Origin of the sequence: Halomonas ventosae (assembly GCF_004361885.1) — a bacterium.
Classification (GTDB): domain Bacteria; phylum Pseudomonadota; class Gammaproteobacteria; order Pseudomonadales; family Halomonadaceae; genus Halomonas; species Halomonas ventosae_C.
Window position 1 is genome coordinate 1 of sequence record NZ_SNWH01000006.1, and the last position, 56,829, is coordinate 56,829.

The 56,829-nt window shown below is 65.4% G+C and carries 50 protein-coding genes and 3 tRNA genes (1 of these 53 only partly in view); 35 read left to right on the plus strand and 18 right to left on the minus strand.

Annotated elements, in window-relative coordinates:
* Positions 1-142 precede the first annotated feature (142 nt).
* Positions 143-1,423, minus strand: a complete 1,281-nt coding sequence (locus DFO68_RS06275; protein ID WP_133482828.1) for an MgtC/SapB family protein — start codon at positions 1,421-1,423, stop codon at positions 143-145.
* A 230-nt stretch (positions 1,424-1,653) separates the two neighbouring features.
* On the opposite strand from DFO68_RS06275, the gene DFO68_RS06280 reads away from it, so the two are divergent.
* The 5 genes from DFO68_RS06280 to DFO68_RS06300 all read left to right on the plus strand — a co-directional run bounded on the left by DFO68_RS06280 (position 1,654) and on the right by DFO68_RS06300 (position 8,006).
* Positions 1,654-4,290 (plus strand): bifunctional diguanylate cyclase/phosphodiesterase, encoded by a 2,637-nt coding sequence (locus tag DFO68_RS06280; RefSeq protein WP_133482829.1) that lies wholly within the window; start codon positions 1,654-1,656, stop codon positions 4,288-4,290.
* Positions 4,291-4,443: 153 nt separating this feature from the next.
* A complete protein-coding gene (locus DFO68_RS06285) occupies positions 4,444-4,902 on the plus strand; it encodes a LexA family protein (protein ID WP_133482830.1) in 459 nt (152 codons plus the stop codon).
* Complete coding sequence (locus DFO68_RS06290) at positions 4,899-6,173, plus strand: Y-family DNA polymerase (protein ID WP_133482831.1); 1,275 nt, start codon at positions 4,899-4,901, stop codon at positions 6,171-6,173. The genes DFO68_RS06285 and DFO68_RS06290 overlap by 4 nt, the downstream gene beginning before the upstream one ends.
* A gap of 211 nt (positions 6,174-6,384) precedes the next feature.
* Positions 6,385-7,587 carry a cation:proton antiporter gene (locus DFO68_RS06295; RefSeq protein WP_166637536.1) on the plus strand — a complete coding sequence of 401 codons (1,203 nt, stop codon included), beginning with the start codon at positions 6,385-6,387 and terminating at the stop codon, positions 7,585-7,587.
* Positions 7,584-8,006 carry a CBS domain-containing protein gene (locus DFO68_RS06300; protein WP_133482833.1) on the plus strand — a complete coding sequence of 141 codons (423 nt, stop codon included), beginning with the start codon at positions 7,584-7,586 and terminating at the stop codon, positions 8,004-8,006. The genes DFO68_RS06295 and DFO68_RS06300 overlap by 4 nt, the downstream gene beginning before the upstream one ends.
* A 129-nt stretch (positions 8,007-8,135) precedes the next feature.
* On the opposite strand, the gene DFO68_RS06305 is transcribed toward DFO68_RS06300, so the two are convergent.
* From DFO68_RS06305 to DFO68_RS06335, 7 genes are all read right to left on the minus strand, one after another.
* Positions 8,136-9,068, minus strand: coding sequence for a hydroxymethylglutaryl-CoA lyase (locus DFO68_RS06305; protein ID WP_133482834.1), 933 nt, complete (start codon positions 9,066-9,068; stop codon positions 8,136-8,138).
* Positions 9,068-11,008 carry an aconitate hydratase gene (locus DFO68_RS06310; RefSeq protein WP_133482835.1) on the minus strand — a complete coding sequence of 647 codons (1,941 nt, stop codon included), beginning with the start codon at positions 11,006-11,008 and terminating at the stop codon, positions 9,068-9,070. The genes DFO68_RS06305 and DFO68_RS06310 overlap by 1 nt, the downstream gene beginning before the upstream one ends.
* Positions 11,001-11,522 carry a TRAP transporter small permease subunit gene (locus tag DFO68_RS06315; RefSeq protein ID WP_133482836.1) on the minus strand — a complete coding sequence of 174 codons (522 nt, stop codon included), beginning with the start codon at positions 11,520-11,522 and terminating at the stop codon, positions 11,001-11,003. Before DFO68_RS06315 ends, DFO68_RS06310 begins: the two co-directional genes overlap by 8 nt.
* Positions 11,523-11,533: 11 nt before the next feature.
* The gene (locus DFO68_RS06320) at positions 11,534-12,580 is read right to left on the minus strand and encodes a TRAP transporter substrate-binding protein (RefSeq protein WP_133482837.1); all 1,047 of its coding nucleotides are present in this window, start codon (positions 12,578-12,580) and stop codon (positions 11,534-11,536) included.
* Positions 12,581-12,664: 84 nt separating this feature from the next.
* A complete protein-coding gene (locus tag DFO68_RS06325; RefSeq protein ID WP_133482838.1) occupies positions 12,665-13,942 on the minus strand; it encodes a TRAP transporter large permease in 1,278 nt (425 codons plus the stop codon).
* Positions 13,943-13,952: 10 nt separating this feature from the next.
* Positions 13,953-15,170, minus strand: coding sequence for a CaiB/BaiF CoA transferase family protein (locus DFO68_RS06330; RefSeq protein WP_133482839.1), 1,218 nt, complete (start codon positions 15,168-15,170; stop codon positions 13,953-13,955).
* Positions 15,171-15,195: 25 nt separating this feature from the next.
* On the minus strand, positions 15,196-15,912 hold the full coding sequence (locus DFO68_RS06335; protein ID WP_243726444.1) for a GntR family transcriptional regulator: 717 nt from the start codon (positions 15,910-15,912) through the stop codon (positions 15,196-15,198).
* A gap of 117 nt (positions 15,913-16,029) precedes the next feature.
* Between DFO68_RS06335 and DFO68_RS06340 the strand changes: the two genes are divergently transcribed.
* The gene (locus DFO68_RS06340) at positions 16,030-16,593 is read left to right on the plus strand and encodes a hypothetical protein (RefSeq protein ID WP_133482840.1); all 564 of its coding nucleotides are present in this window, start codon (positions 16,030-16,032) and stop codon (positions 16,591-16,593) included.
* A gap of 86 nt (positions 16,594-16,679) precedes the next feature.
* Entirely contained in the window at positions 16,680-16,850 is a 171-nt protein-coding gene (locus tag DFO68_RS15475; RefSeq protein WP_166637537.1) for a hypothetical protein, read from the plus strand.
* Positions 16,851-17,010: 160 nt separating this feature from the next.
* Here the strand turns inward: DFO68_RS15475 and DFO68_RS06345 are convergent.
* Both DFO68_RS06345 and DFO68_RS06350 read right to left on the minus strand, forming a co-directional pair.
* Positions 17,011-17,086 (minus strand) — tRNA-Thr (locus DFO68_RS06345).
* Positions 17,087-17,128: 42 nt separating this feature from the next.
* Complete coding sequence (locus DFO68_RS06350; protein ID WP_133482841.1) at positions 17,129-17,944, minus strand: acyl-CoA thioesterase; 816 nt, start codon at positions 17,942-17,944, stop codon at positions 17,129-17,131.
* A gap of 92 nt (positions 17,945-18,036) precedes the next feature.
* Here DFO68_RS06350 and tadA point away from each other — a divergent pair, with 92 nt between their 5' ends.
* A complete protein-coding gene (gene tadA / locus DFO68_RS06355; protein ID WP_133482842.1) occupies positions 18,037-18,522 on the plus strand; it encodes a tRNA adenosine(34) deaminase TadA in 486 nt (161 codons plus the stop codon).
* On the opposite strand, the gene mltF is transcribed toward tadA, so the two are convergent.
* Entirely contained in the window at positions 18,519-19,982 is a 1,464-nt protein-coding gene (gene mltF / locus DFO68_RS06360) for a membrane-bound lytic murein transglycosylase MltF (RefSeq protein WP_133482843.1), read from the minus strand. The genes tadA and mltF overlap by 4 nt on opposite strands.
* A 156-nt stretch (positions 19,983-20,138) precedes the next feature.
* Between mltF and purL the strand changes: the two genes are divergently transcribed.
* Positions 20,139-24,131, plus strand: coding sequence for a phosphoribosylformylglycinamidine synthase (gene purL / locus DFO68_RS06365; RefSeq protein WP_133482844.1), 3,993 nt, complete (start codon positions 20,139-20,141; stop codon positions 24,129-24,131).
* Between the two features lie 101 nt (positions 24,132-24,232).
* Here purL and DFO68_RS06370 read toward each other — a convergent pair whose 3' ends face one another.
* On the minus strand, positions 24,233-24,445 hold the full coding sequence (locus tag DFO68_RS06370) for a zinc ribbon domain-containing protein (protein WP_133482845.1): 213 nt from the start codon (positions 24,443-24,445) through the stop codon (positions 24,233-24,235).
* 306 nt (positions 24,446-24,751) lie between these two features.
* On the opposite strand from DFO68_RS06370, the gene DFO68_RS06375 reads away from it, so the two are divergent.
* From DFO68_RS06375 to nadA, 9 genes are all read left to right on the plus strand, one after another.
* A complete protein-coding gene (locus tag DFO68_RS06375) occupies positions 24,752-25,693 on the plus strand; it encodes a segregation and condensation protein A (RefSeq protein WP_133482846.1) in 942 nt (313 codons plus the stop codon).
* Positions 25,690-26,538, plus strand: coding sequence for an SMC-Scp complex subunit ScpB (scpB, locus tag DFO68_RS06380; protein ID WP_133482847.1), 849 nt, complete (start codon positions 25,690-25,692; stop codon positions 26,536-26,538). The genes DFO68_RS06375 and scpB overlap by 4 nt, the downstream gene beginning before the upstream one ends.
* On the plus strand, positions 26,535-27,392 hold the full coding sequence (rluB, locus tag DFO68_RS06385; protein WP_133482848.1) for a 23S rRNA pseudouridine(2605) synthase RluB: 858 nt from the start codon (positions 26,535-26,537) through the stop codon (positions 27,390-27,392). Before scpB ends, rluB begins: the two co-directional genes overlap by 4 nt.
* A 79-nt stretch (positions 27,393-27,471) precedes the next feature.
* A tRNA-Lys gene (locus DFO68_RS06390) sits at positions 27,472-27,547 on the plus strand.
* A gap of 28 nt (positions 27,548-27,575) precedes the next feature.
* Positions 27,576-27,651, plus strand: a tRNA-Lys gene (locus DFO68_RS06395).
* Between the two features lie 671 nt (positions 27,652-28,322).
* The gene (locus DFO68_RS06400; RefSeq protein ID WP_133482849.1) at positions 28,323-29,042 is read left to right on the plus strand and encodes a Crp/Fnr family transcriptional regulator; all 720 of its coding nucleotides are present in this window, start codon (positions 28,323-28,325) and stop codon (positions 29,040-29,042) included.
* Between the two features lie 207 nt (positions 29,043-29,249).
* Positions 29,250-29,972: a Crp/Fnr family transcriptional regulator gene (locus tag DFO68_RS06405; RefSeq protein WP_133482850.1), complete on the plus strand. Its 723-nt coding sequence runs from the start codon at positions 29,250-29,252 to the stop codon at positions 29,970-29,972.
* Positions 29,973-30,119: 147 nt separating this feature from the next.
* Positions 30,120-30,746 (plus strand): AI-2E family transporter, encoded by a 627-nt coding sequence (locus tag DFO68_RS06410; protein WP_208107373.1) that lies wholly within the window; start codon positions 30,120-30,122, stop codon positions 30,744-30,746.
* A gap of 415 nt (positions 30,747-31,161) precedes the next feature.
* The gene (gene nadA / locus DFO68_RS06415) at positions 31,162-32,193 is read left to right on the plus strand and encodes a quinolinate synthase NadA (RefSeq protein ID WP_133482851.1); all 1,032 of its coding nucleotides are present in this window, start codon (positions 31,162-31,164) and stop codon (positions 32,191-32,193) included.
* A 117-nt stretch (positions 32,194-32,310) separates the two neighbouring features.
* Here the strand turns inward: nadA and DFO68_RS06420 are convergent, their stop codons facing one another.
* Positions 32,311-33,813, minus strand: coding sequence for a M48 family metalloprotease (locus DFO68_RS06420; RefSeq protein WP_243726445.1), 1,503 nt, complete (start codon positions 33,811-33,813; stop codon positions 32,311-32,313).
* 142 nt (positions 33,814-33,955) lie between these two features.
* Between DFO68_RS06420 and DFO68_RS06425 the strand changes: the two genes are divergently transcribed.
* Positions 33,956-34,204, plus strand: coding sequence for a sulfurtransferase TusA family protein (locus tag DFO68_RS06425; RefSeq protein ID WP_133482853.1), 249 nt, complete (start codon positions 33,956-33,958; stop codon positions 34,202-34,204).
* Complete coding sequence (locus tag DFO68_RS06430) at positions 34,201-35,301, plus strand: AI-2E family transporter (protein WP_133482854.1); 1,101 nt, start codon at positions 34,201-34,203, stop codon at positions 35,299-35,301. The genes DFO68_RS06425 and DFO68_RS06430 overlap by 4 nt, the downstream gene beginning before the upstream one ends.
* Before the next feature lie 51 nt (positions 35,302-35,352).
* Here the strand turns inward: DFO68_RS06430 and DFO68_RS06435 are convergent, their stop codons facing one another.
* The gene (locus tag DFO68_RS06435) at positions 35,353-35,826 is read right to left on the minus strand and encodes a peroxiredoxin (protein ID WP_133482855.1); all 474 of its coding nucleotides are present in this window, start codon (positions 35,824-35,826) and stop codon (positions 35,353-35,355) included.
* A 161-nt stretch (positions 35,827-35,987) separates the two neighbouring features.
* On the opposite strand from DFO68_RS06435, the gene dapA reads away from it, so the two are divergent.
* The 4 genes from dapA to purC are packed head-to-tail and all read left to right on the plus strand — an operon-like array spanning position 35,988 to position 39,434.
* Positions 35,988-36,872: a 4-hydroxy-tetrahydrodipicolinate synthase gene (dapA, locus tag DFO68_RS06440; protein WP_133482856.1), complete on the plus strand. Its 885-nt coding sequence runs from the start codon at positions 35,988-35,990 to the stop codon at positions 36,870-36,872.
* 46 nt (positions 36,873-36,918) lie between these two features.
* The gene (locus DFO68_RS06445; protein ID WP_243726446.1) at positions 36,919-37,887 is read left to right on the plus strand and encodes an outer membrane protein assembly factor BamC; all 969 of its coding nucleotides are present in this window, start codon (positions 36,919-36,921) and stop codon (positions 37,885-37,887) included.
* On the plus strand, positions 37,887-38,681 hold the full coding sequence (locus DFO68_RS06450; RefSeq protein ID WP_133482857.1) for an MBL fold metallo-hydrolase: 795 nt from the start codon (positions 37,887-37,889) through the stop codon (positions 38,679-38,681). The genes DFO68_RS06445 and DFO68_RS06450 overlap by 1 nt, the downstream gene beginning before the upstream one ends.
* A gap of 39 nt (positions 38,682-38,720) precedes the next feature.
* Positions 38,721-39,434 (plus strand): phosphoribosylaminoimidazolesuccinocarboxamide synthase, encoded by a 714-nt coding sequence (gene purC, locus DFO68_RS06455; RefSeq protein WP_133482858.1) that lies wholly within the window; start codon positions 38,721-38,723, stop codon positions 39,432-39,434.
* Positions 39,435-39,476: 42 nt separating this feature from the next.
* Here purC and tsaA read toward each other — a convergent pair whose 3' ends face one another.
* The gene (gene tsaA, locus DFO68_RS06460; RefSeq protein ID WP_133482859.1) at positions 39,477-40,232 is read right to left on the minus strand and encodes a tRNA (N6-threonylcarbamoyladenosine(37)-N6)-methyltransferase TrmO; all 756 of its coding nucleotides are present in this window, start codon (positions 40,230-40,232) and stop codon (positions 39,477-39,479) included.
* 93 nt (positions 40,233-40,325) lie between these two features.
* Here tsaA and DFO68_RS06465 point away from each other — a divergent pair, with 93 nt between their 5' ends.
* A complete protein-coding gene (locus DFO68_RS06465) occupies positions 40,326-40,877 on the plus strand; it encodes a GNAT family N-acetyltransferase (protein WP_133482860.1) in 552 nt (183 codons plus the stop codon).
* A 16-nt stretch (positions 40,878-40,893) separates the two neighbouring features.
* On the opposite strand, the gene nadC is transcribed toward DFO68_RS06465, so the two are convergent.
* Positions 40,894-41,745 (minus strand): carboxylating nicotinate-nucleotide diphosphorylase, encoded by an 852-nt coding sequence (gene nadC, locus DFO68_RS06470; RefSeq protein WP_133482861.1) that lies wholly within the window; start codon positions 41,743-41,745, stop codon positions 40,894-40,896.
* Between the two features lie 77 nt (positions 41,746-41,822).
* On the opposite strand from nadC, the gene ampD reads away from it, so the two are divergent.
* From ampD to DFO68_RS06505, 7 genes are all read left to right on the plus strand, one after another.
* A complete protein-coding gene (gene ampD / locus DFO68_RS06475) occupies positions 41,823-42,386 on the plus strand; it encodes a 1,6-anhydro-N-acetylmuramyl-L-alanine amidase AmpD (RefSeq protein WP_133482862.1) in 564 nt (187 codons plus the stop codon).
* Between the two features lie 337 nt (positions 42,387-42,723).
* Entirely contained in the window at positions 42,724-45,402 is a 2,679-nt protein-coding gene (gene aceE, locus DFO68_RS06480; protein WP_133482863.1) for a pyruvate dehydrogenase (acetyl-transferring), homodimeric type, read from the plus strand.
* A gap of 76 nt (positions 45,403-45,478) precedes the next feature.
* Positions 45,479-47,191: a dihydrolipoyllysine-residue acetyltransferase gene (gene aceF, locus DFO68_RS06485; RefSeq protein ID WP_133482864.1), complete on the plus strand. Its 1,713-nt coding sequence runs from the start codon at positions 45,479-45,481 to the stop codon at positions 47,189-47,191.
* A gap of 237 nt (positions 47,192-47,428) precedes the next feature.
* On the plus strand, positions 47,429-48,085 hold the full coding sequence (adk, locus tag DFO68_RS06490; RefSeq protein ID WP_133482865.1) for an adenylate kinase: 657 nt from the start codon (positions 47,429-47,431) through the stop codon (positions 48,083-48,085).
* A gap of 107 nt (positions 48,086-48,192) precedes the next feature.
* Entirely contained in the window at positions 48,193-48,897 is a 705-nt protein-coding gene (tsaB, locus tag DFO68_RS06495) for a tRNA (adenosine(37)-N6)-threonylcarbamoyltransferase complex dimerization subunit type 1 TsaB (RefSeq protein WP_133482866.1), read from the plus strand.
* A complete protein-coding gene (locus DFO68_RS06500) occupies positions 48,894-49,652 on the plus strand; it encodes a class I SAM-dependent methyltransferase (RefSeq protein WP_133482867.1) in 759 nt (252 codons plus the stop codon). The genes tsaB and DFO68_RS06500 overlap by 4 nt, the downstream gene beginning before the upstream one ends.
* A 263-nt stretch (positions 49,653-49,915) precedes the next feature.
* On the plus strand, positions 49,916-51,037 hold the full coding sequence (locus DFO68_RS06505) for a phospholipase D-like domain-containing protein (RefSeq protein ID WP_133482868.1): 1,122 nt from the start codon (positions 49,916-49,918) through the stop codon (positions 51,035-51,037).
* A gap of 88 nt (positions 51,038-51,125) precedes the next feature.
* Here the strand turns inward: DFO68_RS06505 and DFO68_RS06510 are convergent, their stop codons facing one another.
* Positions 51,126-51,776: a YecA family protein gene (locus DFO68_RS06510; RefSeq protein WP_133482869.1), complete on the minus strand. Its 651-nt coding sequence runs from the start codon at positions 51,774-51,776 to the stop codon at positions 51,126-51,128.
* Positions 51,777-51,866: 90 nt separating this feature from the next.
* Here DFO68_RS06510 and DFO68_RS06515 point away from each other — a divergent pair, with 90 nt between their 5' ends.
* The 3 genes from DFO68_RS06515 to DFO68_RS06525 all read left to right on the plus strand — a co-directional run bounded on the left by DFO68_RS06515 (position 51,867) and on the right by DFO68_RS06525 (position 55,421).
* Positions 51,867-52,415: a SprT-like domain-containing protein gene (locus DFO68_RS06515; protein ID WP_133482870.1), complete on the plus strand. Its 549-nt coding sequence runs from the start codon at positions 51,867-51,869 to the stop codon at positions 52,413-52,415.
* 162 nt (positions 52,416-52,577) lie between these two features.
* A complete protein-coding gene (gene acs / locus DFO68_RS06520; RefSeq protein WP_133482871.1) occupies positions 52,578-54,527 on the plus strand; it encodes an acetate--CoA ligase in 1,950 nt (649 codons plus the stop codon).
* Positions 54,528-54,758: 231 nt separating this feature from the next.
* The gene (locus tag DFO68_RS06525; RefSeq protein WP_133482872.1) at positions 54,759-55,421 is read left to right on the plus strand and encodes a LuxR C-terminal-related transcriptional regulator; all 663 of its coding nucleotides are present in this window, start codon (positions 54,759-54,761) and stop codon (positions 55,419-55,421) included.
* A 176-nt stretch (positions 55,422-55,597) separates the two neighbouring features.
* On the opposite strand, the gene DFO68_RS06530 is transcribed toward DFO68_RS06525, so the two are convergent.
* Positions 55,598-56,829: the end of a hybrid sensor histidine kinase/response regulator gene (locus DFO68_RS06530; RefSeq protein WP_133482873.1), read on the minus strand. It continues 2,710 nt past the right edge of the window; only the last 1,232 of its 3,942 coding nucleotides appear in the window; the start codon falls outside the window, past its right edge — the gene reads right to left on this strand; its stop codon occupies positions 55,598-55,600.

Genomic DNA, 56,829 nt, shown 5'->3' on the forward strand with positions numbered 1-56,829 from the left:
ATTGTTTGTTTCGCAATTAACAACATGCCGACCCATGCAGGTCTTTTCAATCATATCATCCTGATTTTCTTATCTATTTCGTGGGGATCCCTCAGCCTTTGCTCCCTGTTGCTGCCCGCCTGTGTCGGGGCTGAATGTTGACTTACATCCACCAGGCCAGCGCCAGACCCGCCACCATCGAGGCAACCATCGGCAAGGCGACGTGCGTGCCGAGCGAGCGACTACCCAGGGCGATGGCCAGCCCCGACTTGAAGACGTTGTTGACCGCGGCGGCGATGACGATGCCCAGCACCGCGGTGGAGGGGGAGATGCGCTCCAGCGACATGCGGGACAGTGACAGCGTGATGGCGTCGACGTCGGCCACCCCCGAGGAGGCCGCCAGCAGGTAGATGCCGGCCTCGCCCAGGGCGCCGCGCAGCCATTCGCCGAGCAGCATGATCACCGCCAGCAGGCCACCGAACAGCAGCGCCGTGCGCAGTTCCAGAGGGTTCTGGATCGGGGTCGGGCTGTCGACTCTCAGGGCCTGGCGGTGATGGCGCCAGAGGTACAGCGCCGGCAGATAGAGCAGCATTCCCATCACCGTGACCGGCAGCAGCAGCGCCGGCAGCAGGCTCGGGTTGATCACCGCGGCATAAAGCAGGATGCGCGGGAACATGGTGCCGCAGGCGAGCAGGATGCCAGCGGCCAGCATCGCTTCGACCTCTCGGCTGTGACGCGACATTCGCGCGAAATGCAGGGTCAGCGCCGTAGAAGAGGAGAGCCCGGCGAATAGCCCGGTGAAGAGGATGCCCTTCTCGGCGCCGCCCAGGCGCACGGCGAAGTAGCCGACGAAACTGATCGAGGCGATCAGCACCACCATCCACCAGATCTCGTAGGGGTTGAGCACCTCGCCGGGGCCCATGCCGCGGTCGGGGAGCAGTGGCAGCATCACCACGGTGATCAGCAGCAGCTTGAGGCCGGCATCGAGCTCGTGGGCCTGCAGCTTGTTCAGCAGGCCGTGGATCTCGCGTTTGTTGTCGAGGATCACTGCAGTGACCACTGCCCCGGCGGCGGCCAGGGTCAGGTCGATCGCCACCGCCACCGCGCCGAAGCAGAAGGTCAGCAGCAGGCCCACCAGGCCGGTGATGCTGTAGTCATGCTGATCGGCAAACTTGGCCCGCCAGGCGACGAGGCTGATGCCGGCCACCGTCACGAACACCAGCGGGAAGGCCCAGTCGCTGACGGCCTCCGAGAGCAGCGCGGCGATGCCGCCGAGCAGCCCGACCAGCGAATGGGTGCGGACCCCGGCGATGCGCTCGCCGGCCTGCTGCTCACGGGCGACCCAGCCGCGCTCGATGCCGATCAGCGCCCCCAGCAGCAAGGCCACGCCCAGGCGGATGGCGGATTCATTGGCAGTGAGGAACTGACTGGCGACGTCGTCCATGGGCAGGCCTTCCTGGCATCATGCGGTGGTTGGTAAATGCTCTCATGGTGGCCCGCGCCGACGTTTGCTTCAATGGACACGTATGGGGAAGCGTGTCGCCAATACGGCGGGCGCATTCCTGTCGGCGAGCCGATATACTGGTCCTCTTGATTTAACGCAAGGATTATCTGTGACATGAAGGATGCGTCGCCCCCGCCGACGAGGGGTCATCCGAGAACCGATATCGGCGCATGTGGCGTCGTGCCATCGCCCTCTACCTGCTCGCCCTGCTGGCGATAGTGCTGCTGTTCGCCGGCATCCTGCTGGATCAGTACTGTTATGAGCTTGAGATGGGTCGGGAGCGCGCCAGCGCGCGGGCCGACCTGGTGACCGAATGGGTAACCGGTACCTTCGAGGTCAGCGAGCACACGCTCTCCAGCCTGGTGCAGGTGTTTCAGTCGCCTCTCGGCCAGGCATTGCTGGCACGCCGCGAAAATGATGCGGCCCTCGAGGCGCTTCTTTATCAACATAGTCATCGCCAGTATAGCCATCGCTATGCCTTGATTGATGACATCAGTATCGTCAGTGCCGGCGGGAGGCTGCGAGCCTCTGACAACCCGGCATTTCCACAGGGTTTCGATATCACCGACCTGCCCCATTTCCAGGCCTTCGAGCAGGATGCCGAGCGCCAGGAGTGGGTGTCCCCGCTCTACTGGTCGGCCGTTAGCCAGGCGTTCCATTTGGTGCATGCTCGGCGTCTGGTCGGGCCGGAGGGCGAGTTCCGGGGCCTGGCCGTGCTCAGGCTCAATCCCGACGTTTTCGGCGAGGTCCTCGAGCGACTGGACATGACCCGTGGCGAGAGCATCGCCCTTCTCGATACCCAGATGCGGCTGATTACCCGGCGGCCGGCCTTCGACGAGAGGGGCGCCATGGGCGTGCTGGGCACCCCGGTCAGCGAGCCGCTGACCCGCGCCTTCCTCGACAGCGGCGAGGCGTCGACGACCCTGCGCACCGCCTCGCCGCTGGACGGCAGCGAGCGCCTCTACGCCATGCAGCGGGTCGAAGGACTGCCGCTGCTGGTGGTGGTCGGCGAAAAGCTCGAGGTGCTGCTCGCCGGCTGGTGGCAGCGGTTCTGGCTGCTCGGTGGCGTCTTCCTGGTGATAGCGGTGCTGGGCGGATGGCTGCTGCGTCATTACCTTGGTCGCTTGCGGCTGGAGGACGAGTTGCGGATCGCTGCCACCGTCTTTGAGACCCATGTTGGCATGCTGATCACCGATGCCCAGGCCAGGATCCTCAAGGTCAACGGAACCTTCACTCGCATCACCGGCTATACCGAGGCCGAGGTGCTGGGACGCAATCCCCGCCTGCTCAGTTCTGGACACCACGACGAGACCTTCTATCGCCACCTCTGGGAGAGCGTGCGGGAAAAGGGCAGCTGGCAGGGTGAGATATGGAACCGCCGCAAGAACGGCGAAGTATTTCCCGAGTGGCAGACCATCAGCGCGGTGCATAACGAGGCGGGCGAGCTGACCCACTATGTGGCCACCTTCAGTGATATCACTCAGCGCAAGGCTGCCGAAGCGGAGATCCACCAGCTCGCCTTCTACGATCCCCTGACCGGGTTGCCCAATCGCCGGCTGATGCTGGACCGTCTGGAGGGCGCGCTCAAGGACAGCGATCGCAGCGTCCAGTTCGGCGCGCTGCTAGCTCTCGACCTGGACAACTTCAAACAGGTCAACGATACCCTGGGGCACCATGCAGGCGACAAGCTGCTGCTGGAGATCGCGAGTCGGCTGGATGGGGTACTGCGCGCCACCGATACCCTGGCACGGCTGGGCGGTGATGAATTCGCCGTGCTGCTGCACGAGCTGGGGCGTGATGCACCGCAGGTGGCAGTCGTTGCCGAGCATATCGCCCGCAAGCTGCTCGGGGTGCTCCAGGCGCCGATCGACGGCCTGGCGGGGAGCTCGGTGACGATGACCGGCAGCATCGGCATCACGCTCTACCGCGATCACGCCACGCCCTTCGATGAGATTCTCCAGCAGGCCGATATGGCCCTCTTCCAGGCCAAGCGGGCAGGGGGTGACACCCTGCGCTTCTTCGACCCGGCCATGCAGACCCAGCTACATTGGCGAGCCCAGCTCGAGGCGGACCTGCGCCAGGCATTGCCTCGCGATGAGCTCCTGCTCCACTACCAGCCCCAGGTGGGCGATGACGGCAGGATGACCGGCGTCGAGGCGCTACTGCGCTGGCAGCACCCGGCGCGGGGCCTGGTTTCCCCTGGCGAGTTCATCCCGTTGGCCGAGGAGAACCGGCTGATCGTGCCCATCGGTGCCTGGGTGCTGGAAACAGCCTGTCGACAGCTGGTGGCCTGGGCCAACGACCCGATCACCGCCGAGCTGACGATCTCGGTCAACGTGAGCCCCGAGCAGTTCCGCGAAGCCGGGTTTGCCGATCGGCTGCTGACCATCCTGACGCGCACCGGGGCGCTGGCTGAGCGCCTCAAGCTCGAGGTAACCGAGAGCCTGTTCGTCCACGACCGCGACGAGGCTCGCGAGACCATGCTATTGCTCAAGGCGCACGGTGTGAGCTTCGCGCTGGATGATTTCGGCACCGGCTACTCCTCGCTCTCCTACCTCAAGCGTTTGCCGCTGGACCAGCTCAAGATCGACCAGTCCTTCGTGCATGATCTGCTGGAGGACAAGGCGAGTGCGGCTATCGTTGCCACGACCATTACGCTCGCCAAGAGCCTGCACCTGCAGGTGATCGCCGAGGGGGTGGAGACCGAGGCCCAGCGGGCTTGGCTGATGGCGCACGGCTGCCACGCCTTTCAGGGATATCTCTTCAGCCGCCCGGTGCCGCTGGAGGCGCTGGCGTTCGATGCCTGAAACGAGGGTTCAGGCGTCGTGGTGAGGGGGCTTTGCGAGGGTTCTTGGTGATTGTCGCTTACGCTAGCACGGCTGTGGCGTGCCGGCAGGACTTGCCAGGCAGGGGGAAGTGTCGAATACTGTTTATATATACAGTATTGAAGGGAGAGGCCCATGCTGTCACCGCTGTCCACCACCGCCCGGGTGATCGGCCGTGCCGTGCCATTCCCCGGCGAGATGACCCAGCCGTTGATGGGCTGCCGGGTGCGGGCGGGTTTCCCGAGCCCGGCCGATGACCACCTGGACGTGGAGATCGACCTGCACGCCCATGTAGTGCGTCGCCCGGCCGCTACCTACTTCGTGCGCGCCGAGGGCGATTCCATGCTCGGCGACGGCATCCACGACGGCGACCTGCTGGTGGTGGACCGCAGCCTGGAGCCGCTACCTGGGCGGGTGGTGGTGATCGCCGTGGATGGCGAGCCCACCGTGAAGCGCCTGGCGCGCCGCGGCGGGCAGACCTTCCTGATGGCCAGCAACCCGCGCTTCGCGCCGATCCCCCTGGCGGGCCGCGAATGCGAGGTGTGGGGCGTGGTCACCCATGTGCTTCATGCCCTGCCGGGGGGCGAACCGTGATCGCCCTGGTCGACTGCAACAACTTCTATGTCAGCTGCGAGCGGGTCTTCGATCCGCGCCTGGAGGGACGGCCGGTGGGTGTGCTCTCCAACAACGATGGCTGCGTGGTGGCGCGCTCCAACGAGCTCAAGGCGCTGGGGGTGGCGATGGGCGCACCGATGCACCTGCTGCCGCCGGCCATCCGCCGGCAGGCGGTGCTGCTCTCCAGCAACTATGCGCTCTATGGCGACATGAGCCGCCGGGTCAACTTAATCCTCGAGGCGTTCTCGCCGGACGTGGAGGTCTACTCCATCGACGAGAGCTTCGTGGGCTTCTCGGGCTTCGCGGTCGATGGCCGGGAGGCGCATGCCCAGCGGCTGCGCGAGACGGTGCGCCGCGACACCGGCATCCCGGTCTGCGTGGGGCTGGCGCCGACCCGGGTGCTGGCCAAGGTGGCCAACCACCTGGCCAAGAAGCAGGCGGCCTACCAGGGCGTCTGCCTGCTCGAGGCCGATGCGCCCGCCACCCGCGCGCGGCTCGAACGGCTGCCGGTGAGCGAGTTGTGGGGCGTGGCGCGTCGCAGCGCCGAGCGGCTGGCGCTGATGGAGATTCACACCGCCTGGCAGCTGCGCCAGGCCGATCCCAAGCAGGTCCGTCGCCATTTCTCGGTGGTGCTGGAGCGCATCGTCTGGGAGTTGCGCGGCCGTCCGGCGATCCGGCTCGATGACCTCCATGAGCCGCGCCAGCGCATCATGGTCTCGCGCTCCTTCGGGCGCCTGACCGGCGCCTTCCCGGACTTGCAGGAGGCCGTGCGCCAGCACGCCGCCCGGGCCGCCGAGAAGCTGCGCGACCAGGGCAGTCAGGCCCGGGCACTGATGGTCTTCGTGCGCAGCAACCCGCACCTGGCCGGCGAGCGCCAGTACCGTAACAGCGTGGTGGTGCCGTTGCCGGCCCCCAGCGACGACAGCCGCGAGCTGCTTGCGGCCGCCGCCCGGGGGCTCGCGGCGATCTTCCTTGCGGGCGTGCGCTACCAGAAGTGTGGGGTGATGCTGCTCGACCTGGTGGAGGCCGATCGCCGCCAGCTCTCGTTGCTGGCGCCATGCAGCGAGGCGGCGCGCGGGCGCAGCCAGCGGCTGATGGCGACGGTCGACCGGCTCAACCGCGAGATGGGCCGCGATACCGTGCGCTTCGGCCTGCCACGCCAGGGCAGTGCCTGGGCACTGCGCTGCGAGCGACGCACGTCGCGCTACACCACCCGCTGGGACGAGTTGATGCGGGTCAAGATACGCTGAGAACGTACCCGAAGCCTGGAGGATGCGTAATTCCCGCGGCGGGGTGATTGGCTACACGGGCTCGCACCGGCGCTGGGCGAGAAACGCAGCGTCGGATGAGGATGATGCGCACTCGCCTGAGATGCTGGTGCTCCCGTAAGATGGACGCTCCCTTCTGGGGTTTCCTTCGCGAATGCCCGGATGGATAGCTCGCAAATCACAGGGAAGCTACGTGGAAATTCTGTTTACTGGCATTCTGCTGACGGCCGGCCTGCTGGTTGGCACGCTGGGCAGCCGTTACCTGAGGGTCCCCCGGGTGGTCGGTTACATCCTGCTGGGCATGCTGTTCGCCCCGAACCTGCTCGGCGGCTGGCTGGGCATCACCGACACCGAGTGGACCCAGCCGCTGGTTTCAGCGGCGCTCGGTGTCATCGCCTACGTGATCGGCGGGGCGATCAGCTTCGCTCAGCTACGTCGCCTGGGCTGTAGTATCGTCGGGGCTACGCTGGGAGAGGTGTCCGGTGCTTTTCTGGCTGTTCTGGCAGCTGTCCTGCTGCTCGGCATCACGGTGGCGGACATTCCGCTGTGGTCGTTCGCGCTGGTGCTGGCGGCCGTGGCGCCGGCGACGGCACCGGCAGCCATCGTCGCCGTCGTTCATCAGTATCGCGCCAGTGGCCTTCTGACCACCACCCTGTTGGGTATGGTCGCGATTGACGACGCGCTAGGCATTTTCATTTTCGCCCTGGTGATGGCCGTGGTCGGTAGTGGAACGCTGGAAAGCGCCTTGGGAACGGTGATCTGGGAGATCGGTGTGGCGCTGCTGGTGGGAGGCGCCGGCGGTTATCTGGTCGAACGCCTGTCCCGGCTGAGCCACGAGCAGAGCCTGTTGCTCCCGTTGCTGCTCGGCGCGATTCTGCTCATGGTCGGGATGGCTGAACGGGCAGGGTTCTCGGCTCTGTTGGCGGCGATGGTCATGGGTTTCACCGTGCGCTGGTTCTGCGGGCCGCAGGCCGAACGGCTGTTTCAGCCGGTGGAGGATCTCGAAGAGACGGTTTTCGTGCTGTTCTTCACCTTTGCCGGGCTGCATTTCAATCCTGAGGCGATTGCCGCGTACTGGCCGTTGATGCTGGTCTACTTTTTCGCCCGTGCCGTCGGCCTTTTCATCGGTGGCGGTAGCGGGGCGAGGTTGGCGGGCGCGCCTCGCTCGGTCTGGTCGAACGTGGGGTTCGGTCTGTTTCCCCAGGGGGGTGTGGCTATCGGCCTGGCGCTACTCTTGCTGCACCAGCCCGGATTCGAACAGGCCGGGGAGGTGATCGTCACGCTGATTGCAACGACGACACTGTTCACCGAGGCCGTCGGCGCGATCTCCGTACGTTACGGCTTGCGTCGGGCGGGTGAACTGGGCGTCGAGCAGGCAGGAGGAGAGGCCGAATGAGAATTTCCGATTGGCTGGAACGCTATCCGGTGCGCGGGGTGACCATCGCGCGCGATGCCTCGCTGGAAGAGGCCGCACGGGCCATGCTGGCTTCCCCGGAATGCCGGGACGTCTACGTGACTGACGACGAGCAGCGCGTGATCGGGCACCTCGGGTTCCGACGGCTGGCCGGGGTGCTTCTTGCATCCCACCGGCCCACTCAGAGCCGACGCCAGATGCTTGACCGGGTGGCCCGAGGACCGGTGCATGAGTTCATGGACCGGCGCTTCGTCGCTGCCCACCGCGAGGACAGTATTCACCAGGTGCTTCACCGGCACATGGAGCGTCGGGTCGAGGATATCCCCGTGGTCGACGACGACCAGCGGTTGCTGGGCGTGATCCGCCTGCGGGATCTGGTCGAGGTCTCACTGGCGGAGTGACGGGCTGCGCAGGCGCCACGCCCACGGCGAGCGTCACCTGCTGGTTGATGGTGGCTTCACCGCTGGCAAGTTGTGACTCGCTAGCCGGAGCCGGCACCAGGGGTCGAGCGGGACGACCGGCACGGCGGCTCAGGTCACCCGGTCCCTGGGCACCTGCCGCAGGTGGCTGGCGGTCTGTCCCCCGGGCAGGGCGGCGATGGCATCGGCCGCCGCCAGCAGCCGTGGCAGGTTGATGCCGCTGTAGACCTGCCCCCCGTTGAAGGCATAGACGAGGTCCTCCGTGGCGGTGTTGCCGGTGGCGCCAGGGGCGAAGGGGCAGCCGCCCAGCCCGGCGCAGGCGGCGTCCACCGTGGTGGCGCCGTGGTGGATGGCGAATAGCGCATTGGCCACCCCCATGCCGTAGGTGTCGTGGCCATGGAAGGCCCAGCTCAGCCGCGGCCCCTGGTGGCGCGCGACCAGCTGGCGGAAATGCTCGGCCACCTGATAGGGCGTGGCGCGCCCGGTGGTATCGCACAGCGCGACCTCCAGGTGGAGCTCGCCGCACAGGTCACGGGCCCGGGAGAGCACATCATCGACCTGATGCCAGGCGATGGTGCCCTCGTAGGGGCAGTCGAAGCTGGTGCCCAGGTCGAGGCGCAGGCAGGCATTGTCCTCCTGCTCGATCAGCGCGACGAGGCGAGCGAGTTCCTCGAGCGACTGGGCCACGCTGCGCCGCACATTGCCCTGGTTGTGAGATTCGGAGACCGAGACCACGAAGACCAGTTCGCGGATGCCGCTGGCCAGTGCCAGCTCGGCGCCCCTGAGATTGGGCACCAGCGCCGAGAAGCGCATCGCGCTGCGGTCGGCGAAGGCGGCGACCAGTTCCCCGGTATCGGCCATCTGCGGGATGGCCCGGGGGCTGACGAAGGAGCCAATCTCCATGCGCGTGACGCCGGCATCGATCAGCAGTTGAATGCAGCGGATCTTGTCCTCGGTGGGTAGCGGCTCGCGGATCGACTGGAAGCCGTCGCGAGGGGCGACCTCGACGATGTCCACCTGCGCGGGGGGAGAGAGCAGGTTCATCAAACCTCCTTGTGGCTCAGCCAGTTGATGACGCCCCCGGCGGAGAGGATCTCGCGCTGGCGGGGGCTGAGTTCATGGGTCAGGGTCAGCGCCTCGCCACCGTCGAGGGTGGCCACGACCTCGCAGCCCGCCGCGAGCTGGTCTCGCCACTCATCAATACGCAACCTCTGCCCCTGGTGCAGGCGTGCCCGATCGCTGGGGTCGACGAAGGTCAGCGGTAGCACGCCGAAGCAGGGCAGGTTCTGCCAGTGGATGCGGGCGATGCTCTCGGCGATCACCAGCTGCAAGCCCAACAGGCGCGGCACCAGGGCGGCATTCTCGCGACTCGAGCCCTGGCCGTAGTTGGCGCCGCCGACGATGGCGTGGCCGGCGTCGCCCTGCGCACGGGCCCGGCTGACATAGTCGGGATCAATGGCCTCGAAGACATGCTCCGCCGAAGCATGGACATTGCTCCACAACGGCAGTACATGGGCCCCGGCGGGCATGATGTCGTCGGTGGAGATGTTGTCGCCCACGGTGAGCAGCACCGGGATCTCCAGGGTCTCCGGCAGCGGCGCGATCAGCGGCAGCGGCGGGGTGTTGTCGGTGGCCAGCAGTTCGACCCGGCGCGCCTTGTCGGCGGGGAGCGGTGGCTCGAACCAGTCGTCATTGACGCGCATCTCGGCGGGCTCGCGGGGCCGTGGGCAGGGCATATCGAGATCTCGCGGGTCGCTGATCACCCCGTACAGCGCCGAGGCGGCGGCCGTCTCGGGGCTGCACAGGAAGACGCTGTCCTCGCGAGTCCCGGAGCGCCCGGGGAAGTTGCGCGGCACGGTGCGCAGGCTGTTGCGTCCGGCGGCCGGTGCCTGGCCCATGCCGATACAACCGTTACAGCCGGGCTGATGGAGGCGCGCCCCGGCGGCGATCAGCGTTCCCAGGTGTCCCTCGTCGATCAGCGCGGTGAGGATCCGGCGGGTCGAGGGGTTGATATCCAGCGACACGTTGCCGGCCACGTTGCGGCCCTTGACGATCTCGGCCACCACGGCGATATCGCGGTAGCCGGGGTTGCCCGAGGAGCCGATGTAGGCCTGGTAGAGCGGTTCGCCGACCACCTCGGTCACCGGCACCACCTTGTCGGGGCTCGAGGGCAGGGCGATCAGTGGCTCGAGCCGCGACAGGTCGACCACCTCCTCGCGATCAAAGCGACAGCCCGGCTCGGCGGCCAGCGCCACCCAATCGGCCTCGCGGCCGCGCGAGCGCAGGAAGTCGCGGGTCACCTCGTCGCTGGGGAAGACGCTGGAGGTCGCCCCCATCTCGGTGCCCATGTTGGCCAGCACATGGCGGTCCATGGCATCGAGCGAGGCCAGTCCAGGGCCGTGGTACTCGAGGATGCAGTTCTTGGCGCCGGCCACGCCGTGGCGGCGCAGCAACTCGAGGATCACGTCCTTGGCGCTCACCCAGTCGGGCAGCTCGCCTTCCAGGCGCACGCCGATGATCTCGGGCATCGGCAGGTAGAGCGGCTCGCCGGCCATGGCCATGGCGACCTCGATGCCGCCGGCACCGACGGCCAGCATGCCCAGCGCGCCTGCCGCGGGGGTATGGCTATCGCAGCCCACCAGGCTCTGGCCCGGCACGCCGAAGCGCTCCATATGCACCGGATGGCTGATGCCGTTGCCCGGGCCGCTGTACCAGACGCCAAGGCGCTCGCAGGCGCTCTTCAGGAAGAGGTGGGCGTCGGCGTTGATGTTGTCCTGCTGGAGCAGGGTGTGGTCGATGTACTGCACGCTTGTCGCGGTCTGTACCCGCTCCAGGCCCATGGCGTCGAGCTCGAGCATCACCAGGGTGCCGAGGATGTCCTGCAGCAGTGCCTGGTCCATGCGCAGGGCGATCTCCTGGCCGGGGACCATCTCGCCGCCTATCAGGTGTTCACGAATCAGCTTTTGGCTCAGGGTGTCAGCCATGGATGGCGTCCTCCTCGTGGTGGTCTCGCACCAGCCTTGGCACACTGGCCAGGGCATCGATCAGGAACTGCAGCCCCAGGGCGGCGAAGCCGATCGGCAGCAGCGCATAGGGGTAGGCCATGGGGGTGCCCAGCGAACTGGAGACCCGTTCGCCGTACTCCAGCGCCTGCAGGGCCATGATGGCCCCGCGCCACACCAGGATGGTGCAGAAGACAACACCCAGCAGGCCGGTGGCCAGGTCGATCGCTGCCCTAACGCGTGGTGACAACTTATCCTTGAAGAAGGTGATGCGGATGTGGGCATCGTGGCGCTGGGCCTCCGCGGCGCCGATCACTGCCAGGTAGACCAGCAGGAAGGAGTTGATCTCCAGGCTCCAGCTGGTCGGGGCCGCGAAGGCGTAGCGCATGATGGCGTCGTAGCAGATCGACACCATCATGAACATCAACACCGCCATCGACGTCCAGCGCAGGACGGCCAGCAGGCCGTCCCAGCCACGTAGGGCCGTCATGGTCATGGCGCTCTCCTTCAGGCCTCGCCCAGGGCCAGCGCGATGGCGCGACGGCCGACCTCTTCACCGACCTCGCCCTTCCAGTGATCCCAGACGTCCTGGACACCGGCATTGAAGGTCGCGATCTCCTCCTCGGTGGGCTCGATGATCTCCACCCCGGCCGCCTTGACCTGGGGCCAGTACTCGTTGGGGTAGATGTCATTGTTGCAGTGCTCGACGAAGTTGGCGTCGTACCACTCGGCGGCCTGCTGCAGCACGGCTCGGACGTCGTCGTCGAGGTTGTCCCAGGTGTCGCGCAGCATAAAGGGCGCCACCGAGAAGGCGGTTACCGGCAGCTTGTAGCAATACGTCAGCTGCTCCTGGAGGCTGCGGCCGATGATCGTGGAGATATTGAAGACGCCCGCGTCCACGGTGCCGCGCTGCAGCGCCATGTAGGTCTCCGAGGAGGGAATGCGGGTCGCGCCCACGTTGTAGGATTCGAAGGCCTGGGTGGCTTCGAAGCCGACGATGCGCACCTTCTTGCCGCGGACTTCCTCGAGGCGGCGGATCGGGCTCGCCGCGGTGCTCCACAGGTACTCCGGCTCGAGGATGCCGCCGCCGGATGTCAACAAGTAGAGGTTCTCCTTGGCCAGTACCTCGTTGATCAGCTCCATCAACGGGCTACCCAGGCGCAGGCGCTCTGGGTGGCGGTAGAGCTCGCCGGCTACCCCGGGCAGGCCGGTCACCCCAAGGATCGGGATCGAGCGGGTCACATAGGAGAAGGTATGGAACATGAAGTCGATGCTGCGTGAGCGCAGCGCCGGCAGCTGTTCATCCACCTTCAGCAGCTGGCCGGAGTCGTAGAAATCCAACGAGAGGGCATCACCCCCGTTCTCCTTGAGCATCTCCACGAAGCGGTTGGAACCGTAGGTCAGCGCCTTGTAGGAGTTAGGCAGATAGGTGACGCCGGTGAGCGTGGTGGCGGCGTGACTATATGGCGCCAGCAGGCTCTGGCTGCCGAACAGGGTGGCACCGGCGGTGGCGAAGGTGCCGTACTTGAGGACTTGGCGACGGGACAGCGTCATGGTGTATCTCCTGCTTGTTGTTGTGCGGATCATGCAAAGACGACCCCGGGAACATTTCACTTCACTTGCTTCGACACGTCGGGACTACATCAGTCCCGGCAACCACAGACTGATGCCGGGAAAAAGCACGAATAGCATCAGCACGAGGAACTGCACGGCGACGAAGGGCAGGGCGCTGCTGATGATCTCCTCCACCGAGAGTTCAGGACAGACCCCGCGCAGGGCATACAGATTGAGCCCTACCGGTGGGGTGATCACGGCGATCTCCAGGTTGAGCACCATGACGATGCCGAACCACAGCGGGTCATAGCCCAGGGCAGTGACCAGCGGCAGCAGTACCGGGGTGGTCACCACGATCAGCGACACGGCATCGACGATCATGCCGAGCAGGATCAGCATCAGCATTACCGCCACCAGGATCGCCCAGCCGGGCAGACCGGTAGCGGTGAGCGCCTCGGTGAGCAACTGCGGGACGCGCACCATGTTCAGATAGTCGCCGAAGATCTTGGCGCAGCCGATGATCAACAGGATGGCGCCGCTGATGCGGGCGGTGGTGGCCAGTATCTCCAGGAACTTCTTCCACGAGAGGCTGCGAAATATCACGGTGGCGATCAGGAAAGCGCCAGCGGCGCCGATGCCCGCCGCCTCGCTGGGGGTCGCCAGGCCCGAGTAGATGGAGCCGAGCACCGCCACCACCAGCAGGGCGGCGTGCCAGATGTTGGCCAGGCTCGACCAGCGCTGCCCCCAGGTGAAGCGCTCCTCGCTGGCCGGGGCCTCCGCCGGGTTCAGGCTCACCCGGATGTAGATGAACAGCGACAGCGCCAGTGCCAGCACGATGCCACCGATGAACAGATCCGCCACTGAGACGCTGGAGACCGCGCCGTAGATGATGAAGGGCACGCTGGGCGGGATCAGCATCGCCAGCGCGCCGGCACTGACCACCGAGCCTGCTGCCAGCGAGCGGCTGTAGCCGCGCTCCAGCATCTGAGGCACGGCGATGGAGCCCACGGCGGCGACGCCGGCGAGGCTCACCCCGGAGACGGCGCCGAACATCGCCGAGGCCCCCACCGAGGAGATTGCCAGGCTGCCGCGCAGCCAGTTGAACCAGCGCACCGCGGCGGTGAACAGGCTCGAGCCCACCGGGGTGGCGCCCAGGAAGTTGCCCATCAGGATGAACAGCGGCAGGGCGATCAGCTCGAAGGCATTGAGTTGGCCGAACAGTGACGAAGGCGCGAAGAAGAACGCCAGCGAGCCACGGGCCATGTAGAGCCCGAGCAGGCCGGAGAGGCCCAGGGCCAGGAAGATCGGGAAGCCGATGGCGATCAGTGCGACCAGCGCGATCAGGACGATGACAGGATCCATGCGGCCTCCTTCAGATCACGCCATCAGCGCGCAGCGCGTCGAGGGCCTCCGGCGCCAGACCCAGCCAGTCGGTCAGGACCTGCTCGGTGTGCTCACCGAGTGCCGGCCCCACGTCGTGGACGCGTCCCGGCGTGTCGGAGAGCCGCGGAAAGACGTTCTGCATGGGCAGCGGACGACCGTGATGGTCGGGCACCTCGATGATCGACTCGCGAGCCTGGAAGTGTGGGTCGTCGAGCATGTCCGGGACGCGGTAGACGAGCCCCGCCGGTACGCCGGCCTCGGCCAGGATGTCGACCACCTGCTGGGCGTCGTGCTCGCGCGTCCAGGCGGCCACCAGGTCATCGATGGCGGCTTGATGCTCGCCGCGGGCGCGGTGAGTGGCGAAGTTGGGGTGATCGGCGAGGCCTGGCTGGCCCATCGCCTCGCAGAGGCGGCGGAACACCGTGTCCTGGTTGGCGCCGATGATCACGTCGCGGCCGTCGCGGGCCGGGTAGGCATTCGAAGGGGCGATCCCCGGCAGGAAGCTGCCGCTGCGCTCACGTATTTTGCCGGCACGGGCATACTCGGGGATCAGGTTCTCCATCATCGCCAGCACCGACTCGAAGATGGAGCTGTCGACCACCTGGCCCCGGCCGGTGCGGTGGCGCTGCTGCAGCGCCATCATGGTTCCCAGAGCAGCATGCAGGCCGGCCAGGGTGTCGCCCAGCGAGATGCCCACGCGAACCGGCGGGCGGTCGGGGTAGCCGCTGAGGTAGCGAAGCCCACCCATGGCCTCGCACACCGAGGCAAAGCCGGCGCGCGAGGCGTAGGGGCCATCCTGGCCGAAGCCGGTGACGCGCACCATCACCAGGCCGGGGTTGTGCCGCGAGAGCTCATCGTAGCCGAGCCCCCAGCGCTCCATGGTGCCGGGGCGGAAGTTCTCGATAACCACGTCGGCCTGGCTGGCCAGCTCGCGCAGCAGCGCCTGCCCACGCGGTTGGCGCAGATCCAGCGTCAACGACTGCTTGTTGCGGCCGATGATGTTCCACCATAGCGGTTCGCCGGTGTCGGGGTCGGGCTCGCCCCATTGACGCATGGCATCACCTTTGCCGGGCGGCTCGACCTTGATCACCTGCGCACCGAAGTCGGCCAGCACCTGGCCGCAGTAGGGCCCGGCAATCAGCTGGCCGAGCTCGAGAACCTTGATGTCATCGAGGGGCGTCGGGGGGTGGGTGCCTGGCTGTTGCATTGTTGTTGTGGTGCCTCTCTGGTGGTCAGTCTTTGTCAGTCAAGGCCCCGGCCTGGGCAGGGGCGGCAGGGTGGACATGCAGGGCCTGGGCCGCCAACAGATGGGCGCGCATTACGTTTTCGGCCCATGCGGGACTTCCCGCGGTGATCGCTTCGATGATCTCGCGGTGATGGCGCATGCTGCGTCGCAAGTTGGCCAGGTCGTAGTTGCCGAAGTTGCGACGGATCACCGAGGTGCGCACCACGCTCTCCAGCACGCTGGCCAGTCGCTGGTTGTCGCTGGCCAGGATCAGCTCGCGATGAAAGTCATGGTTGAGGAAGGCGATTTCGTTGCGTCCATCGGGTTCCGTTTCGATGTGCTCGGTGAGTACCTCCATGCGCGAGGCGAGCTTGTAAAGGCGAGCCAGGACACTCGCCTCGATGCGTTCGCAGGCCAGGCGCACCGCCATCGGCTCCAGTACCAGGCGCAGCTCGAAGACCTCGCGGGCGTCCTTGTCAGTCCAGGCGGCCACGCGGGCCCCGTGGTGGGGGATCGCCTCGAGCCAGCCTTCCGACACCAGCTCGCGCAGGGCCTCGCGGACCGGCGTGCGGCTCACCGCAAGCTCGCGGGCAATGCTGGCCTCGCGGATGTATTCATGGGCCCGGTAGTGGCCATCGAGAACCCGCTGCTTGATCACGTCGTGAACCTCGGCGGTGGCGGTGCGGGCGACGGGCGGCATGGGAAGGCTGGCGATTCGGCTCATCATAACCCCACATGTTGTATGCAATTCTGACTATAGGTATCAATCAGTGGGGTAAGTTACTAGACATTAGTCTAAGATTGCATGCAACTTGAGTCGGATAGGACTTGCTGACCGGTGGTGCGGTATCCTCTCGCGTCTGTTCTACCGCGTTTTGCAGAGGTACATACCTACGACGCCTATACTGGAACGCTGCTGGATGCCCTGATCGATTTTCTGCGCAAGGCCGGTTGCACCGTCATCATCCTGACCGCAACCCTGGCGCGGGAGCGGCGGCAGGAAATACTGGGGATCGAGGCCGGCGAAGAGCACTACCCGCTGATCACCGCCTGCCCGGCAGACAGCGATGCTGTCGAGATTACGCTGCCGGCGCCTGCCACGAAATCGGTAGCCGTGACCCTGGTGGATAGGGATAAAGCGGCAGTCGAGGAGGCCCTGGCCAGGGCGGAAGCGGGGCAGCAGATCCTGTGGATCGAGAATACCGTGGCTGAGGCCCAGGAGCGCTTCCGGGTCCTGGCGACGAGATCGGTGGAGCTGGGTCTCGAGGCAGGGCTGCTGCACTCCCGCTTTACCCCTCAGGATCGCTCGGCCCGCGAAGAGATCTGGGTGACCCTCTACGGCAACAACGCGTGGGAGGGGCGCACCAGCACTGGACGGCTCCTGGTGGGAACCCAGGTGCTGTAGCAGTCGGTCTTCCCCACGCCCGTGGGGGTGTTTCTCCGCAATCCGGTCGTGGCGGGCACTCGCAGGAGCGTCGGGAGGAGCGGCTGGTGTCGCCCTATGCCCAGGACAAGCGGATTTCCTATGGCTGCATCAATGTGCCGAAAACATTCTATACAACCCTGGTAAGCTCAGCCTTCAAACACTCGAATGGCATCGTCTATGTGCTGCCCGAAACCTGCTCGAATCATTGTAGTGGCATAGTGAATCTGGTCACCTGATATCGGGCAGGTAGCAGGGCGACGTGCCCCACCTGCCGGCCTTTTGCTGAAACCTCGCCGGCAACTTCCTGACGACTGGAACCTATTTGGAACCTAGAAGGCGGGTAACGAAAAAAGGCCACCGGCATGAATCGCCAAGTAGCCGTTCTTTCTGTGTTTTTGGTGCCGCAAAGCGGAGTCGAACCGCTGACCTACGCATTACGAATGCGTTGCTCTACCAGCTGAGCTATTGCGGCGCTGGGGGCATGGTAGCGTCGCGTTCGGCCCAATGCCAGAGTTCAGCGGCGCAGCCGTGTCAACCCTTCCTGGGCGCTGGAGGCGACCAGCCGGCCCTGGCGGTCGTAGATGCTGCCGCGGGCGAAGCCGCGTGCCCCGCCGGCCCAGGGGCTGTCCATGTCGTAGAGCAGCCAGTCGTCGACCCTGAGGTCAGCGTGGAACCAGAGCGCATGGTCAAGGCTGGCAAGCTGCAGCCGCGGATCGCGAAAGTCAATGCCGTGGGGCATCAGGGCAGTGATCAGCAGGTTGAAGTCGGAGCTGTAGGCGAGCAGGTTGCGATGCAGTGCCTGGTCATCGGGTAACTCGCCGACCAGCCGGAACCAGAACCGCTTGCGAGCCGGTCGGCCGAGCTCGACCGTCTCATCGACCTGCAGGAACTCGATGGGGTGGCCGGGGAAGCGCACTAGGCGAGCGTCGCCCTCCGCCAGCGTCTCGGGTGGGGCGACCTCGGGCATGGCGGGCTGGTGGGCGATGCTCTGCTCCGTACCGTGGAAGGAGGCGCTGCAGAAGAAGATCGGCCGCCCCTTCTGGATGGCGGTGACCCGGCGGGTGGTGAAGCTGCCTCCATCGCGTACGGCGTCGACCTGGTAGACCACCGGGCGATGCGGGTCCCCGGGGCGCAGGAAGTAGCCGTGCAGGGAGTGGCTCTTGCGCGCCGGGTCGACGGTCTGGCTGGCTGCCGAGAGCGACTGGCCCAGTACCTGGCCACCGAAGAGTTGCGGCAGGCCAAGATCCTGGCTATGGCCGCGGAACAGGTGCTCTTCCAGGGGCTCCAGGCAGATCAGCTCCACCAGCGCGTTCAGGGCGTCGGGCTTCATTGTTTTCCTCCATGATGATGGTGTGCAGCGAGGCCAGCGATATCATACGATCGTCTGACTGAATGCTATTCAGTCTACGGGAGTTCACGACAGTGCGCAGCGATGAGTTCTACATGCACCGGGCGCTGGATCAGGCCAGACTCGGGCTTTCCGCCGGCGAGGTGCCGGTAGGCGCGGTGGTGGTCGATGCCACGGGCGAGCTCGTCGGTGCCGGTTTCAATGCCCCGCTCGGCGAGCACGATCCCAGTGCCCATGCCGAGATCCGCGCGCTGCGCGATGCCGGCCGGCGGCTCGGCAACTACCGGCTGGACGGCTGTACCCTCTACGTGACCCTGGAACCCTGCCTGATGTGTGCCGGGGCGATCATCCATGCCCGTTTGGCGAGGTTGGTGTATGGCGCCGCCGAGCCGCGCAGTGGCATGGCCGAGTCGAAGGCCAACCTCTTCGCCCAGCCCTGGTTCCATCACCGGGTCTCGGTGGAGGGCGGGGTGCTGGCCGCCCGCGCCGCCCGTCTGCTGCGCGAGTTTTTCGCTGCGCGCCGTGATGACCTCGACCACGGCGCGGGTGGCCGAGATTAGAGGATGGGCGGGATCTGCTCGAAGAGCGCGCTTTCGTCTTCGTCGGGCTGGCGGGCATTGAGTTCGTGAAACTGCTCCTGGCTGCGGTCCAGGTAGGCCAGGATCTCGTAGTAGCGACGGATGTTGCGCACATAGATCACCGGCTCGCCGCCGCGGGCATAGCCATGGCGGGTCTGGCTGTGCCATTCGCGCTCCTGAAGCAGCGGCAGGGCCTTGCGCACGTCGCGCCATAGGTCCGGGTCGTCGCCGCGCTGCTCGGCAATCTTGCGGGCGTCATACAGGTGGCCAAGGCCGACGTTGTAGGCGGCCATGGCCATGAACAGGCGGTCGTCGCCGGTGATCGACTCCGGCAGGCGCTCTTCGATGCTGCGCAGGTAGCGGGCCCCGCCATGGATGCTCTGGGCGGGGTCGAGGCGGTTGTCGACGCCGACGTCGCTGGCGGTGGCGTTGGTCAGCATCATCAGCCCGCGTACGCCGGTAGGGGAGGTGGCACGGGGCTCCCAGTGGGACTCCTGGTAGCCAATGGCGGCCAGCAGTTTCCAGTCGAAGCCGGTATTGCGGGCCGCCTCGCGAAACAGTTCGGTGTAGCGCAGCAGGCGCTTGCGAGCGTGGGCGATGAAGGTGCGGGCGCCGACGTATTCCAGATAGTCGTCGTGGCCGAAGTAGCGGGCCACCAGGGCGTCGAGTTCGCCATCGCGGCGCAGCTTGTCGAGAAAACGGTTGGCGGCATCAATCAGCCCCAGGCCTCGCCCAGCGGGGAAGGCCCAGGCCAGGGAGAGCGGTGTACCGAGTGGGAAGCCATCTTCGACCTCGGGGAAGAATAGCCGGTTGAGACGGAACTGGTGCTCGAAGATCACCGCCGCATCCAGAGTGCCGCGGGTCACCTGGCCAAGCAGCTCGGCGACTTCCAGCTGGCTGGATTCCTTCCAGGTGAGCCCGGGATGTTCTTCCTGCAGCTTGCGCAGCACCTGGTCGGTGCCCGAGCCGCGCAGGGTGCCGATCTCCAGCCCCTCCAGCTCAGCGATCGTCTCCGGCGGCGGCAGGCCACGGCGATAGACCAGCAGCGGCTGCAGCAGCATGATCGGTCGGCTGAAGATCAGGCCGTCCAGCGTCGGGTCCAGGGGCAGGGCAGCGGCACCTAGGTCGCCTTCCTTGCGCACGGCGTCCAGCACGCCCTGGATGCGATGATCGGCATCCAGGGTCAGGCTGACCCCCAAGTGGTCGGCGAAGCGTCGTATCAGCTCGTACTCGAAGCCGGTAGGTCCCTGGCGCCCTTCATAGTAGGTGGTGGGGGTGTTGCGGGTATGCACGCTGAGGAAATCGCGCGCTTGTATCTCTTTGAGGTGCGGGCCCTCGGGGATACCGGAACGCCCGGTCAACAGCGCCAGCAGGAGAGCACTGCACAGCAGGGCGGCCAGGCGCCACTGGCGCCGGGTAGGGTCAGTCGGGAGTGCGAGCATGGAAGCGATAGGCGGCAATCGGACCGCTCACCTTAACCAGCCCGTGGGCGGCTGTCACCTGCACCGATTTCGCCTGTCCTGCGCTTTCCCGTATCATGTGGCTCGTTGCCGCCGGCCGCGGCCCCGAATTCTCCCTGTCTTTAGAGGCTTCAGGATATGCTCGAACTGCGAGGCGCGCCCGCCCTATCCGCTTTCCGCCACGCCAAGCTACTGGACGCCCTGCGCGCATCCGTTCCCGAGGTCGAGTCCCTGCATGCCGACCATGTCCACTTCGTCGACCATGACGGCGACCTGGACAACGACGAGCGGCGCCTGCTGGAGCAGCTGCTCGACTACGGCGCCGAGCGACAGGCCGAAGACGCCGCGCCAGCGCACGGGACACGCGCCGAAGGGCAACTCTTTCTGGTGGTGCCACGCATCGGCACCCAGTCGCCCTGGTCTTCCAAGGCCACTGATATCGCTCGCAACTGCGGGCTGACCAGGGTACGGCGCATCGAGCGCGGCGTCGCCTACCGGGTGAGGCTCAGGGGCGCCCTCTCCGAGACCGCCTTCGAGCAGCTCCGGGCCGCCCTGCACGATCGCATGACCGAGAGCGTGCTGGCCGACGCCTCCGACGCTGCCAAGCTCTTCGCCCACCACGCGCCGGCGCCGCTGGGCAGTGTCGATGTGCTCGAGGGGGGCCGCGAGGCGCTGGTCACCGCCAACCTCGAGCTGGGGCTGGCGCTGGCCGAGGATGAGATCGACTACCTGGTCGAGGCCTTCCGCAATCTGGGCCGCAATCCCACGGATGTCGAGCTGATGATGTTCGCCCAGGCCAACTCCGAGCACTGCCGCCACAAGATCTTCAATGCCGATTGGCTGATCGATGGCGAACCGCAAAGCCATTCGCTGTTCGGGATGATCAAGCACACTCATGACCAGTCGCCTGACGACATTCTCTCGGCCTATTGCGACAATGCCGCGGTGATTCGCGGCAGCCAGGCCCCGCGCTTCTTCCCCGCCACGCTTACCGGCAAGGAGGGCGAGCGCGCTGTCTATGACAGCGTGGAAGAGCCGATCCAGCTCCTGATGAAGGTGGAAACCCACAATCACCCGACCGCCATCGCGCCGCACCCCGGAGCGGCGACCGGCGCTGGCGGCGAGATTCGCGACGAGGGCGCCACCGGCATCGGCGGCAAGCCCAAGGCAGGACTGACCGGCTTCACCGTCTCCAACCTACGTATTCCCGACTTCGTGCAGCCCTGGGAGGCCTTCGATTACGGCAAGCCCGAGCGCATTCAGTCGGCGCTTGCGATCATGCTCGAGGGGCCCATCGGCGGGGCCGCCTTCAACAACGAGTTCGGTCGCCCGAACCTTGCCGGGGTCTTTCGCACCTACGAGCAAGACGTCCTGGGGCGTGATGGCATCGAGCGCCGGGGTTATCACAAGCCGATCATGCTCGCCGGTGGTTACGGCAATATTCGTGACGCTCATGTCCAGAAGGGCGAGATCCCGGTGGGCGGCAAGCTGATCGTGATGGGGGGGCCGGCGATGCTGATCGGCCTGGGCGGCGGCGCGGCCTCCTCCATGGCCTCCGGGGCCTCCAGCGCCGACCTGGACTTCGCCTCGGTGCAGCGCGGCAACCCGGAGATGGAGCGCCGCGCCCAGGAGGTGATCGACCGCTGCTGGGCGCTGGGTCGCGAGAACCCGATACGCTTCATTCACGACGTCGGCGCCGGGGGCCTCTCCAACGCCCTGCCGGAGCTGGTCAAGGATGGCCAGCGCGGTGGCCGGTTCGAGCTGCGTGCGGTGCCCAACGCCGAGCCGGGCATGAGCCCGCTGGAGATCTGGTGCAACGAGGCCCAGGAGCGCTACGTGCTGGCGGTGGCGCCGGAGGACCTCGCCACCTTTGAGGCGCTGTGTGAGCGCGAGCGCTGCCCCTATGCGGTGGTGGGCGAGGCCATTGATGCCCACCACCTGTCGGTGACCGATGGCCATTTTGAGAGCCAGCCGGTCGACCTGCCGATGAGTGTGCTGTTCGGTAAGCCGCCGAAGATGCAGCGCGAGTTCACGCGCCAGGCCAAGACGCTCTCCGGGGTGATGCTCGACAACCTCGACCTGCGCGAGGCCATGGACCGCGTGCTGCGCCTGCCCGCCGTGGCCTCCAAGAGCTTTCTGATCACCATCGGCGACCGCTCCATTACCGGCCAGGTGGCCCGCGACCAGATGGTCGGCCCCTGGCAGGTGCCGGTGGCCGACGTCGCCGTGACCACGGCGAGCTTCGACACCCATGCCGGCGAGGCCATGGCCATGGGCGAGCGTCCGCCGGTGGCGCTGATCGACCCGACCGCCAGCGCCCGCCTGGCGGTGGCCGAGGCCATCACCAACTTGGCCGCCGCGCCCATCGACAAGCTCGGCGACATCAAGCTCTCCGCCAACTGGATGAGCGCCGCTGACCACCCGGGCGAGAACCAGGCGCTATATGACGCCGTGCATGCCGTGGGCATGGAGCTCTGCCCGGCACTGGGCATCGCCATCCCGGTGGGCAAGGACTCGATGTCCATGCGCACTGCCTGGCAGGCGGCGAGTGGCGCGGATGACGAGCCGCTCGAGGAGAAGAGCGTCACCTCGCCGCTATCGCTCTGCGTGACCGGCTTTGCCCCGGTCAGCGACGCCATGCGCACCCTGACCCCGCAGATCAATCTGGAGCAGGATGAGTCCGACTTGTTGCTAATCGACCTGGGCGGCGGCCGCAATCGCCTGGGGGGCTCGGCGCTGGCCCAGGTCTACGGCCAGGTGGGCGACGAGTGTGCTGATCTGGACGATCCCGAGGACCTCAAGGCGTTTTTCGCGGTAATCCAAGGGCTCAACGCCGAGGGCATGCTGCTGGCCTACCATGACCGCAGCGACGGCGGCCTGCTGGTGACGCTGCTGGAGATGGCCTTCGCCGCCCATGCGGGCCTCGAGATCAAGCTCGACTGGCTGATCGACGAGCCCGTCGATGCCTTCAATGCACTGTTCGCCGAGGAGCTCGGGGCGGTGATACAGGTGAACCGCCAGCACACCGAAGCGGTGCTGGCCCAGTTCGCCGCCGCCGGCATCGAGACCTGCGGCGTCATCGCCCGGCCGCGCTACGACGACCAGGTGCGTGTGACCCTCTTCGAGGAGCCGCTGCTGGAGACCACTCGGCTACTCGCCCAGCGTACCTGGGCCGAGACCAGCTACCGCCTGCAGGCCCTGCGTGACAATCCCGAGTGTGCCAAGAGCGAGTTCGACGGCCTGCTCGATGGTCGCGACCCTGGGCTCTCCGCCCAGCCCAGCTTCGATATCGACGAGGATATCGCGGCGCCCTATCTTGAGGCATCTCAGGTCCAGGCACCCCAGGTCAACACGGCACGCCCGGCGGTGGCGGTGCTGCGCGAGCAGGGGGTCAACGGCCAGCTGGAGATGGCCTGGGCCTTCGACCGGGCCGGCTTCGAGGCGGTGGACGTGCATATGAGCGATATCCTCGAGGGGCGGGTGTCGCTGGAGGCGTTCAAGGGCCTGGTGGCCTGCGGCGGCTTCTCCTACGGTGACGTGCTGGGCGCCGGCGGCGGCTGGGCCAAGTCGGTGCTGTTCAATTCCCGTGCCCGGGAGCAGTTCGCGGCCTTCTTCGCGCGCGACGAGAGCTTCTCGCTGGGGGTATGCAACGGCTGCCAGATGCTCGCTCAGCTCAAGGAGCTGATCCCCGGGGCCGAGGCCTGGCCGCGCTTCGTGCGCAACGAGTCCGAGCAGTTCGAGGCTCGCGTCTCCATGGTCCAGGTGGAGGAGAGCCCGTCGGTCCTGTTGGCCGGCATGGAAGGCTCACGTCTGCCCATCGCCGTGGCCCATGGCGAGGGGCGCGCCGAGTTCCGCGACAGTGCCCATCTGCGCGGCATTCAGGGCAGCGGCCAGATCGCCCTGCGCTTTTTGGACAACCATGGCCAGGTAACCACTCGCTACCCGGCCAACCCCAATGGCTCGCCGTCGGGCATCACTGGCCTGACTACCCCCGATGGCCGGGTCACCATCATGATGCCGCACCCCGAGCGGGTGGTGCGCGCGGTGACCCATTCCTGGCGGCCCGCCGAGTGGACCCGCGACGGCGCCTGGATGCGCCTGTTCCGCAACGCGCGTGTCTGGCTGGGCTGACCCCAGGGGGCTTGCCTCGTCCTTCTATCTTGTCACCGCCGACACGCTGACGCCCGGGCACCAGTCCCGGGCGTCAGCGTGCTGGGTGGGACAGGCAGGGGTCAGGAGCGGCTGTCGTCGGTGGCGTCCGCTTGCCTGAGATGTGCCTCGAGATCCTCGATGACATGGCGGAACTGAGCCTGGAAGTGATCGAAGCGTCCGAAGTCATGGCCGCACTCGTCGCAATACACGTGATACTGATCCTCTCGTCCCGGTGGGAGGCGCTTCGACCGGCTACCGCAATTGGGGCACTCGGGACTGGTATTCATCTTCATGCAGGTTTCTCCTTCATTTTGATCAAGGCGATGGACGCTGTTCGCCGTGCGTAATCCTTCACTAGGTAGCATGGCACTCAGCATGCAAGTCAAGGGTTGCGCATGAGCTGTGGCGTCGAATCCGCCCTTGGCAGTGGCAAATTGCGGGGGATCGCCGAGCGTCTGCGAATGTTGGCCCGAATAGGATACCAGTGACTGAGGGTGATTGACCGCCTGGTCATTATCCTCGCCTCTCTGAGCTGTCTCCTGCGCTGAGCTCTTGCTAAACTGCCCCGTTGATCCTGCGTCCCCGGAGAGGCACGCCGCGTGAGCGCCACCCCTGATACCGTCAGCCCTCAACGGACCGATGCCGCGGCCGGCCACGCCGAGGTGCTGGGAAGGCTGTTTGACGAGCCGATCACCCAGCTGCCTGAGGATCTCTATATTCCCCCTGAGGCGCTGCGGGTGTTTCTAGAAGCCTTCGAGGGGCCGCTGGATCTGCTGCTCTACCTGATCCGCCGCCAGAACCTGGATATCCTGGCCATCGATGTGGCCGCCATCACCCACCAGTACATTGAGTACGTGGAGCTGATGAAGGCCATGGAGATCGAGCTGGCCGGCGAGTACCTGCTGATGGCGGCGATGCTAGCCGAAATCAAGTCGCGCACCCTGCTGCCACGCCCGCCCAAGCAGGGCGGCGACGACGAGGAGCAGGACCCGCGGGCCGAGCTGATTCGCCGGCTGCAGGAGTACGAACGGCTCAAGCACGCCGCCGAGTCGCTGGCCGAGCTGCCGCGCCTGGGGCGCGACTGGTTTCCGGCCCGGGCGGCCCTGCCGTCCCTGGAGGCACGGGTGATCCACCCTGACGTGGCGCTCGACGAGCTGCTCGGGGCCCTGGCCGGCATCCTGCGCCGCGCGGAGCTCAACCAGGCCCACCAGATCAGCCGCGAGGGGCTCTCGACCCGGGAGCGCATGCTGGCGATCATGGAGCGCCTGGACCACGAGCACTACACCGCCTTCGAGGCGCTGTTCACCCTGGAGGAGGGGCGGGCCGGGGTGATCGTCACCTTCATGGCGATCCTCGAGCTCGCCAAGGAGGCGATGATTGAGATCGTGCAGAATGCCCCGCTCTCGCCGATCCACGTGCGGGCGCGGCTGGACGAGCAGGAAGCCTTCGAGGCGGAGACCACCCTGGAGGAGGGCGAGGGCGGCGAGAGACCCTTCGATGATGAGCGTCGCGAAAACCCGGACGGGAGCGATCCGGCATGACCGCCATGGAGTTTCCCGATGCCCTGGATGAGATTCTCGAGGCGGCGCTGCTGGCGGCCGGTGAGCCGCTGGGGCTGGAGCGCCTGGAGGGGTTGTTCGATGACCACGAGCGCCCGCCGCGGCGCGCCCTGCGTGAGGCCCTGGAACGCCTGGGGGGCCGCCACGAATGCGGGGCCATGGAGCTGATCGAGACTGCCTCGGGCTACCAGCTGCGCATCCGGCCGCGCCTCTCGCCCTGGGTGTCGCGGCTGTGGGACGAGCGGCCCCAGCGCTACTCCCGGGCGCTGCTGGAGACCCTGGCGCTGATCGCCTATCGCCAGCCGGTGACCCGCGGCGACATCGAGGAGGTGCGGGGCGTGACGGTGAGCGGCTCGATCGTGCGCACCCTGCTCGACCGCGGCTGGATTCGCGTGGTGGGCCACCGTGACGTGCCGGGCCGCCCGGCGGTCTATGCCACCACGCGACGCTTCCTCGACGACTTCGGCCTCAAGACCCTCGACGAGCTGCCGCCGATGCACGAGCTCAAGCATTTCGAGGAGCCGATCCTGGAGGAGGAGGCCCCGCCTCTTCAGCACGAGCTGCTTGCCCAGGCGGACGAGGCGGCAGAGGATTCGCCCGAGAGGGGCGGCAAGGGCGCCCCGCAAACTGCCGCGGCGGCAGCGGAGGCTACCGAGACGACGGCCGGGAGGGCCGACGAAGACGAACACGCCGGGACGGCGTCCGAGCGGACAGGGCTGAGCTTCGCCGATCTGGAGGCTCGCCTCTCCGAACGTGCCCGGGGTCGCGTCGCCGATGACGCTGCCCCGGGGGCGGAATCCACATCCAGCGAGAATGATGACCGATGAGCACGACCACCGAGAAACTGCAGAAGGTTCTGGCGCGAGCCGGGCTGGGCTCGCGCCGCGAGATGGAAGCGGCCATCGCCGAGGGCCGGGTCAAGGTCAACGGCAAGCTGGCGACCCTGGGCGATCGCATCGAGATGCGCGACCGGGTAGCCGTCGACGACCGCCCCGTCACCCTGCGTGGTGCCGAGGAGGTGCCGCGCCGGGTGATCATGTACAACAAACCCGAGGGCGAGCTATGTACCCGCAAGGACCCGGAGGGGCGGCGCACGGTCTTCGATCGCCTGCCGCGCCTCAAGGGCGAGCGCTGGATCGCCATCGGCCGCCTGGACATCAACACCAGCGGCCTGCTGCTGTTCACCACCGATGGGGAGCTGGCCAACAAGCTGATGCATCCTTCCACCGAGGTGGAGCGGGAATATGCCGTGCGCGTGATGGGTGAGGTGAAGAAGGAGCAGGTGGTGGCCATGGTTGAGGGCGTGATGCTCGACGACGGCCCGGCGCGCTTCACTGACGTTCAGGAGTTCGGCGGTGAAGGTATCAACACCTGGTTTCACGTGGTGATCATGGAGGGCCGCAATCGCGAGGTGCGTCGGCTGTGGGAGTCCCAGGGGCTCACCGTCAGCCGCCTCAAGCGAGTGCGTTACGGCAACATCTTCCTCGACAAGCGGACCAAGGCCGGCGAGTGGGTGGAGCTTTCCCAGGACGAGATCGATGACCTGTCGGCGACGGCCGGGCTTGCGCCGCGCAAGGTGCCGGAACTGACCCCGGACGAGAGGAATCGCTGGAGTCGTGACAAGCACAAGCGCCGGCCGGTACAGGCCATGCGCAAGCCCAAGGCCCAGCGCGGTCGCTGAGAGGCCTTGCCCTGCGGCCAAAGGCAAAAAGCGCTTGCCATCATGGGGGTGGATCAGTAATATCTGCCCCCGTTCGAATGGGTCGTTAGCTCAGTTGGTAGAGCAGTTGGCTTTTAACCAATTGGTCGTAGGTTCGAATCCTACACGACCCACCATTCGGACCTGAGGCGTTCATGGCGCCATGGGTCGTTAGCTCAGTTGGTAGAGCAGTTGGCTTTTAACCAATTGGTCGTAGGTTCGAATCCTACACGACCCACCACTTACCCGAAAAAGCACCCTTGCTTCCTGGAAGCGAGGGTGCTTTTTCTATAGGGGCTCGAAGAGCGGCTTGACTTAGGGGCTCGACTTTTCCATGGGATTTCCCTTGAGTCGCGTCGAGCAGGCCTTTGCGACAGGCGGTCTCCTCGTTTGATTCAACGTAGGCCGAGGGCGGACAGCACCACTAGCACGATCACGACGGCGCCGACGATATAGACGATGTTGTTCATTGAGTAATCCTCTGCGACGCATTATCCCGTGTCAGGATGCTGTGCCAAGGTTGTAGTGATGGCGTCGCGGTCCATGCGACGCATGGTGAAACTCCCTGTACAGGCTACTCCCTTGCCTCACCCATGCTGAGAATAAGCCACCGGTGACCTGCCTTCTGTGCGTTACCGTACATGGTGACGGTAGAGGATGATGCCGATGCTGAGCGTGATGAGGCGCGCACTACCCGACCTGTGATCCGTGGGTGGGCCAGTATTCCGAGCGTAGTTAGATGACACCGTGACAACTGTGCGCTAGCGTACAATACATAGCTTTGTCCTCTCGTGCCCATCCTCGGCGAGCCGATGGAGGTGGAGCTATCTCTTGTCTATTGGCCTGGGGCAAAGTGACAGTTTCGACTCCTTTGGTCGGGACAGGCCTGTCCAGGTCACATGAGGTTCCGCCATGGCCGTGCAACTTGACCCTCGTCAGAATCACCTGCTGGCAGCCTTGCCGATGAATGAATACCAGCGCCTGGCGCCCCACCTCGAGCGGGTTGAGCTGGTGCTCGGGCAGTCGCTGGTCGAGTCGGGAAAGGTGATGCAGCACGTCTACTTTCCGACGGACGCCATCGTATCACTGCTCTGTGTCATGCAAGACGGTGATTCGACGGAAATTGCCGTTGTCGGTGCCGAGGGCATCGTCGGCATCTCGCTGTTCATGGGCGGCGAAACCACGCCGAGCCGGGCCGTGGTGCAGAGTGCCGGTGGCGCCTATCGCCTCAGGGGGCCGTTGCTGAAGGACGAATTCGATCGCGCCTCGACCCTGCAGTATCTGCTCTTGCGCTATACCCAGGCGCTGATCACCCAGATGGCGCAGACGGCGGTATGCAACCGGCATCACAGCCTGGATCAGCAGCTGTGTCGCTGGCTGTTGCTGAGCCTGGATCGCTTGCCGACCAATGAGCTGGTCATGACCCAGGAGCTGATCGCCAACATGCTTGGCGTCCGTCGCGAGGGTGTCACCGAGTCGGCGGGCAAGCTGCAGAAGGCTGGGCTGATCTCCTATCATCGGGGACGCATCAGTATCCTCGACAGGCCTGGCCTGGAATCGCGGGTCTGTGAGTGCTATGCGGTTGTCAAGAAGGAGTACGATCGCCTGCTGAGCTATCGTCGACCAGGATAAGGTGCCATCTGCGACCTGGACCGATCGGCTCTCGCTCAGCGCTTCCAGCGTGTGTGTCTCCTGGCGCACCGACGCGTGCCGATAAGCCTGCCAGTATGATGTGGCGGCTCGTGGCGTATGCTCGATGACTCTCCGTCTGCCGCCGACGTTGGAGCCAAGCGGTGGTTTGCCATGCGCCGTTGCCGGTTTCCAACCAGGAGCGTGCCCATGCAACCTTCATCTCACACCCCGACGGCCAACCGCCTTGTCGATAGCTTGCCAGGTCGCGAGAGAGATCTGCTGGTGGCGTCCAGCGAAACCGTCGAGCTGGTATTCGGCGAGGTGCTCGTCGCCGCCGATGAACCTCTGTCGCACGTCTATTTCCCGCAGACCAGCGTCATTTCACTGATCGCGAGCCTGAATGACGGCGAGCGGCTTGAGGTGGCGATGGCCGGTAGCGAAGGGATGTTCGGCGTTTCGCTGATCCTGGGCGTCGGGACATCCCCGCTACTCGCCCTGGTGCAGGGGGGCGGGTCGGCGCTGCGCATACCGGCTGCTGGCTTCCAGCACCTGTTGGCGGGGAGTCCGGTCCTGCAGGGGCTGCTCAACCGTTATCTGCATGTGCTGATGCACCAGCTGGCACGTACGGCAGCTTGTAGCCACTTTCACCCAGTGGAGGCACGACTGGCGCGTTGGCTATTGATGACCCAGGACCGAACGCACACCGAAATGCTGCATCTCACCCATGAATTCCTGGCCATGATGCTGGGAGTGAGACGCGCCGGCATCACCCTGGCGGCCATGTCCCTTCAGGGTCGGGAGCTGATCAGTTACCACCGCGGTGATATCTCGGTGATTGATCGAGCGGGTTTGATCGAGGCCTCCTGTGGCTGCTATGCAGTCGATCGAAGCATCTATCGTGGGGTCATCACCGAAGGCGAGGCACCATGACGTCGTCGAGGAGTATCCCGAACGGTGCTTCAGGCATGGCCTGGCATTCGGATCAGCCAAGAGACCGACCGCAGCTTCAATAGTGGCCGAAGACGAACCGTTGCTGTCGGGTAAACCCGCCAGCAACCCGTAGCGCAGGAATTTACAATGCCCGATCACAGGCAGACTCCTTTGGCTGGCGGGGCGAGAGTTTCCAGCCAGTACTCACCGACGACGTCTCCTGACAAGCGACTGTTCAATGTCGCCGAGCTTCGCTTGTTTCGCTACACGGCGGTACTGTTATCGCTGGCTGTGCTGACCTTCCTGGTCGGCATCATGGTGTGGGCATTCGGCTGGATTCTGAATTCCTTTTACAATCTGCTGATGCCGCTCGCCATTGCCGTTGTTCTGGCACTGGTTCTTCATCCCGTGGTGGAGCTTCTCGAGAGGCGGCTTCACTTGCCGAACTTGCTGGTCATCCTGCTTATTCTGGTAGTCTTCTTTGTGGGTATCGCCGGCTTGGTCTACCTTCTCGTCCCGCTTCTTGTCAGCCAGACCGTCCAGTTGATGACCCTCTTGCCCGACACACTGGCAAACTGGGAGGAACATTTCTCCACTCACTTCCCGGGACTCAGCTCCATGATTTCCATCAGCATGGAGAGCAGCGGTGGGGCGGAGGCCCAGCCAGCCCTGGCAGTTACGGATAACCCGGGCACGGCCATCATGTCCAATCTTGGGCTGCTGGCGGGGATAAGTTTCGTGCCCCTGTTCCTGTTCTTTACCCTGCTCTCGTGATTATTTCTTTGTTCTTCTGGGGCGCGGCCCTGGATGGCATCATCGGCATGATACTTGCGGTTCCCTTGACGGCATTCTTCGTCCGAGCTCAAGGCCAGCCTGAGGTATTCGTTGAGCAGCCGGGATGTCAGGACTTGAGAAAGGCAGGCCGCCGTCGGTGCGCTAACACACCGATGCCATCGATACCGCGAATCGCCTCGAGCCGACCGCATAGCACGAGCCAGGCCTCTCGGCCCGCACTTTTCTGATCCGCAACGAACCATCGCCGGCCAATCTGGTCTAGAATGTCATTGGGTCGGCCATCGCGAGAGACGCAGCGGTTGACCCTCTGGCGTGTCGCCCCGTGCGGAGAGCACGAGCGGTGGCACCTGGTGTAACGCAGGGGGAGCCCCTGCCGGTCACAGTGGTAGACACGATGACGATCATGATTTCCCGTGCCGATCTGCGCGAGCAGCTCGCACGCACCTACTGCCCCACCCGCATTCCCGCCGAGGATGAAGCGCGCATCGAGGAGATCAAGCGTCTGCTCGAGGTCCACAATGCCGTCCTGGTGGCGCACTACTATACCGACGATGCGATCCAGCAGCTGGCCGAGGAAACCGGCGGCTGCGTGGCTGACTCCCTGGAGATGGCCCGCTTCGGCGCCCGCCACGAGGCCGATACCCTGGTGGTGGCTGGCGTGCGCTTCATGGGCGAGACCGCCAAGATCCTCTCGCCGGAGAAGCGGGTGCTGATGCCCACCCTGGAGGCCACCTGCTCGCTGGACGTGGGCTGCCCGGCCGACGAGTTCGCGGCTTTCTGCGACGCCCATCCCGAGCGCACCGTGGTGGTCTATGCCAATACCTCCGCGGCAGTGAAGGCACGGGCCGACTGGGTGGTGACCTCCTCGATCGCCGTGGACGTGATCGAGCACCTGCAGGCGCGCGGCGAGAAGATCCTGTGGGCCCCGGACAAGCACCTGGGAGGCTACATCCAAAAGCAGACCGGTGCCGACATGCTGCTGTGGGATGGCGCCTGCATCGTCCACGAGGAGTTCAAGGCCCAGGGTGTGGAGGACCTCAAGGGGCTTTATCCCGATGCCGCGGTGCTGGTGCACCCGGAGTCGCCGGCCGCGGTGGTCGAACTGGCCGATGTGGCGGGCTCCACCTCCCAGCTGATCAAGGCGGCGAAGGAGCTGCCCCACGACAAGCTGATCGTGGCCACCGATCGCGGCATTTTCTTCAAGATGCAACAGGCGGTGCCGGAGAAGACGCTGTTCGAGGCGCCCACCGCCGGCAACGGCGCGACCTGCAAGAGCTGTGCCCACTGCCCGTGGATGGCGATGAACGCCCTGGACAACCTGGCGGGCACCCTGCGCGACGGCTCGGGCGAGATCGTCGTCGATGACACCCTGCGCCAGGCGGCCCTCAAGCCCCTTGAGCGGATGCTCAACTTCCAGAAGTCATAGCGCCGATCTGACAGTGTCGAGCTACAAGCGCCGAGCTAGAAACCCCCGAAGGCTGAGGCCTCCGGGGGTTTCTTTTTTGCTGCGGGTGATTTCACGCTGTTGGCTTGCAGCCTGCTGCTAAAACGTCTCCAGCGTCTCCCGGTAGCCGATGAAGGCCTCGCGTCGCTGGGCGATACGGTTGGCGGCGACGCTATCGCCCTCGCGCTCGGCCACGTCCTTCGCTACCTCGAGCTGGCCGATGGCGCGATCGATGTGGCCGGTAAGCTGCAGCTGCTCGGCACGCGCCAGGTGTCCCCAGGCCTCGCGACCACTGCGGCCGGCGGCCTCGGCGAGCAGGGTGAACACCTGCGGGTCCTCGGGTCGGGCCTCGGCCAGGGCGCTCAGCACACGGTAGGCCTCGTCGGGATCACGCTGCAGCAAGGCCTCGCCGAGCAGCCGGTTGGCCAGCGAATAATCCGGCATCAGGCGCAGCTGACGACGACTGCGCGCGATCGCCTCGTCGATGCGTCCGGCCTCGAGGGCGACCTGAGTCGCCGAGGCCGGCAGCATCGCCAGGTCGGGTTGTGACTGCGCCAGGGCGTCGAGTTCATGCAGCGCCCTGTCGGTGTGGCCGGCCTGGGCATCGATCAGGGCGGCTAAGTAGCGTCGGGCTGCCGCCGGTGCCTCGTCCTGGGCCAGGCGAGTACTGGCCTGCTGCGGGTCACGCTCATGGATTGCCAGCAGTGCTCGAGCCCGCACCAGCTGGTAGTGGAGGTTCTCGTTACGCGAGCCTGCCACGGAGATCTGAGCGGCGCGTGCCTGGGTATCGCTGATGCGCGACTCGGTCACCGGGTGGGTGAGCAGGAATTCCGGGGGTGAGCCCCCCTGCAGGCTTGCCATGCGCTGCATGGCGCGGAACATCCCTACCATGGCCTGCGGGTCGTAGCCGGCCTCTGCCATGGCCTGCAGCCCCACACGGTCGGCCTCCTGCTCATAACGTCGCGAATAGCTCAGCTGATCCTGGATGAAGGCCGCCTGGGAGCCCATGGCGGCGGCAAGCCCGGCATTACCGCCACCTCCGGCGGCGATCAGCATGCCGGCGAGCATGGCCGCTACCGTGGGGATCTGCGTCTGCTCGGCGCGGGCCTGGCCGCGGGCATAGTGGCGCTGGGAGAGATGGCCGAGCTCATGGGCGACCACCGAGGCCAATTCAGCCTCGCCCTCGGCGAAGGCGAACAGGCCCGCATTGACACCGATCACGCCACCAGGCACGGCGAAGGCATTGAGCTGGCGGCTCGCCACCAGCGTCACCACGGGGTGGACATCGGTCAGGCCGCTGTAAGGCAGCAACCGAGCCACCAACGTCTCCATATAGTCCTGTGCGATGGGATCCTGCCATTGGGGGACGTGGGCACGAAATTGGCGCAGCCAGGCGCGTCCCAGGCGGATCTCTTGCCCACTGATGGCCTGGCTCCCCTGGCGGCTAAGGCTGGGCAGCCCGAAGTCGCCTCCTGTCTCGCTCGTCGGGCTTCGTGTCAGCCCGGGTGCCTCATAGCGGTTGGGGGCCTGGGCCTGGGCCGGCAGAGCAAGCACCAGGCTCAGGGCACTGGCAATGAGGCAGGTTCCGGTTCGATGCAGCATGGCCGTCCTCGTCAGGGAGAGAGCGCAAAAGGGAGTATCCAGATGTGACATTGATTCGGCCTGCAAAGTGCCTTTAAATCGCAGTGAATTGCGTGTCGTCCTGCGGGCCGGCACCTGCCACTGCATTTTCCCGGGAGACACCATGGCGCTGCAACCTGATGACCTGCTCGATGCCCGCGGTCTTCCCTGCCCCTTGCCACTGCTCAAGGCCAAGCAGGCACTGTCACAGCTGGCGCCTGGCCAGTTGCTGGAGATCATAGCCACCGATGCGGGTTCCTGGCGCGACTTCGAGACCTTCGTGGCCCAGAGCACACACGAGATGCCGGCCAGGGAAGAGCGCGGCGATGTCTACCATTACTGGATCCGCAAGGGCGAAGGGCGGCCTTCATGAGCCTGAGATCGGTCTTCAGGCGCTGGATGGATCACTACTTCTCGGATGAGGAGGCGGTGATCCTGCTGGTGGTGCTAGTGCTGGGCTTCACTGCGGTCATTCTCTTCGGGCGCATGCTGGCACCATTTCTTATCGCCCTGGTGGTGGCCTTCTTGCTGCAGGGCCCCGTGAGCTGGATGGAACGGCACAGGATCCCGCGACTATTGTCGGTACTCGTGGTGTTCCTCGCCTTCATCGGGGTGTTGCTGGCCCTGGCCTTCATCCTGATGCCCTTGATCTGGAACCAGTTGGTGGGGCTGGTCCAGGAAGCGCCGCGCATGTTCGCCAGCGTTCAAAAGTTGCTGGATGACCTCCAGGCCCGCTATCCCAATCTGGTTACCCCCGACCAGATGCAGAACTGGATCAACGTGGCCGGCCGCCAGGTGACGCAGCTTGGCCAGCGCGCCCTAACCCTGTCGCTGGCGTCGCTGGGCAACGTCCTGACATTGATCGTTTACCTGATCCTGGTACCGATCCTGGTGTTCTTCATGCTCAAGGATCGCGATCGGTTGGTAAGCTTCATCACCTCGCTGTTGCCTCAGCGCCGGGAATTGATGAATCGCATCTGGGAGGAGATGGACGACCAGATCGCCAACTACGTGCGCGGCAAGTTCGTGGAGATCATCATCGTCGGTAGCGTGGCCTTCTTCACCTTCGCCTACTTCGGGCTCCCCTACACGGCCTTGCTGGCGGTGGTGGTGGGCCTGTCCGTGCTGGTGCCCTACATTGGTGCGGCGGTGACCACCCTGCCGGTGGCGGCGGTGGCTGGCTTTCATTTCGGCCTGACCGACGACTTCGTCTATGTGCTGGTCGCCTATGCTGTGCTGCAGGCGCTGGACGGCAACGTCCTGTCGCCGATCCTGTTCTCTGAGGCGGTCAACATCCACCCGGTATCGATCATCCTGGCGATCCTCTTCTTCGGCGGGATCTGGGGCTTTTGGGGCGTCTTTTTCGCCATCCCCCTGGCGACCCTGCTCAAGGCGCTGGTCTATGCCTGGCCGCGAGGCATCAAGCAGCGCTACCGCCAGGAGTCGGGCGAGACCGCCGTCGAGACGTGATCCCCCAGCGCGAACAACCGCTGCGCGGCGCCACGCCCGGCGACCGGGCATTCAGCCGGCATGCAGGGCCTGGGCAGCCTCCAGTACCTCCTGGGCGTGGCCCTTGACCTTGACGCCGCGCCATTCGCGGGCGAGCTTGCCGTCGGCATCGATCAGGAAGGTGCTGCGCTCGATTCCCAGGTGCTCCTTTCCGTAGAGCTTCTTCGGCTTGATGACGTCGAACAGCCGGCACAGCGACTCATCCTTGTCCGAGATCAGCGCAAAGTTGAAGCCCTGCTTGGCCTTGAAGTTCTCCTGGGCGCGGAGGCCATCCCGGGAGACGCCGAGAATCACGGTATTGGCGGCATCGAAGGCCGCCTTGCGGTCGCGGAAGTCGCCGCCCTCGGTGGTGCATCCGGGGGTGCTGGCCTTGGGGTAGAAGTAGACCACCACGTGTTTCCCCTTCAGCCCGGAGAGCGTGACGCTGGTGTCGCCGGTGGCAGTGGCGGTGAAGTCCGGAACGGGCTCGCCGAGGGTGACGCTCATGTTGATGCTCCTGGTAAAGATGATGAAGGAAAGAGTGCCGATTACACGCAATCCTTGGCGGACTGTAAAGTCGTCGCTGTACAGGCTCTCGAGGCCTGAGTACCATTTGGCCCCTGACACGCGAAGCCGCGAATACAGGCGAATCGAGAGGTAGTGAGAGGATGATCACTGGCAGTATTGTCGCGCTGGCGACGCCGATGAAGGTCAACGGCGATATCGACTGGGAGGCCCTGCGTCGCCTGGTGCATTTCCACCTTGATAATGGCACCGATGCGATTGTCGCGGCCGGGACCACCGGTGAGCCGACCACCATGTCGTTTGCCGAGCATTTCGATGTCATCCGCACGGTGGTCGAGGAGGTGAATGGGCGCATTCCGGTCATCGCCGGCACAGGCTCCAACAACACCACCGAGGCGGTGGAATTGGCCCGCTATGCCAGCGAGGTGGGGGCGGACTGCTGCTTGACCGTGGCGCCCTACTACAACAAGCCCACCCAGGAGGGGCTCTACCGGCACTTCAAGGCCATCGCCGAGAGCAGCGACCTGCCGGTGATTCTCTACAATGTGCCGGGGCGCACCTGCTCGGACATCTACAACGAGACCGTGCTGCGTCTGGCCGAGGTCGACAAGATCATCGGCCTCAAGGATGCCACCGGCAACCTGGAGCGTGGTGAAGATCTGATCGCGCGTCTCAAGGGCAGCGGCTTCATGCTCTACTCCGGGGATGATGCCACCGCCTGCGACTTCATGCTGATGGGCGGCCATGGCGACATCTCGGTGACGGCCAACGTGGCTCCCAAGGCCATGCATGAGCTGTGCAGCGCCGCCGTGACCGGAGGGGCCGATCGAGCTCACCAGATCAACACCCGCCTGATGCCGCTGCACACCAACCTGGGAATCGAGTCCAACCCCATTCCGGTGAAGTGGGCGCTGTATCGCATGGGCTACATCGCGCCCGGCATCCGACTGCCGCTGACCTGGCTCTCCGAGAAGTACCACTCCACTGTCAGCGAGGCCATGCAGCTGGCAGGGCTGATCGACGATTGAGGGTGCCTGGCACTGGCTCTCGCACAACTCTTGGCAAGGTGGACGCATGAACTCTGCGCTGAAATGGATGCCGCTGGTCGCGGTGATCGCTCTGGCCACGGCCGGCTGTGGTCGTGATGGCTTCTACCATGATCGCAACCTTGACTATAACGAGGCCGAGGAGAATGCCCCCTTGGTGCTGCCGGAAGGCCGCGATGCCGAACGCTATCGTGATGCTATGCCGGTGCCCGAGGTGGGCGGCACCCGTCCCGCCGAGGAGGGCGTGGTCGAGGCGCCGCTGCCCCAGGCCCTGTCGCCCGGGCGGGCCAGAGAGCGGGGCTACGTCGAGCGTCGTGCGATCGGCGACCAGCGCTGGCTGGTGGTCGGCGCCGAGCCGGCCACCGTCTGGACCGAGCTCGAGCGTTTCGTGCAGCGCCGTGGTTTGACTGTCACGGCCCGCGACTCGCGCCGTGGCGTCCTGGAAACCGACCAAGCCAGGTTCATTATCCGCCCGGCGCTGCGCAGCGGCGACAGCGAGATACACTGTGAGCAGGGCGGCGCCTCTCAGCCGGCCTGCCTGACCGCGCTGGAGCGCCACTTCGAGGCGCGCAACATAGCGTCGAGCGCCGCTTCGTTGGCCGCTCAGCGGCCCGATACGCAAGCACCGGCCCGATTCGAGCAGCGTGGCGATGACTGGCAGGTCGTTCTGCCCTTTGCGGCGGACCGCCTGTGGGCCGAGCTCAGCCACCAGCTGGAGCGCGATTTTGCCGTGCAGGGGCGTCGTGAGCTGCTCGAGCGCGATCCAGCCTCGCGCAGCTTCCTGGTAAGCTATCTGACCCGGAGCGATCGCGAGCGCGGTTTCTGGCGCTCGCTGGCGACCCTCAATCTGGGTGAGGAGCCGCAGCAGGTGCGCCTGGTGCTGGAGGCCCAGGGCCCCGAGCAGACCGTGCTCAAGGCCCGCAGCAGCAGGGGAGAAGAGCTTTCCAGCGAGGACCAGCGTGAGCTGCTCGAGCGGGTAGCGAGCCTGCTGCACTGATGAGCGGCAAGGTGCCGGAGGGCCGCGGGCGCCTCTCCTTCGCCTCCCTGGGCAGCGGCAGCAAGGGCAACGCGACCCTGGTCAGCGATGGTGAAACCCATCTGCTAGTCGATTGCGGCTTTACCCTGCGCGAGGCCGAGCGTCGCCTGGCCGGCCTGGGGCTGCATCCGCGCCAGCTCGACGCCCTGCTGGTGACCCATGAGCATGGCGACCATGGGCGTGGCGTCGGCCCCCTGGCGCGGCGCCATGGCCTACCGGTCTACCTGACGCCGGGCACCTGGCTGTCGGGTCGGTTCGGTGAACTGCCGCTCCGCCATTGGATCACCCCCCAGGCCCGGTTTGCGGTCAAGGGGCTTACCATCGATCCCGTCACCGTGCCCCACGACGCCCGGGAGCCGGTGCAGTTTCGCATCACCGCCGGCAAGCGATGCCTGGGCCTGCTTACCGACCTGGGGCATCCCAGCGCACATGTGATCGAGGTCTTTGCCGGCTGCGACGGTCTGGTGCTGGAGTGCAACCACGATTCGCGGATGCTTGCCGAGGGACCCTATCCGGCGAGCCTCAAGCGACGGGTGGGCGGCGACTGGGGTCACCTGGCCAACGGCCAGGCGGCGTGGCTGTTGGCTCGGCTGGGGCTCGATCGCCTGCAGCGCATCGTCTGCTCTCACCTCTCCGACCACAACAATCGCCCCGAGCTGGCCCTAGAGGCCCTGGTGCCGCTGCTCGACGGCGACGCATCCCGGCTGAAGGTCGCGACCCAGGACGCTGGCCTGGGCTGGCAGACCCTCGACTGAACGTCCATCTGACTCGTACCGTGCCCCTGGAGGCTCCCCATGGAAAAGCGCCAAGAACTCTATGCCGGCAAGGCCAAGTCGGTTTATGCCACCGATGATCCCGATCGCCTGATCCTGACCTTCCGCGACGACACCAGCGCCTTCGACGGCCAGCGCATGGAGTCGCTGGCACGCAAGGGGATGGTCAACAATCGCTTCAATGCCTTCATCATGGAGACGCTGCAGGCGGCCGGCATCCCCACTCATTTCGACCGGCGCCTTTCCGACACCGAAAGCCTGGTCAAGCGGCTCGAGATGATCCCGGTGGAGTGCGTGGTGCGCAATATTGCCGCCGGTGGCCTGGTCAAGCGCCTCGGCGTGACGGAGGGCCAGGCGCTCGAGCCACCTACCTTCGAGCTGTTTCTCAAGAACGACGCTCTGCACGATCCCATGATCAACGAGTCGCTGGCCGAAACTTTCGGCTGGGCGACTCCCGAGCAGCTGGCCGAGATGAAGGCGCTGACCTTCCGCGTCAACCAGGTGCTTAAGGTACTGTTCGCTGAGGGTGGCTTGCTGCTGGTGGACTACAAGCTGGAGTTCGGCCTATTCAAAGGCGAGATCGTGCTGGGCGACGAGTTCTCCCCGGACGGCTGCCGCCTGTGGGATGCCGAAACCCGCGAGAAGCTCGACAAGGACCGCTTTCGCCAGGGGCTGGGCGGGGTGGTCGAGGCCTACGAGGAAGTCGGGCGGCGCATCGGCGTGAGCTTCGCTTGAGCCAGCTGGAGGGCGGCGAGAAGGGGCCTGCGGGGCCCTTCGTCATGTCCGGCCCGCGGCCGGGACGATCTCGACCACCCTCAGGGTGGTGTGGCCGGCCGGTGCCTGCAGGGCCTGGAAGCGCACGTCCAGATCGCGCAGCCGCACGCCGTAGACCCGCGCCTCGGGGGTGCGGCGATAGGCGGGCCGTGGGTCCTGGGCCAGCACCTGGCGGATCAGCTCGCCAAGTTCATCACCGTCGGGGCGCGCGCTCAACACCGCCTCGGCCTCCGGGGAGAGGCTGACCGCCAGGTTTGGCGGCGCCTCGGGGGCGAAGCCGGCGCGGGCCTCGGGGCGGGCCTCCGCCCAGGGCAGGTAGGGCTTGATGTCGAGCACCGGGGTGCCGTCGACCAGGTCGGCGCCGCGCAGCTTGAGGCGCACGCCGTGAGTGGTGTCGATCTCGACCAGTTCCACCAGCGACAGCCCCAGACGGTTGGGGCGGTGGGTGCTGCGACTGGCGAACACACCCACCTTGGCGTTGCCGCCCAGTCGTGGCGGGCGCACCAACGGGGTCCAGCGCGCCGGGGCGACCTGCTGGGGACTGAGGTGGAAGATGAAGGTCAACCACAGATGGCTGAACGTCTCGAGGCCTCTCACCGCCAGCGGGTCGTCGAAGGGCGACACCAGCACCAGCGATGCCCGGGCCGCCGCTGCAAGGCCCGGCTGGCGGGGGATACCGAACTTGTCCGGGAAATCGCTCTCGATCAGGCCGATGGGCGTCAGAGGGAAGGTCTCGGGTTGGGCGGGGCGGTCGTTCATGGCATATCCTGCGGGTATCCGCCCGCATGGCTTGGCCCGGCGGCGGGGCTTGGGTAGTCTACTGAGTTGATCATTATCTCAGGAAGGTCTCATATGCGTCATGCCGATATCGATACCAACGCCAGGCCGGCCGTGTCCGCCGGGCGTCGTCGTGGGCCGCGGATCGTCTATCGCATGGCCCGAGCGCGGGACGCCGCCGATCAGGCCGAGGTCTTCCATCATGCCGTGATGCAGGGCGCGGCCGGTCACTACTCGCTGGCCCAACGCCAGGCCTGGGCGATGGCACTGCCCCGGGAGGGCAGTGCATGGGCGGCGCGCCAGATGCTCTACACGACCCTGGTCGCCGACTGCGAGGGCCGTTGCGTGGGCTTCCTGGAGCTGGACATTCCCCACGGGCGGATCGAGACCCTCTATGTCTGGCCGTCACTGAGCCGGCGCGGGATCGGCTCGACCCTACTGGTGCATGCCGAGCGTCTGCTTCTCGAGCAGGGCGTGACCCGGGCCATCATCGAGGCCAGCGCTATGCTGGTCGATGGCCTGGTGCGCCGTGGCTGGCAGCGGCTGGGCGACGACTGGGTCGAGCGTGGCGGCGAGCGGCTCTACCGCCAGCGCCTCGCCAAGCGGCTGGTGGCGGTAGAGACCTGAGACGTCGCTCAGTCGCTCAGGCCTGTTGCTCGACGATGCGCATCGACAGGTCGATGGCCGCAATATCCTTGGTCAGGGCGCCGCTGGAGATGCAGTCCACACCGGTCTCGGCGATGGCAAGCAGGGTGCCCTCGTCGACGTTGCCCGAGGCCTCCAGGGTGGCCCGCCCGGCGTTGCGCCGCACCGCCTCGCGCATCTCGTCGAGGTTGAAGTTGTCGAGCATGATCACGTCGGCTCCGGCGGCGAGCGCCTGATCCAGTTCCTCGAAGGTCTCCACCTCCACCTCAACCGGCAGCTCGCGGGCGAGGCGCCTTGCCTCATCGACGGCAGCTGCGATGCTCCCGCAGGCGGCGATGTGGTTCTCCTTGATCAAGAAAGCATCATAGAGGCCGATGCGGTGGTTGTGGCCGCCCCCGCAGGTCACCGCATACTTTTGGGCGAGACGAAGCCCCGGCAGTGTCTTGCGGGTATCCAGCATGCGTACCCCCGTTCCCTCGAGTAGGTCCACGTAGTGGCGGGTGCGAGTCGCCGTGGCGGAGAGGGTCTGCAGCAGGTTCAACGCGGCCCGCTCCCCGCTGAGCAGGCTGCGCGCGGGGCCCTCCAGTTCGAGAAAGGGCTGGCCGGCCTCGAGGCGGTCGCCATCGGCAGCCAGCCAGTGCAGCGCGACCCGAGCATCAAGACGCCGGAACAGCTCATCGACCCAGGCCACGCCGCACAGCACCGCCGGCTCGCGGGTGATCACTCGGGCCCGGGCCATCTGCTTCTCGGGCACCAGCTTGGCGGTCATGTCTCCGGGGCCGACATCCTCGGTTAGCATCCGGGCGGCACTGTCACGGATCTCTTCGGCAAGGGCTTGCTGATAATGCATGGCGTATCCATCTCTGTGCGAAAAAGCGTGAGACGGTCATTATAGGGAACCCCATACATCGACGTCAGGAAAAAACCATGCGCATCGACGATGGCTGGCTACCGGACGCTCGGCGGCTGCCCTCGCCCAACCAGGACGAACGCCCCGCCGGGGAGGTCTCGCTGCTGCTGCTGCACGCCATCAGCCTGCCGCCCGGAAACTTCGGGGGTGAACATATCGAGCGGCTTTTCACCAATCGGCTCGACCCTGAGGCACACCCTTTTTTCGCGACCATTGCCGAGCTTCGCGTCTCCGCCCATCTGCTGATCCGTCGTGACGGGGAGTGCGTGCAGTTCGTGCCCTTCCATGCGCGGGCCTGGCATGCCGGCCGCTCGCGCTGGCGTGATGGAAAATGCGAGCGGCGGGCGCTGAACGACTTTGCCGTGGGCATCGAGCTCGAGGGAGACGAGGTCAGCCCCTACACCGGTGCCCAGTACCAGGCTCTTGCGGCTGTCACCCTGGCCCTGCTGACGTCTTACCCCGGACTTGACGAGTCACGCATCACCAGCCATGCCCATGTGGCGCCGCTTCGCAAGCACGACCCGGGGCCCGCCTTCGACTGGGCCTATTTTCGCCAGGCATTGAAAAGACTACGTTCTTGAAGGGGACAGGTAGCTACGGCGTGCCGCGCCCCCCGCCACGGCCGGGCGCTGTCCAGTAGTTTCACTACTGTTGTCTCGAAGCGGGGGTCGAGCGTGGCGGTCACGTCGTAATTCCTTGTGTTGCGGTGCAATATTATTTTTATGGAAACTTTTCCCATTTTTCCTTGAATTGGCAGAACCCGGAGATTACGGTATCTTCGACTTATCATCGTGGCATGCCATATACCGCCGTGTAAAACAACTACAGGCCTGACGCAGTCGGTCTGCACGTTCGAACATGAGTGCCACTCGCCCCTTTGCGGGGCGCTAGCCCCCACCCTCATTCGGAGAGACGTCTATGAGTCTGGAAACAAGAGAAGATCTCGATCCGGTCGAAACCACGGAATGGCTGGATTCCCTGGAGTCGGTCCTGGATCGCGAGGGCGAGGAGCGTGCCCGGTACTTGATGACGCGCCTGGCCGACCGCGTGCGCCGCGATGGCATGCAGGTACCCTTCTCGGTGACCACCCCGCATCGCAACACCATTCCGGTGCATCGCGAGCCGCCGATGCCGGGTGATCTGTTCATGGAACGTCGCATCCGTTCGCTGATCCGCTGGAACATGGCCGCCATGGTCACCCGGGCCAACAAGGCCAACAAGGGCATTGGCGGCCATCTGGCCAGCTTCATGTCCTCGGCAACCCTCTATGACGTGGGCTTCAACCATTTCTTCCGCGCTGCCAACGGCGACTTCCAGGGCGACCTGGTGTTCATTCAGGGACACAGCTCTCCGGGCATCTATGCGCGCTCCTTCCTCGAGGGTCGTCTTACCGAGGAGCAGATGGATAAGTTTCGCCAGGAGGTGGACGGTGACGGCCTGTCGTCCTATCCCCACCCCTGGCTGATGCCGCAGTACTGGCAGTTCCCCACGGTGTCCATGGGGCTGGGCCCGATCATGGCGATCTACCAGGCTCATGTCATGAAGTACCTCGATCAGCGTGGCCTGCAGCCCATGCACGATCGTAAGGTCTGGGCTTTCTTGGGCGACGGTGAGTGCGACGAGCCGGAGACCCTGGGCGCCATCCACCTGGCCAGCCGCGAGAAGCTCGACAATCTCAATTTCGTCATCAACTGCAACCTGCAGCGCCTCGACGGCCCGGTACGCGGCAACTCGCGTATCATGGACGAGCTCGAAGGCGTATTCCGCGGCGCCGGCTGGAACGTCCTCAAGGTGGTCTGGGGCCGTCTCTGGGACCCGCTGTTCGAGAAGGACAACAAGGGGGTGCTGCAGAAGCTGATGGACGAGACCGTCGATGGCGAGTACCAGAACTGCAAGGCCAACGGCGGCGCCTACACCCGGGAGAACTTCTTCGGCAAGTACCCCGAGACCGCCAAGATGGTCGAGGACCTGTCCGACGAGGACATCTGGAAGCTCAACCGCGGCGGACACGACCCGTTCAAGGTCTACGCGGCCTATCATGAGGCCTTCCACAATGCCAACGGGCGTCCCACCGTGATCCTGGCGCACACCGTCAAGGGTTACGGCCTGGGGGCCGCGGGCGGCGAGGCCGACAACGAGGCACATCAGGTCAAGTCGATCGACGACCCGGAGGTGTTGAAGAAATTTCGCGACCGCTTCGGCATCCCGGTCTCCGACGAGGCGATCGAAAACGAGATGCCCTACTACAAGCCGGCCGACGACTCACCGGAAATGAAGTACATGCATCTCCAGCGCGAGCGGCTGGGCGGCTACCTGCCGGCGCGCAACCCTGACTTCCAGGCACTGGACATCCCGGGCCTCGACGACAAGATCTTCGCCTCGCAAACCGGCGGCTCCAAGGGTCGCGAGGTCTCCACGACCATGGCCTTCGTGCGCATTCTCAACGGCCTGGTCAAGCACAAGGGCTTTGGCAAGCAGGTGGTGCCGATCGTGCCCGACGAGGCGCGAACTTTCGGCATGGAGGGCATGTTTCGCCAGCTCGGCATCTACACCTCCGAGGGCCAGAAGTACGAGCCCATGGATAAGGGCCAGCTGATGTACTACCGCGAGGACAAGGCCGGCCAGGTACTTGAGGAGGGCATCACCGAGGCCGGCGCCATGTCCTCCTGGATCGCCGCCGCGACCTCCTACAGCAACCACGGCCTGCCGCTGCTGCCGTTCTACGTCTACTACTCGATGTTCGGCTTCCAGCGCATCGGTGACCTGGCCTGGGCCGCCGGCGACATGCAGGCACGCGGCTTCCTGGTCGGCGGCACCGCCGGGCGCACTACCCTCAACGGCGAGGGGCTGCAGCACCAGGATGGCCACAGCCACCTGCAGGCGTCGATGATCCCCAACTGCCGCAGCTACGATCCGACCTATGCCCATGAGGTGGCGGTGATCGTCCAGGACGGCCTGAAGCGCATGTTCACCGACAAGGAGAACTGCTTCTACTACCTGACGGTGATGAACGAGAACTACGAGCACCCGGCCTTCGACGAGGTACCTGCCGCCGACATCATCAAGGGCATGTACCTGCTGCGCGAGACCCAGGGCGACAAGGGCCGCGTTCAGCTGCTGGGCAGCGGCACCATTCTGCGCGAGGCCGAGGCCGCCGCCGAGATGCTTGCCCAGGAGTGGGGCGTGGGCGCCGATATCTGGAGCGTCACCAGCTTCAACGAGCTGCGCCGCGAGGCCCTGGAGATCGACCGCCAGGCCTTCATCAATCCCGAGGCCGAGCCGGGCAAGCCCCACGTCACCGCTTGCCTGGAAGAGCGCAAAGGCCCGGCGATCGCCGTCACCGACTACATGAAGCTGTTCGCCGACCAGGTCCGCGCCTGGGTGCCGACTGACTATCATGTACTGGGGACCGACGGCTTCGGTCGCTCCGATACCCGCGAGAAGCTGCGCGCCTTCTTCGAGGTCGATCGCCGCTTCGTCACCGTGGTCGCGCTCAAGGCGCTGGTCGATCGTGGCGAACTGGATCGCAAGGTCGTCGGCGAGGCGCTCAAGAAGTATGGCATCGACCCGGCCAAGCCCAACCCGCTTGTGGTGTGAGGCGCCGACCGACTGATCCGGTGGCATGGCGGGCCTGGTAGGCCCGTCCCCGTCAAAAGTTTGAAGGAGCGCGACCTTGAGTAGCGAAATCATCAAAGTTCCGGACATCGGTGGCGATACCGATGTGGAGATCATCGAGATCGCGGTGGCCGAGGGCGACGTCATCGCCCCCGAGGACCCCCTGATCACGCTGGAGTCCGACAAGGCGAGCATGGACGTGCCGACGCCAAAGGGCGGCAAGGTACTGAAGGTGCTGGTCAAGGAGGGCGATACCGTCTCTGAGGGTGACGACATCGTCGAGATCGAGGTCGAGGGCGGCGGCGAGGCTGACGATCAGGCCGAGACATCTAATGAGGCACAACAGGAGCCCGAATCACGAAAGGAGCCCGAGTCGCAGCCCGCCGCTGCCGCGCAGAGCCCAGCCGCCAAACGGCGCGGCAGCGGCAACAAGACCGTCGAGATCAAGGTTCCCGACCTTGGTGGCGACAGCGACGTGGAGATCATCGAGGTGGCAGTGAGTGAGGGTGACCAGGTTGCCGAGGAAGACCCCCTGATCACCCTGGAATCCGACAAGGCCTCCATGGACGTGCCAAGCCCGCATACCGGCAAGCTGGTCTCGCTGAACGTCAAGGAGGGCGATACCGTCTCCGAGGGCGACGTGATCGGTACCATGGAGGTGGCCGGCGCAACGACCAGCGGCGGCAAGTCTGCGACCAAGCCGTCCGAGCAGAAGAGCGAAGAGCAGGCCGAACCGGCGTCTGAGCGCGGTCAGCAGGCCGAGGAGCCTGCCACCAAGCCCGCCGAGACGCCTGCCGGCTCGCCGAGCCCCGAGGCTCAGATGGCGGCCCATAAGCCCCGCGATGGAAAGCTGGAGCATGCCGGTCCGGCGGTTCGCATGCTGGCTCGTGAGCTGGGCGTCGACCTGGGATTGGTCAAGCCCAGCGGCCCGAAGGAGCGCGTGCTCAAGGAGGACGTCCACGCCTACGTCAAGCAGGTGATGCAGGGCAAGGCCCAGACACCTGCTGCTGCGGCCCCATCCGCGGCTGCCGGGGGCGGGATTCCGCCGATTCCGGATCAGGATTTCAGCCAGTTCGGTGAGGTGGAAGAGAAACCCATGGGGCGCCTGATGAAGATGGGCGCTACCAACCTGCATCGCAGCTGGGTCAATCTGCCCCATGTCACTCAGTTCGACGAGGCGGACATCACCGAGCTGGAGGCCTTTCGCAAGTCAATGAAGGCCGAGGCGGAGGCTCAGGGCGCCAAGCTTACGCCGCTGCCCTTCCTGATCAAGGCCTGTGCCTTTGCACTGCGCCAGTACCCGCAGTTCAACGTCAGCCTGAAAAGCGATGGCGAGACGCTGGTGTACAAGAAGTACGTGCATATCGGCGTCGCCGTGGACACCCCGGATGGCCTGATGGTACCGGTGATTCGTGATGCCAACCAGAAGTCGCTGATTGAGCTGGCCAAGGAGTCCGGAGAGCTGGCTAAGAAGGCCCAGTCCAAGAAGCTCAAGCGCGAGGAGATGACCGGTGGCTGCTTCACCATCTCCAGCCTGGGCTCTATCGGCGGCACCGCCTTCACACCGATCGTCAACGCCCCGGAAGTGGCCATCCTCGGCATCTCCAAGGCGCAGATGAAACCGCTGTGGGATGGCCAGGCCTTCCAACCGCGGCTGATGATGCCGCTGTGCCTCTCCTATGATCACCGGGCGGTCAACGGCGCCGATGCGGCGCGCTTCACCGCCCTGCTGGGTCAGCTGCTGACAGATATCCGTCGCCTGCTGCTGTAGGTCGCCACATGGCCGGATACGACGGCGCCGTAAGGCGCCGTCGTCCGTTATAGCGGATTTGTTACCCGGGGCAGACCAAAGTGCTATTCGGCTGCTAGTAAGTTGATACGCCGACCTTTTTTCTGTTTTTGTCGGCCTGTCGGCGGTCCCTTCGCTTGTCTGGGTCCGGCGGCGCGGTTATCGTTCGCTCCTTACCTTTCTTCGTCGACCACAAACACACTTATAAGGAGCAGTCAGATGCGTTTGATCCTGTTGGGCGCCCCCGGCGCCGGCAAGGGCACCCAGGCCCAGTTCATCTGCGAGCGATACAACATCCCGCAGATATCCACCGGCGACATGCTGCGCGCCGCGGTGAAGGAGGGCAGCGAGCTGGGGCTCAAGGCCAAGGAGATCATGAACAGCGGCGGCCTGGTGTCTGACGACATCATCATTGCCCTGGTCAAGGAGCGCATCAGCCAGCCCGACTGCGCCAACGGTTTCCTGTTTGACGGTTTCCCGCGCACCATTCCCCAGGCCCAGGCCATGAAGGATGCCGAGGTCAAGATCGACCACGTGCTGGAGATCGCCGTGGACGACGAGGAGATCGTCAAGCGCCTGGCCGGCCGCCGCGTGCATCCGGGCTCCGGTCGTGTCTATCACCTCGAGTACCAGCCACCCAAGGAAGAGGGCAAGGATGACGTCACCGGCGAGCCGCTTGTCCAGCGTGAGGACGACCGTGAGTCCACCGTGCGCAACCGTCTAGCGGTCTATCACGAGCAGACCGCACCGCTGGTTGACTATTACCGGCAGTGGGCCAAAGAGGATCCCGAGACAGCCCCCGCCTACCATCGCGTCGAAGGGGTGGGCAGCATCGACGACATCACCACCCGCGTGATCGAGGCCCTGGAAGGCTGAGCCCTTCGCATTTCACCTGTGATCAAGGCCTGCCCGCGTGTGGGCCTTCGTCGGTGCAGACGACGTGCGTATAATGCTTCGATATTTGCTGCTGCGACCTCTTGCCCATGCCGATCCTGCTGGCCCTGGATACCTCCTCGAGCGCCTGTTCCGCCGCCCTTCTGCAGCGTCGTGAGGGCCTTGGCGACGAACTGATCTCACGCTTCGCTGTGACCCCGCGAGAGCACACCCGACGGCTGCTGCCGATGGTCGACGAAGTGCTCGCCGAGGCAGGCTTGCCGGCCTCGGCGCTGGATGCCGTCGCCTATGGTCGGGGGCCGGGCTCCTTCACTGGATTGCGCATCGCCGCTGGGGTCGCACAGGGGCTCGCTTTCGGCCTCGACCGGCCGTTGATCGGCGTCTCCACCCTCGAGGCACTGGCGCTGGGGGCCCATCGTCGCCACCATTACCGCTGGCTGATCACCGCGCTGGATGCGCGTATGGGCGAGATCTACGTAGCTGCCTGGGGATGCCGCGATGGTTCGCCCGTGGCGCTGAACGAAGAGGCGGTGATATCACCAACACGGCTGCGCTTGCCGGTTGGCCATGCCGACCACGACTGGGTCGGCATCGGCTCCGGCTGGCGCCTGTGGGACCAAATGCCTGCCGAGGTGCAGGCCGGCATGGGGCTCTGCCTATCCGAGCCGGAGGCCGATGCCGCGGACATGGCCCTGCTGGCGGTGCGCGACTTCGTCGCCGGCGAGGGCCGGCCGCCTCATGCGGTGCAGCCGGTCTATCTGCGCGACAGGGTCGCCTGGCAGAAGGGCCGGTGAGGCCTGCCGTGCCGGTGGGGGTGGCGGACCCGGCGCTTGCGGCTCGCCTCGGCCTGCCCCGGGCCGCTGAGGGCCAAGCCGAGCTGCTGCTGGTCCATCAGGGCGAACGTCTGGTACTGGCCGGCGACCCGACGCGCTTCGGCCATCCGCTGGCGGTGGATTTCGTCGCCGGACGCGCCGGCCATCGCCGTCGCTTCGGTGGCGGACGTGGCCAGCTGGTGGCCCGTGCCTGCGGCTTGGCCAGGGGCGTCACGCCCTCGGTGGTAGATGCCACCGCGGGGCTCGGGCGCGATGCCTTCGTGCTGGCAAGGCTGGGGGCCAAGGTGCTGTTGATCGAGCGGGTCGCGGCGATCCTGGCGCTGCTGGAGGATGGCCTGGCCCGGGCACGGCTCGATCCCGAGACTGCCGATATCGTCGCACGCATGACACTCGTGCATGGCGACGCGACGCGAGAGCTGGAGGCGCTGGTGGCGAGCGGTGCCGTGGCACCCCAGGTGATTCACCTGGACCCGATGTTCCCCCACCGCGACAAGTCCGCACTGGTCAAGAAGGAGATGCGGCTCTTCCGCACCCTGGCCGGCAATGACCCGGATGCCCCGCGGCTGCTCGAGGCGGCGCTGGACGTGGCGACCCATCGGGTGGTGGTCAAGCGCCCGCGCAAGGCACCGCCCATCGAGGGGCCGTCACCGCGACATGTCATCGAGGACCGAAACAGCCGCTATGACCTCTATGTTCACCGCCGCCTGGAGGCCTGAGCTCAGTCTGCTGGTGGCCGACTGACCAGCGGCTGGCCGCGGGCGATCAGGGGGTGCAGATACGCGTTGAAGACCGTGGCATAGAGGCGGTTGTCGCGGAAGTGGCGACGCATGAAGAGGCTCCGCCGCGCCGCAGCAGCGGGCCGATCAGCGACCTATCGAGGTTGCGTCCGGTGGCCCGCCTCCTCGCGGTCAGGGTCACGCTTTTCCCCGAGCGGCAAACATGCGTCAATGCTGTAACGGACGGTGACAGGAACGCTGCCATGCACGGGATATGGCGAGATGGCAATCACTTCGAACTGCTGCCGGAGGCGGCCCTCTTCTTGCCCAGGATGTTCGAGGCGATCGAGCAGGCGCACCGTTATGTGTTGATCGAGCTCTACCTGATGGAGTCCGGCCGGCTCGCCAGCGCCTTCATCGGCGCGCTGGTGGGTGCGGCCAAGCGCGGTGTGTCGGTGCTGTTGCTGCTCGACGGCTATGGTGCCTTGGGGCTTGCCACCGTCGACCGCCAGCGTCTCGAGACAGGTGGCGTGGCGCTGCGCTTCTTCAATCCGCTGGGGGTGAAATCGCTGGCGCGTAACCTGACGCGCGACCATCGCAAGCTGGTGGTGATCGACGGTACCGCGGCCTTCACCGGCGGCTTCGGGATAGTCGACGAGTTTCTGGATGCCTGGTACGAGGTGGCAGTGCGCCTCGAGGGTCCGGTGGTGGCCGACTGGGTACGGTTGTTCTCTCGGCTATGGGATTCCTCGCTGAGTCGTGGGCCGGGCGAGGCCTCGCGGGTGAGAGGGCTGGAAGTCGCCACCCGCCATCGCGAGGGCTACTGCGGCATGCGCGGTCGTGTGGTCTGGGGCCAGGGCTACCGCTATCAGGCGATCCGCCATTCGCTGCATCATCGGGTTTCGTCAGCGACGCGCCGACTGTGGATCTGTACCCCCTATTTCGTGCCCACCTTTAACCTACGCATACGCTTGGCCCGGGCGGCCCAGCGCGGCGTCGACGTGCGCCTGCTGCTGCCAGGCAAGCTCCACGACCATCCCGGTGTACGCTATGCCGGCCAGCGCTTTTATGGCCGCTTGCTGCGAGCGGGGGTGCGCATCTTCGAGTTCCAGCCCACCTTCATCCATGCCAAGTTCTCGCTGGTCGACGACTGGGCCAGCCTGGGCTCGTGCAACTTCGATCACTGGAGCCTGCAATGGAACCTGGAGGCCAACCAGGAGGTGGATGACCGACGCTTCGCCGCTGAAGTTGCCGAGCTCTTCGAGCGCAACTTTGCCTCGAGCATGGAGATCGCCCCGGAGGCCTGGTCGCAGCGGCCATGCTGGCAGCGCGTCCGCGAATGGTTTTACGGGACCCTGGACAGCATGTTGACGCGGCTGCTCTAGCCCCCGGCTTCGCCAGAAGCTATAAGCCTTAAGCTTGAAGAAGAAACCGTCGATACCTGTGCTCAGAAGCCACAAGCTGGTTTCCTGTTTACCGCTTGGCCCTGCCGCGTCCGGCGGACTGCTTGCGGCGTGGCCGTGTTTTGGGAGTCTCGGTCGGTACGCGGTAGTGCAGGTAGAGATCGAGCACCAGTTCCGGCAATTGGCTGACGAAGCCTTCCAGCCGCATCGCGTCACTGGCTAATTCCGCCATGTCGGGTTCGTCATCGAACAGCCCTGAAAGCAACATGAAGGGCAGTAGCAGGGTAGCGGCGGCCTCCTCGTCGTCGGTGAACCAGGCTGGCTCATCGAGAAATACGCCCTCCATGAAGCCGGCGCACCAGTCGCCGATCGGAGACTCCGGCGGCGGCACTTCGCCCAGCTCAAGCGCGAAGGGCAGCTCCGGGAGGCCGCCCGCCTCCAGCACTTCGATGGCGTTGTGTCTGAGCCGCTCGAGCAGCCCCAGGAGGGTCTCGCGCTCGGCGTCATCCGCGAAGGCCGGATCACCATGGAATAGCTCAGTGATCCAGGTCGCTGCGGACACATCGCGTGGCGCCACGGCCAGGGCCACTAGGAAACCGTGGGCGCCGATCAAGTCCAGGGCGTCAGGGTCGACCCGCGGGGAGTCGAGGAAGTCGTCGAGCAACGCGAGTTCCGCATCCTCGAGCAGCGGCTGGGGGAGGGGTGTTTCGGCATCGGACATCATGACTCTCGCAGGGAATACATGGCAGGGAAGACATGGACAGGGGCAAGGGCTTTACGCCTCAACATGAAGACGCCATTCTAACATCCCATGACCGAGCCCGCGCTTCCCGACCCCGATCCCACCCGGCTGGATGCCCTCGACCGGGCCGCCCTGCACCGCGCGCTCATGGCGCGGGTCGAGGCGGCCTGGCGGCTATGTCGCGAGCTGCATCCCGGGCTGCCGCGCCCTGGGGTCTGGCTGGACCTGCGTGGCAAGGGTGCCGGCCAGGCGCACTTCGCTCGCGGCGGGCTGCGCTTCAATCCGGTGCTGCTGGAGGAGAATCGCCTCGCCTTCATGGTCGAGGTGGTGCCTCACGAGATGGCTCACTGGTTGGTGCATCACCTCGAGGATGGCCATCGGGTACGCCCTCATGGCCGCGAGTGGCAGACCGTGATGCGCCGCCTCTTCGGTCTGACACCGAGCACCACCCATCGCTTCGACACCGAACGCGCGAGCCCGGCGCCTTACCGTTATCGCTGTGGCTGCCGGGAACATGGCTTTACCGCGCGACGCCATGCCCTGGCCCGCGGGGGACGGGTGTACCGCTGCCGGCACTGCACAGAGACCTTGGTCTATCTTGGCCGCTCTGCCGTTTGATTTGTCGTGTAAGTGACTGTAATGAATAATAAAAATGTTGCTACCAATGTCTAAGGGGAAAGCCTGTGCATGGCGTCTATGCTATAAAAGAATTAGGGGGCCGGCCCTCGTCACTCGCATGTGGCCGGTAACATCCACCTGGAGGATGACAGAGGCATATCCATGACCGATCAACACAACGTCTATCCGGTAAGCGCCGAGTTTGCCGCCAAGGCCCACGCTGACAAGGCCACCTATGAGGCCATGTATCAGCAGTCGATTGACGACCCCGAGGGTTTCTGGAGGGAGCAGGCCAAGCGACTCGACTGGTTCAAGGCGCCGAGCAAGATCAAGCACACCGCCTTCGATGCGCACAACGTGGATATCCGCTGGTTCGAGGACGGCACCTTGAACGCCAGCGTCAACTGCCTCGATCGTCATCTCGAGAGCCGCGGCGACCAGCCGGCGATCATCTGGGAGGGAGACGACCCCAAGGATGACAAGACGCTCAGCTACCGCGAGCTCTTTGATCAGACCTGCCAGCTGGCCAATGGCCTCAAGGAGCTGGGCGTTGGCAAGGGAGATGTGGTCACGCTGTACATGCCGATGATTCCCGAGGCAGCGATAGCCATGTTGGCCTGTGCCCGCATCGGCGCCGTGCATTCGGTGGTGTTTGGTGGCTTCTCCCCGGATGCTGTCGCCCAGCGCGTGATCGGCGCCAAGTCCAAGCTGATCATCACCGCCGACGAGTCCGTGCGCGGCGGCAAGCAGGTGCCGCTCAAGGACAACGTCGATGCTGCTCTGACTCGTGAGGGCACCGATGTCTGCGAGACGGTGCTGGTGGTCAAGCGTACCGGCGGCGAGATCGACTGGCAGGATGGGCGCGATGTCTGGTATGACGACATCGTACCCAAGCAGTCCACTGACTGCCCGGCCGAGCAGATGGGCGCTGAGGATCCGCTGTTTATCCTCTACACCTCCGGCTCCACCGGTGCGCCCAAGGGGCTCAAGCACACCACGGGCGGCTATCTGCTGCATGCCGCCATGACCCACCAGTACGTCTTCGACTACCACGAGGGTGAGGTGTACTGGTGTACCGCCGACGTGGGCTGGGTTACCGGTCACAGCTACATCGTCTATGGGCCGCTGGCCAACGGCGGTACCACCCTGATGTTCGAGGGTGTGCCCAGTTACCCGACTCACGGTCGCATGGGCGAGATCGTCGACAAGCACAACGTCAACATCCTGTATACCGCGCCAACCGCGGTACGCGCCCTGATGGCTCATGGCGATAATGTCATGGACTCCAGCAAGCGCGACAGCTTGCGCGTTCTCGGCTCGGTAGGCGAGCCCATCAATCCTCAGGCGTGGGAGTGGTTCCATCGGGTGATCGGCAACGGCAAGTGTCCCATCGTCGATACCTGGTGGCAGACCGAGACCGGTGGCATCATGATCGCGCCACTGCCGGGAGCCGTGGACCTCAAGCCGGGTTCTGCCACCCTGCCGTTCTTTGGTGTGCTGCCGGCCATCGTCGACAACGAGGGCAATGAGCTCAAGGGGGCCGCCGAGGGTAATCTGGTGATGCTGGACTCCTGGCCAGGCCAGGCACGCTCCATCTGGGGGGATCACGAGCGCTTCGTTCAGACCTATTTCTCGGCGTTCAAGGGCGTGTACTTTACCGGTGACGGCTGCCGTCGCGACGAGGATGGCTACTACTGGATTACCGGTCGCGTCGACGACGTGCTCAATGTCTCTGGTCACCGCATGGGTACCGCCGAGATCGAGTCTGCGCTGGTGGCGCACGAGGCCGTGGCTGAGGCCGCCGTGGTCGGTTTCCCTCACGACATCAAGGGTCAGGGTATCTACATCTATGTAACCCTTGCCGACGGCTTCGAGGAGAGCGACGAGCTCAAGAAGGAGTTGACTCAGTGGGTGCGCAAGGAGATCGGCCCGATCGCCTCACCCGATGTCATCCAGTGGGCGTCTGGCCTGCCCAAGACCCGCTCAGGCAAGATCATGCGTCGCATCCTGCGCAAGATCGCCGCTAACGAGACCGAAGGGTTGGGGGATACCAGTACTCTGGCGGATCCGTCGGTAGTCGACGAACTGATCGAGCATCGCGCCAACCGTTGATAGCATTGCCCATCAGGCGTTCGCCGCCTCTAATCCGTCGACACTTCAAGCCGGCCCCTTGGGCCGGCTTGTTCTTTTCATGACGGTTGAGAAAAATCGGCAAACTCCCAAGGGCTCTTGGGAATCGTCACAGCCATGGGGTACCATGCGGACTACAGCTGTAGCGCCTTAGCGCTGTAGAGCCAGTGTGGCGGCCGTCGGCCCGCTGTTCGAGGAACCGGAGGAAGATCCATGGCCTTTGCCCAGAAATTCATCGTTGCCGATGACCATCCGCTGTTCCGCGCGGCCCTTACCCAGGCCCTGCGCCAGCTGGCGCCCCAGGCCGAGATCGTCGAATCTGATACCATGCAGGCCACCACCGAGGTAGTTACCCGACATCCCGATGCCGACCTGATCTTGCTGGACCTGCACATGCCGGGGGCCCACGGCTTCTCGGGCCTGATCCAGCTGCGTGGCCAGACGCCCGATATTCCGGTGGCGGTGGTCTCCGGCAGTGACGAGATCCATGTGGTACGCCGCGCCATTGACTACGGGGCCTCGGGCTTCATTCCCAAGTCCTCGTCGCTGGCGCTGATCGCCGAGGCAGTGGGCGAGATCCTCGATGGCGAGGTCTGGCTGCCGGCCGAGATGGCCGCGGCCCTGGGCGAGGCCAACGAGGAGGAGACGAAGTTCGCCGAGGCCATCGCCTCGCTGACGCCGCAGCAGTTCAGGGTACTCAACATGCTCACCGAGGGGCTGCTCAACAAGCAGATCGCCTATGAACTGAGCGTCTCCGAGGCCACCATCAAGGCTCACGTGACCGCCATCCTGCGCAAGCTCGGTGTGCATTCCCGCACCCAAGCGGTGATTGCCGCCCAGAAGCTCGAGGTTGAGATGCCGAGGGTGGAATCATAGCGCTGAGCTGCAAGCCTCAAGGAAATGCAGAAACCCACCGTCAGGTGGGTTTCTTGCGTTGAAGACCTTGCGTAACAGTAAAGTGGCAAGGTGATGGCGGTGCGCACGACAAGGGATGCTGGGGCTTGCCGACATATCAGCCCCGAGTCGCCCAGTCTCTTGCTGTCATACCGGCGCTACTGCGCTGCCCGGCTGGCCTGCAGGGTGCGGGTCAACAGGGCACGCAGGGCGGCGGGGCGTACCGGCTTGAGCAGTAGCTGGTAGCCCGAGCGCTTGACCTCCTCGGCCACTTCCTCGGTGCGGTCGGCGGTGATCACAATGCCAGGTACCGCGCCTTCCAGGCGCTCGCCCAGTGCCTCAAGGGCCATCAGTCCGGTGACTTCGTTGTCCAGGTGATAGTCGGCGAGTATCGCGTCCGGGTCAGCGTCGAGGTGGCGCAGTAGCGACTTGGCGCCGCCGATGCTGGTGGCCGTGAATACCTCGCAGCCCCAGCCCGAGAGCATCGCCTTCATGCCTTCGAGAATCAACGACTCGTTGTCGATGCAGATGATCCGTGTACCGACGAGCTTGTTGCTGGCGCGCTTAGGCGAGGTTTCCTCGGCCTGCTGGATCGCGGTGCGTGCGGCGACCCGTGGCACGCTGACCGAGAACATGGTGCCGCAGCCCTCCTTGGAGTGTACGCGGATGGGATGGTCGAGCACCCGGGCCATGCGGTCGGCGATGGAGAGGCCAAGCCCCAGGCCCTTTTCGCTCTCCTTGTGCCGCGTGGCCTGGTCGAGGCGACGGAATTCCTGGAAGATCTCGGTCTGCTTGGCCTCGGGGATCCCAGGGCCCGAGTCCCAGACCTCGATGGTGAGGCGCTCGCCCTGGCGGCGACAGCCCAGCAATACCCGACCCGCCTGGGTATAGCGAATGGCATTGGAGAGGAAGTTCTGAATGATCCGGCGCAGCATCTGCGGATCGCTATCCACCCATTGCGAGGTGGGCACCACCACCAGATCGAGGCCGCGTTCCTCGGCCATGACCGCGAATTCGGCGCGCAGCGGCTGGATGATGTCGGCCAGGCCGAAGCGGCTGCGCCGCGGGGTGAGGGCACCGGCATCCAGCTTGGAGATATCGAGCAGGGTGCCGAGCAGTTCCTCGGCAGCCTGCAGCGAGTTGTCGATATGGCCGATGGTACGCTTCATGTCCTCGGCAGCCATTTCCTGGTCGAGCGCCGAGGTGAACAACCGCGCGGCATTCAGCGGCTGAAGGAGGTCGTGACTGGCCGCGGCCAGGAAGCGGGTCTTGGAGGCATTGGCATCCTCGGCCAGCTGCTTGGCCTGGCGCAGGGCGAGCTCGGCCTCGGCGCGTACTCGGTTCTCCTGGCGCAGGGCCGCATTGGCTTCGGAAAGTGCCTGGGTACGCT

Coding starts and splice junctions, on each gene's coding strand:
- mltF (WP_133482843.1), bottom strand. CDS start 19,982: ATGCTCGCACTCCCGACTGACCCTACCCGGCGCCAGTGGCGCCTGGCC.
- DFO68_RS06430 (WP_133482854.1), top strand. CDS start 34,201: ATGAGCCTGAGATCGGTCTTCAGGCGCTGGATGGATCACTACTTCTCG.
- DFO68_RS06350 (WP_133482841.1), bottom strand. CDS start 17,944: ATGAAGCCCGACGCCCTGAACGCGCTGGTGGAGCTGATCTGCCTGGAG.
- DFO68_RS06515 (WP_133482870.1), top strand. CDS start 51,867: ATGACCGAGCCCGCGCTTCCCGACCCCGATCCCACCCGGCTGGATGCC.
- nadA (WP_133482851.1), top strand. CDS start 31,162: ATGACGATCATGATTTCCCGTGCCGATCTGCGCGAGCAGCTCGCACGC.
- DFO68_RS06300 (WP_133482833.1), top strand. CDS start 7,584: ATGAGAATTTCCGATTGGCTGGAACGCTATCCGGTGCGCGGGGTGACC.
- DFO68_RS06310 (WP_133482835.1), bottom strand. CDS start 11,008: ATGGCTGACACCCTGAGCCAAAAGCTGATTCGTGAACACCTGATAGGC.
- DFO68_RS06435 (WP_133482855.1), bottom strand. CDS start 35,826: ATGAGCGTCACCCTCGGCGAGCCCGTTCCGGACTTCACCGCCACTGCC.
- DFO68_RS06330 (WP_133482839.1), bottom strand. CDS start 15,170: ATGCAACAGCCAGGCACCCACCCCCCGACGCCCCTCGATGACATCAAG.
- DFO68_RS06410 (WP_208107373.1), top strand. CDS start 30,120: ATGCCCGATCACAGGCAGACTCCTTTGGCTGGCGGGGCGAGAGTTTCC.
- DFO68_RS06335 (WP_243726444.1), bottom strand. CDS start 15,912: ATGAGCCGAATCGCCAGCCTTCCCATGCCGCCCGTCGCCCGCACCGCC.
- DFO68_RS06420 (WP_243726445.1), bottom strand. CDS start 33,813: ATGCTGCATCGAACCGGAACCTGCCTCATTGCCAGTGCCCTGAGCCTG.
- DFO68_RS06305 (WP_133482834.1), bottom strand. CDS start 9,068: ATGAACCTGCTCTCTCCCCCCGCGCAGGTGGACATCGTCGAGGTCGCC.
- rluB (WP_133482848.1), top strand. CDS start 26,535: ATGAGCACGACCACCGAGAAACTGCAGAAGGTTCTGGCGCGAGCCGGG.
- DFO68_RS06370 (WP_133482845.1), bottom strand. CDS start 24,445: ATGAAGATGAATACCAGTCCCGAGTGCCCCAATTGCGGTAGCCGGTCG.
- aceE (WP_133482863.1), top strand. CDS start 42,724: ATGAGTCTGGAAACAAGAGAAGATCTCGATCCGGTCGAAACCACGGAA.
- DFO68_RS06510 (WP_133482869.1), bottom strand. CDS start 51,776: ATGTCCGATGCCGAAACACCCCTCCCCCAGCCGCTGCTCGAGGATGCG.
- tsaA (WP_133482859.1), bottom strand. CDS start 40,232: ATGAACGACCGCCCCGCCCAACCCGAGACCTTCCCTCTGACGCCCATC.
- DFO68_RS06315 (WP_133482836.1), bottom strand. CDS start 11,522: ATGACCATGACGGCCCTACGTGGCTGGGACGGCCTGCTGGCCGTCCTG.
- DFO68_RS06465 (WP_133482860.1), top strand. CDS start 40,326: ATGCGTCATGCCGATATCGATACCAACGCCAGGCCGGCCGTGTCCGCC.
- DFO68_RS06320 (WP_133482837.1), bottom strand. CDS start 12,580: ATGACGCTGTCCCGTCGCCAAGTCCTCAAGTACGGCACCTTCGCCACC.
- DFO68_RS06445 (WP_243726446.1), top strand. CDS start 36,919: ATGAACTCTGCGCTGAAATGGATGCCGCTGGTCGCGGTGATCGCTCTG.
- acs (WP_133482871.1), top strand. CDS start 52,578: ATGACCGATCAACACAACGTCTATCCGGTAAGCGCCGAGTTTGCCGCC.
- DFO68_RS06280 (WP_133482829.1), top strand. CDS start 1,654: ATGTGGCGTCGTGCCATCGCCCTCTACCTGCTCGCCCTGCTGGCGATA.
- DFO68_RS06325 (WP_133482838.1), bottom strand. CDS start 13,942: ATGGATCCTGTCATCGTCCTGATCGCGCTGGTCGCACTGATCGCCATC.
- DFO68_RS06285 (WP_133482830.1), top strand. CDS start 4,444: ATGCTGTCACCGCTGTCCACCACCGCCCGGGTGATCGGCCGTGCCGTG.
- dapA (WP_133482856.1), top strand. CDS start 35,988: ATGATCACTGGCAGTATTGTCGCGCTGGCGACGCCGATGAAGGTCAAC.
- DFO68_RS06405 (WP_133482850.1), top strand. CDS start 29,250: ATGCAACCTTCATCTCACACCCCGACGGCCAACCGCCTTGTCGATAGC.
- DFO68_RS06425 (WP_133482853.1), top strand. CDS start 33,956: ATGGCGCTGCAACCTGATGACCTGCTCGATGCCCGCGGTCTTCCCTGC.
- scpB (WP_133482847.1), top strand. CDS start 25,690: ATGACCGCCATGGAGTTTCCCGATGCCCTGGATGAGATTCTCGAGGCG.
- ampD (WP_133482862.1), top strand. CDS start 41,823: ATGCGCATCGACGATGGCTGGCTACCGGACGCTCGGCGGCTGCCCTCG.
- DFO68_RS06400 (WP_133482849.1), top strand. CDS start 28,323: ATGGCCGTGCAACTTGACCCTCGTCAGAATCACCTGCTGGCAGCCTTG.
- purC (WP_133482858.1), top strand. CDS start 38,721: ATGGAAAAGCGCCAAGAACTCTATGCCGGCAAGGCCAAGTCGGTTTAT.
- DFO68_RS06525 (WP_133482872.1), top strand. CDS start 54,759: ATGGCCTTTGCCCAGAAATTCATCGTTGCCGATGACCATCCGCTGTTC.
- DFO68_RS06450 (WP_133482857.1), top strand. CDS start 37,887: ATGAGCGGCAAGGTGCCGGAGGGCCGCGGGCGCCTCTCCTTCGCCTCC.
- adk (WP_133482865.1), top strand. CDS start 47,429: ATGCGTTTGATCCTGTTGGGCGCCCCCGGCGCCGGCAAGGGCACCCAG.
- DFO68_RS06505 (WP_133482868.1), top strand. CDS start 49,916: ATGCACGGGATATGGCGAGATGGCAATCACTTCGAACTGCTGCCGGAG.
- purL (WP_133482844.1), top strand. CDS start 20,139: ATGCTCGAACTGCGAGGCGCGCCCGCCCTATCCGCTTTCCGCCACGCC.
- DFO68_RS06275 (WP_133482828.1), bottom strand. CDS start 1,423: ATGGACGACGTCGCCAGTCAGTTCCTCACTGCCAATGAATCCGCCATC.
- nadC (WP_133482861.1), bottom strand. CDS start 41,745: ATGCATTATCAGCAAGCCCTTGCCGAAGAGATCCGTGACAGTGCCGCC.
- tsaB (WP_133482866.1), top strand. CDS start 48,193: ATGCCGATCCTGCTGGCCCTGGATACCTCCTCGAGCGCCTGTTCCGCC.